The sequence below is a fragment of the Variovorax sp. CCNWLW186 genome, from assembly GCF_037203865.1.
Classification (GTDB): Bacteria; Pseudomonadota; Gammaproteobacteria; order Burkholderiales; family Burkholderiaceae_C; genus Variovorax.
On sequence record NZ_JBBCBO010000029.1, the window covers coordinates 1 to 56,209 of the forward strand.

At 64.1% G+C, this 56,209-nt stretch carries 52 protein-coding genes, 1 pseudogene and 2 riboswitches (1 of these 55 cut by a window edge); of the genes and pseudogenes, 30 read left to right on the forward strand and 23 right to left on the reverse strand.

What is annotated here, in order from left to right; all coding sequences use genetic code 11:
• Positions 1-115 precede the first annotated feature (115 nt).
• Genes V9K97_RS24630 through V9K97_RS24675 form a run of 10 tightly spaced genes read right to left on the reverse strand, consistent with a single transcriptional unit; the run spans position 116 to position 8,173 of the window.
• Positions 116-1,093, reverse strand: coding sequence for a threonine dehydratase (locus tag V9K97_RS24630; RefSeq protein ID WP_337321276.1), 978 nt, complete (start codon positions 1,091-1,093; stop codon positions 116-118).
• Positions 1,094-1,102: 9 nt separating this feature from the next.
• Complete coding sequence (locus tag V9K97_RS24635; protein WP_258503888.1) at positions 1,103-1,735, reverse strand: LysE family translocator; 633 nt, start codon at positions 1,733-1,735, stop codon at positions 1,103-1,105.
• Between the two features lie 5 nt (positions 1,736-1,740).
• Complete coding sequence (locus V9K97_RS24640; RefSeq protein WP_337297986.1) at positions 1,741-2,433, reverse strand: VOC family protein; 693 nt, start codon at positions 2,431-2,433, stop codon at positions 1,741-1,743.
• A gap of 12 nt (positions 2,434-2,445) precedes the next feature.
• Complete coding sequence (locus tag V9K97_RS24645) at positions 2,446-3,369, reverse strand: PhzF family phenazine biosynthesis protein (RefSeq protein ID WP_337321277.1); 924 nt, start codon at positions 3,367-3,369, stop codon at positions 2,446-2,448.
• Between the two features lie 4 nt (positions 3,370-3,373).
• Positions 3,374-4,015, reverse strand: coding sequence for a glutathione S-transferase family protein (locus tag V9K97_RS24650; RefSeq protein WP_337321279.1), 642 nt, complete (start codon positions 4,013-4,015; stop codon positions 3,374-3,376).
• 5 nt (positions 4,016-4,020) lie between these two features.
• A complete protein-coding gene (locus tag V9K97_RS24655) occupies positions 4,021-4,695 on the reverse strand; it encodes a LysE family translocator (RefSeq protein WP_337321281.1) in 675 nt (224 codons plus the stop codon).
• Positions 4,696-4,720: 25 nt separating this feature from the next.
• Entirely contained in the window at positions 4,721-5,347 is a 627-nt protein-coding gene (locus V9K97_RS24660) for a DJ-1/PfpI family protein (protein WP_337321283.1), read from the reverse strand.
• A 33-nt stretch (positions 5,348-5,380) separates the two neighbouring features.
• Entirely contained in the window at positions 5,381-6,583 is a 1,203-nt protein-coding gene (locus V9K97_RS24665) for an aminotransferase-like domain-containing protein (protein WP_337321284.1), read from the reverse strand.
• A gap of 37 nt (positions 6,584-6,620) precedes the next feature.
• Complete coding sequence (locus tag V9K97_RS24670) at positions 6,621-7,577, reverse strand: DMT family transporter (protein WP_337321286.1); 957 nt, start codon at positions 7,575-7,577, stop codon at positions 6,621-6,623.
• A complete protein-coding gene (locus V9K97_RS24675) occupies positions 7,574-8,173 on the reverse strand; it encodes a LysE family translocator (RefSeq protein ID WP_337321287.1) in 600 nt (199 codons plus the stop codon). Before V9K97_RS24675 ends, V9K97_RS24670 begins: the two co-directional genes overlap by 4 nt.
• Before the next feature lie 103 nt (positions 8,174-8,276).
• Between V9K97_RS24675 and V9K97_RS24680 the strand changes: the two genes are divergently transcribed.
• The 3 genes from V9K97_RS24680 to V9K97_RS24690 all read left to right on the forward strand — a co-directional run bounded on the left by V9K97_RS24680 (position 8,277) and on the right by V9K97_RS24690 (position 11,812).
• Complete coding sequence (locus V9K97_RS24680) at positions 8,277-9,692, forward strand: aminotransferase-like domain-containing protein (RefSeq protein ID WP_126747656.1); 1,416 nt, start codon at positions 8,277-8,279, stop codon at positions 9,690-9,692.
• Positions 9,693-9,789: 97 nt separating this feature from the next.
• Positions 9,790-10,488: a PhaM family polyhydroxyalkanoate granule multifunctional regulatory protein gene (locus V9K97_RS24685; RefSeq protein ID WP_337321289.1), complete on the forward strand. Its 699-nt coding sequence runs from the start codon at positions 9,790-9,792 to the stop codon at positions 10,486-10,488.
• A 43-nt stretch (positions 10,489-10,531) separates the two neighbouring features.
• The gene (locus V9K97_RS24690) at positions 10,532-11,812 is read left to right on the forward strand and encodes an FIST signal transduction protein (protein ID WP_337297980.1); all 1,281 of its coding nucleotides are present in this window, start codon (positions 10,532-10,534) and stop codon (positions 11,810-11,812) included.
• A 17-nt stretch (positions 11,813-11,829) separates the two neighbouring features.
• Here V9K97_RS24690 and V9K97_RS24695 read toward each other — a convergent pair whose 3' ends face one another.
• A complete protein-coding gene (locus V9K97_RS24695; protein ID WP_337321291.1) occupies positions 11,830-13,131 on the reverse strand; it encodes a D-amino acid dehydrogenase in 1,302 nt (433 codons plus the stop codon).
• A gap of 90 nt (positions 13,132-13,221) precedes the next feature.
• A riboswitch (glycine riboswitch) is annotated at positions 13,222-13,327 on the reverse strand.
• 34 nt (positions 13,328-13,361) lie between these two features.
• Positions 13,362-13,461, reverse strand: a riboswitch (glycine riboswitch).
• Positions 13,462-13,554: 93 nt separating this feature from the next.
• Between V9K97_RS24695 and rfbB the strand changes: the two genes are divergently transcribed.
• The 7 genes and pseudogenes from rfbB to V9K97_RS24730 form a co-directional block, all read left to right on the forward strand.
• A complete protein-coding gene (rfbB, locus tag V9K97_RS24700; RefSeq protein WP_337321293.1) occupies positions 13,555-14,637 on the forward strand; it encodes a dTDP-glucose 4,6-dehydratase in 1,083 nt (360 codons plus the stop codon).
• Positions 14,634-15,524: a dTDP-4-dehydrorhamnose reductase gene (rfbD, locus tag V9K97_RS24705; protein WP_337321295.1), complete on the forward strand. Its 891-nt coding sequence runs from the start codon at positions 14,634-14,636 to the stop codon at positions 15,522-15,524. The genes rfbB and rfbD overlap by 4 nt, the downstream gene beginning before the upstream one ends.
• 46 nt (positions 15,525-15,570) lie before the next feature.
• Positions 15,571-16,470: a glucose-1-phosphate thymidylyltransferase RfbA gene (gene rfbA / locus V9K97_RS24710; RefSeq protein WP_337321297.1), complete on the forward strand. Its 900-nt coding sequence runs from the start codon at positions 15,571-15,573 to the stop codon at positions 16,468-16,470.
• On the forward strand, positions 16,467-17,018 hold the full coding sequence (rfbC, locus tag V9K97_RS24715) for a dTDP-4-dehydrorhamnose 3,5-epimerase (protein WP_337321299.1): 552 nt from the start codon (positions 16,467-16,469) through the stop codon (positions 17,016-17,018). The genes rfbA and rfbC overlap by 4 nt, the downstream gene beginning before the upstream one ends.
• Before the next feature lie 93 nt (positions 17,019-17,111).
• The gene (locus tag V9K97_RS24720) at positions 17,112-20,342 is read left to right on the forward strand and encodes a class I SAM-dependent methyltransferase (protein ID WP_337321301.1); all 3,231 of its coding nucleotides are present in this window, start codon (positions 17,112-17,114) and stop codon (positions 20,340-20,342) included.
• Positions 20,339-21,427 carry a hypothetical protein gene (locus V9K97_RS24725; protein ID WP_337321303.1) on the forward strand — a complete coding sequence of 363 codons (1,089 nt, stop codon included), beginning with the start codon at positions 20,339-20,341 and terminating at the stop codon, positions 21,425-21,427. Before V9K97_RS24720 ends, V9K97_RS24725 begins: the two co-directional genes overlap by 4 nt.
• 115 nt (positions 21,428-21,542) lie before the next feature.
• A pseudogene (locus V9K97_RS24730) lies at positions 21,543-21,791 on the forward strand (IS21 family transposase); the annotation flags it as partial.
• A 370-nt stretch (positions 21,792-22,161) separates the two neighbouring features.
• Here V9K97_RS24730 and gmd read toward each other — a convergent pair.
• From gmd to V9K97_RS24745, 3 genes are all read right to left on the reverse strand, one after another.
• Positions 22,162-23,199 (reverse strand): GDP-mannose 4,6-dehydratase, encoded by a 1,038-nt coding sequence (gene gmd, locus V9K97_RS24735; protein WP_337321305.1) that lies wholly within the window; start codon positions 23,197-23,199, stop codon positions 22,162-22,164.
• Between the two features lie 217 nt (positions 23,200-23,416).
• Positions 23,417-24,139 carry an ABC transporter ATP-binding protein gene (locus V9K97_RS24740; RefSeq protein WP_258503908.1) on the reverse strand — a complete coding sequence of 241 codons (723 nt, stop codon included), beginning with the start codon at positions 24,137-24,139 and terminating at the stop codon, positions 23,417-23,419.
• 3 nt (positions 24,140-24,142) lie between these two features.
• Positions 24,143-24,946, reverse strand: coding sequence for an ABC transporter permease (locus V9K97_RS24745; protein WP_258503909.1), 804 nt, complete (start codon positions 24,944-24,946; stop codon positions 24,143-24,145).
• 489 nt (positions 24,947-25,435) lie between these two features.
• On the opposite strand from V9K97_RS24745, the gene V9K97_RS24750 reads away from it, so the two are divergent.
• Together V9K97_RS24750 and V9K97_RS24755 are read left to right on the forward strand one after the other, a co-directional pair.
• Positions 25,436-27,229, forward strand: a complete 1,794-nt coding sequence (locus V9K97_RS24750; RefSeq protein WP_337321308.1) for a glycosyltransferase family 2 protein — start codon at positions 25,436-25,438, stop codon at positions 27,227-27,229.
• 2 nt (positions 27,230-27,231) lie between these two features.
• On the forward strand, positions 27,232-28,212 hold the full coding sequence (locus V9K97_RS24755) for a glycosyltransferase family 2 protein (protein WP_337321310.1): 981 nt from the start codon (positions 27,232-27,234) through the stop codon (positions 28,210-28,212).
• A 21-nt stretch (positions 28,213-28,233) separates the two neighbouring features.
• On the opposite strand, the gene V9K97_RS24760 is transcribed toward V9K97_RS24755, so the two are convergent.
• Positions 28,234-28,989: a glycosyltransferase family 2 protein gene (locus V9K97_RS24760; RefSeq protein ID WP_337321311.1), complete on the reverse strand. Its 756-nt coding sequence runs from the start codon at positions 28,987-28,989 to the stop codon at positions 28,234-28,236.
• A gap of 45 nt (positions 28,990-29,034) precedes the next feature.
• Between V9K97_RS24760 and V9K97_RS24765 the strand changes: the two genes are divergently transcribed.
• The gene (locus tag V9K97_RS24765; protein ID WP_337321313.1) at positions 29,035-30,132 is read left to right on the forward strand and encodes a glycosyltransferase family 4 protein; all 1,098 of its coding nucleotides are present in this window, start codon (positions 29,035-29,037) and stop codon (positions 30,130-30,132) included.
• Between the two features lie 79 nt (positions 30,133-30,211).
• The gene (gene argB / locus V9K97_RS24770) at positions 30,212-31,105 is read left to right on the forward strand and encodes an acetylglutamate kinase (protein WP_124959799.1); all 894 of its coding nucleotides are present in this window, start codon (positions 30,212-30,214) and stop codon (positions 31,103-31,105) included.
• A gap of 21 nt (positions 31,106-31,126) precedes the next feature.
• Here the strand turns inward: argB and galE are convergent, their stop codons facing one another.
• The gene (galE, locus tag V9K97_RS24775) at positions 31,127-32,146 is read right to left on the reverse strand and encodes a UDP-glucose 4-epimerase GalE (RefSeq protein ID WP_337321319.1); all 1,020 of its coding nucleotides are present in this window, start codon (positions 32,144-32,146) and stop codon (positions 31,127-31,129) included.
• Positions 32,147-32,266: 120 nt separating this feature from the next.
• Here galE and slmA point away from each other — a divergent pair, with 120 nt between their 5' ends.
• From slmA to V9K97_RS24800, 5 genes are all read left to right on the forward strand, one after another.
• Entirely contained in the window at positions 32,267-32,920 is a 654-nt protein-coding gene (slmA, locus tag V9K97_RS24780) for a nucleoid occlusion factor SlmA (RefSeq protein WP_258503916.1), read from the forward strand.
• Between the two features lie 144 nt (positions 32,921-33,064).
• Entirely contained in the window at positions 33,065-34,588 is a 1,524-nt protein-coding gene (locus V9K97_RS24785) for a catalase (RefSeq protein ID WP_337321321.1), read from the forward strand.
• 158 nt (positions 34,589-34,746) lie between these two features.
• The gene (locus V9K97_RS24790; RefSeq protein ID WP_337321323.1) at positions 34,747-35,349 is read left to right on the forward strand and encodes a DUF1326 domain-containing protein; all 603 of its coding nucleotides are present in this window, start codon (positions 34,747-34,749) and stop codon (positions 35,347-35,349) included.
• Positions 35,346-36,152 (forward strand): DUF2182 domain-containing protein, encoded by an 807-nt coding sequence (locus tag V9K97_RS24795; RefSeq protein ID WP_337321325.1) that lies wholly within the window; start codon positions 35,346-35,348, stop codon positions 36,150-36,152. Before V9K97_RS24790 ends, V9K97_RS24795 begins: the two co-directional genes overlap by 4 nt.
• Complete coding sequence (locus tag V9K97_RS24800) at positions 36,145-37,032, forward strand: DMT family transporter (RefSeq protein ID WP_337321327.1); 888 nt, start codon at positions 36,145-36,147, stop codon at positions 37,030-37,032. The genes V9K97_RS24795 and V9K97_RS24800 overlap by 8 nt, the downstream gene beginning before the upstream one ends.
• A gap of 20 nt (positions 37,033-37,052) precedes the next feature.
• Here the strand turns inward: V9K97_RS24800 and V9K97_RS24805 are convergent, their stop codons facing one another.
• From V9K97_RS24805 to V9K97_RS24830, 6 genes are all read right to left on the reverse strand, one after another.
• Positions 37,053-38,111, reverse strand: a complete 1,059-nt coding sequence (locus V9K97_RS24805; RefSeq protein WP_337321329.1) for a malate/lactate/ureidoglycolate dehydrogenase — start codon at positions 38,109-38,111, stop codon at positions 37,053-37,055.
• 144 nt (positions 38,112-38,255) lie between these two features.
• Positions 38,256-39,782 carry a UxaA family hydrolase gene (locus V9K97_RS24810; protein ID WP_337321357.1) on the reverse strand — a complete coding sequence of 509 codons (1,527 nt, stop codon included), beginning with the start codon at positions 39,780-39,782 and terminating at the stop codon, positions 38,256-38,258.
• Between the two features lie 128 nt (positions 39,783-39,910).
• Positions 39,911-41,305, reverse strand: a complete 1,395-nt coding sequence (locus tag V9K97_RS24815) for a TRAP transporter large permease (RefSeq protein ID WP_337321331.1) — start codon at positions 41,303-41,305, stop codon at positions 39,911-39,913.
• Positions 41,306-41,331: 26 nt separating this feature from the next.
• Positions 41,332-41,892: a TRAP transporter small permease gene (locus V9K97_RS24820; protein WP_337321332.1), complete on the reverse strand. Its 561-nt coding sequence runs from the start codon at positions 41,890-41,892 to the stop codon at positions 41,332-41,334.
• A 137-nt stretch (positions 41,893-42,029) separates the two neighbouring features.
• Positions 42,030-43,028: a sialic acid TRAP transporter substrate-binding protein SiaP gene (locus tag V9K97_RS24825; RefSeq protein WP_337321334.1), complete on the reverse strand. Its 999-nt coding sequence runs from the start codon at positions 43,026-43,028 to the stop codon at positions 42,030-42,032.
• A 48-nt stretch (positions 43,029-43,076) separates the two neighbouring features.
• A complete protein-coding gene (locus tag V9K97_RS24830; RefSeq protein WP_337321336.1) occupies positions 43,077-43,784 on the reverse strand; it encodes a FadR/GntR family transcriptional regulator in 708 nt (235 codons plus the stop codon).
• Positions 43,785-43,915: 131 nt separating this feature from the next.
• Here V9K97_RS24830 and V9K97_RS24835 point away from each other — a divergent pair, with 131 nt between their 5' ends.
• From V9K97_RS24835 to V9K97_RS24845, 3 genes are read left to right on the forward strand one after another with little or no spacing between them, the layout of a single operon-like run.
• Entirely contained in the window at positions 43,916-44,650 is a 735-nt protein-coding gene (locus tag V9K97_RS24835; RefSeq protein WP_337321338.1) for an SDR family oxidoreductase, read from the forward strand.
• Positions 44,647-45,393 carry an SDR family NAD(P)-dependent oxidoreductase gene (locus V9K97_RS24840; RefSeq protein WP_337321340.1) on the forward strand — a complete coding sequence of 249 codons (747 nt, stop codon included), beginning with the start codon at positions 44,647-44,649 and terminating at the stop codon, positions 45,391-45,393. Before V9K97_RS24835 ends, V9K97_RS24840 begins: the two co-directional genes overlap by 4 nt.
• 30 nt (positions 45,394-45,423) lie before the next feature.
• Complete coding sequence (locus V9K97_RS24845; protein ID WP_258503925.1) at positions 45,424-46,272, forward strand: fumarylacetoacetate hydrolase family protein; 849 nt, start codon at positions 45,424-45,426, stop codon at positions 46,270-46,272.
• Positions 46,273-46,347: 75 nt separating this feature from the next.
• On the opposite strand, the gene V9K97_RS24850 is transcribed toward V9K97_RS24845, so the two are convergent.
• Entirely contained in the window at positions 46,348-47,232 is an 885-nt protein-coding gene (locus V9K97_RS24850) for a LysR family transcriptional regulator (RefSeq protein WP_258503926.1), read from the reverse strand.
• 145 nt (positions 47,233-47,377) lie between these two features.
• On the opposite strand from V9K97_RS24850, the gene V9K97_RS24855 reads away from it, so the two are divergent.
• The 8 genes from V9K97_RS24855 to V9K97_RS24890 form a co-directional block, all read left to right on the forward strand.
• On the forward strand, positions 47,378-48,136 hold the full coding sequence (locus V9K97_RS24855; protein WP_337297948.1) for an SDR family oxidoreductase: 759 nt from the start codon (positions 47,378-47,380) through the stop codon (positions 48,134-48,136).
• Between the two features lie 128 nt (positions 48,137-48,264).
• Complete coding sequence (locus V9K97_RS24860; protein WP_337321341.1) at positions 48,265-48,963, forward strand: TetR/AcrR family transcriptional regulator; 699 nt, start codon at positions 48,265-48,267, stop codon at positions 48,961-48,963.
• Between the two features lie 62 nt (positions 48,964-49,025).
• Positions 49,026-50,822, forward strand: coding sequence for an acyl-CoA dehydrogenase C-terminal domain-containing protein (locus V9K97_RS24865; RefSeq protein WP_337321343.1), 1,797 nt, complete (start codon positions 49,026-49,028; stop codon positions 50,820-50,822).
• Between the two features lie 40 nt (positions 50,823-50,862).
• A complete protein-coding gene (locus V9K97_RS24870) occupies positions 50,863-51,297 on the forward strand; it encodes a DUF2147 domain-containing protein (protein ID WP_337297945.1) in 435 nt (144 codons plus the stop codon).
• Between the two features lie 36 nt (positions 51,298-51,333).
• Positions 51,334-53,757 (forward strand): 3-hydroxyacyl-CoA dehydrogenase/enoyl-CoA hydratase family protein, encoded by a 2,424-nt coding sequence (locus tag V9K97_RS24875; RefSeq protein WP_337321345.1) that lies wholly within the window; start codon positions 51,334-51,336, stop codon positions 53,755-53,757.
• Between the two features lie 116 nt (positions 53,758-53,873).
• Positions 53,874-54,167 (forward strand): DUF559 domain-containing protein, encoded by a 294-nt coding sequence (locus tag V9K97_RS24880; protein ID WP_337321347.1) that lies wholly within the window; start codon positions 53,874-53,876, stop codon positions 54,165-54,167.
• Positions 54,168-54,231: 64 nt separating this feature from the next.
• A complete protein-coding gene (locus tag V9K97_RS24885) occupies positions 54,232-55,428 on the forward strand; it encodes an acetyl-CoA C-acyltransferase (RefSeq protein ID WP_337321349.1) in 1,197 nt (398 codons plus the stop codon).
• A 157-nt stretch (positions 55,429-55,585) separates the two neighbouring features.
• A protein-coding gene (locus V9K97_RS24890; RefSeq protein ID WP_337321351.1) for an alpha/beta hydrolase family protein crosses the window boundary here: on the forward strand, positions 55,586-56,209 show its 5' portion. 273 nt of this gene lie beyond the right edge of the window; 624 of the gene's 897 nt are visible here — the first part of the coding sequence; the start codon lies at positions 55,586-55,588; its stop codon lies off the right edge, out of view.

The window sequence follows — 56,209 nt, forward strand, 5'->3', positions numbered from 1 at the left end:
AAATAAAGGAGGAGGGGCGCAGCCCCGGGGGACATTCGCGGAGGGGAGTACCCGGTGGCCTTTGCACGCGCCCTGAACAACAGCGCCCCCACACACGCAACCTAAACCGCACCTCCTAGGCCTTCGCGCCACCCCGCCCCAGCAGCTCCGCGAACATCTCCGAATCGACATTGCCGCCGCTCACGCTGATGCCGACCGTCTTGCCGCGCCAGCGCTCCTGCTGCTGCAACGCCCCCGCGAGCGCCGCAGCGCCCGCGCCCTCGGCGACGTTGTGCGTGTCGCTGAAGAGAATGCGCATGGCCTCGGCAACCTCGTCGTCGGTGACGGTAATTACGTCGTCGGCCTCGCGCAGGATCACCTCCACCGACTCGGCCACCGGTGTGCGGCAGGCCATGCCGTCGGCGAGCTGAGTGCTGACGGGAGACTCGATGGGCTTCCCCGCGCGGAAGGAGTCGCGGTAGGCCGTGGCATGGGCTGAGACCACGCCGATGAGCCTGGTCGACACGCCGCAATGCGCCCGCGCCGCGGCCGCTGCGGCAAAGCCGGAGCCGAGACCGATCGGCACAAAAAGCACGTCGGGCGGGGCGCTCTTCAGTGCGCCGAAGAATTCGACATACGCCGTCGACACGCCGCGCACCAGTTCTCGGTGGAACGATGGGACCCGATGCATGCCATCTCGCTCGGCAAGCATGGCGGCATGCTCCGCCGCCGCCTGAAAGTCTTCGCCATGCTCGACCAGCTGTACGCCCAGCGCGCGCATTGCGGCGTTCTTTTCGAGCGAGTTGCCGTGCGGCACCACGATGGTGGCTGCGAGGCCGTGGCGCCGGGCGGCAAAGCCTACCGACTGGCCGTGGTTACCGCGCGTGGCGCTGATGGCATGGCGCACGCCGGGCTGCTCGCGCGCCAGGGTTTCGAAGTAGGCCAGCCCACCGCGAATCTTGAAGGCGCCGGCCGGTGTGTGGTTTTCATGTTTGGCCCACACCGTGGCGCCGAGCCGTTGTGCGAGCAGCGGCCATGCGTACTGCGGCGTGGGCGGCATGGCGGCGGCGACGGTGCGTTGTGCGGATTCGATTTCTTCGCGGGTGAATCTCACGAGCTGCCTTTATTTGCGTTCCGTCAGCGCGACCCGCACCGCCAGCGCCGCCAGCACGCTGCCCATGATGTAGCGCTGCGCGCGCAGCCAGCCGGCACTTTGCGACAGCACGGCCGTGATGCTCGCAGCGCCCAGGATCATGACGGTGTTGACTGCCGCGCTGCTGGCGATTTGCGCGACGCCCAGCTGCATGCTCTGCAGCAGCACCGAGCCGCGCTCCGGATGAATGAACTGCGGAAAGAACGACAGGTAGAACATCGCGACCTTGGGGTTCAGCAGGTTGGTGAGAAAGCCCATGCGGAACAACTTGCCGGGCCGGTCGGCCGGCAGCGCGCGTGCCTCGAACGGCGCATTGCCACCGGGCTTGACCGCCTGCCATGCGAGCCACAGCAGATAGGCCGCGCCGGCGAGGCGAATGGCGTCGAACGCGAGCGGGACGGCGAGCAGCAGTGCGGTGAGCCCGAGCGCTGCGGCAAACAGGTGCACCAGAAACGCCAGCAGAACGCCGCCGAGCGAGATGAGCCCCGCGCGGCGCCCCTGGATGAGCGTGCGCGACACGCAATAGATCATGTTCGGCCCGGGCGTGAGTGCGAGCAATACAGCGGCGAGCCCGAACCAGGCGATTTCGGTCAAGGTCAGCATGACGGTCAGAGTCCTTCGGATTGGAGCGTGACCGGGCCGCGCGGCGTGTCGAGCACGGCCACGAGGTTGGGCGCGCCGGGCTGAACGGCCATGCCGGCCATGCCGATGGTGGACAGCGCCGCGGCCAGGTCGGCCGCGCGCGGGTGCGTAGCCTGTAGCGATCGCAGCGCCAGGCCGGAGGCCGGCATGGCATCGGTCGGATGCACGGGACCCCACTGGATCAGCGTGGGCAGCGCGCCGTAGAAGAGCCGCTGGCCGTCGTCGCGCACGGTGATCTGCCATTCGAGCCGGCCGGCGGGTGTGTCGCGCGAGGCTTCGAGCAGGTGGCCACGATCGATGTGCGCGCGCTCGTCGTGCGCCAGCGCCTGCAGCGTCGCGTGCGCATTGGGCACCCGCGCAACGAAGTGAACCAGCCGCGGTCCGCGCCGCACGAGGCCTGCCTGCAGCACGGCATCGTCCAGGTCGAACCAGCGGCGCGTGCCGGGGCGCGAAGGCCGCTTGCCGGGTTCGATGGCAATGATTTCCAGGTACGCCTGCGGAAACGCCTCGCTCGCGATGTTCAGCAGCCGGTTGTGCGTGCCCATCAGCGGGTGCGCGCCGCCGGGGCCGGGCGTCACGCCCAGGGTGGCTTCGCACCACGCCACGCCTTCGGCCAGCGAGGCGGCGGCGATCACCAGATGGTCGAGTTGTGCGGGCATGGTGCCTTGCCCCTACAACCTGACCTGGCCGTCGATGCAGGTCACGGCATCGCCGCCGACCCACACCATGCCGTCGCTGTCGCGCTCGATGTACACGCGCCCGGCGCGGCCGAGGCACTGGCCCTGTGCGGCCACGTAGCGCGCGGGCATGTGCCCGTCGGCAATCAGCCATTCGGCAAGGCCGGCGTTGAGGCTGCCGGTGACGGGGTCTTCTTCGACGCCGATGGGTGCTGCGAAAGCGCGCACCTCCAGGTCGATCTTCTGGCCGTCGCCTTCTGCGGCCTGAGCCTTGCCGCCGAAGGCGCGCGCCTCGCGGTTCGATCGGCCGATGAGCATCGACGAACCCTCTGCCACGGGCACGCCCGCCACGCCCGCCTTGACGCCCAGCTCCTTGAGCAAGCGATGGTCGGGCACGAGCCGCAGCACGGTGTCCGCATCGCTGAGCAGCAGGCCGAACCAGACCGGGCCGTTGTCCAGCACCTGGGCCGCAACGATCTGCTGCGCCTTCAGGCCCAGCGCGCCCGCCACCTTGGCCAGCAGCGTGGGGCTGGGCGCACTGCGCTTGAGCGGCGGAGCCGAGAAAGCCAGGCGCTCGCCTTCCAGGCGCAACGGCACCAGGCCGGCTGCGCACTGCTGCACCACACGGCCCGCCGCCTTGGGCTTGCCGCCGGCCTGCAGCCAGGCATGGCAGCTGCCGATGGTCGGGTGGCCGGCAAAGGGCAACTCGCCGCCCGGCGTGAAGATGCGCACGCGGTAGTCGGCCGTGGGCTCGGTCGGCGGCAGCAGGAAGGTGGTTTCCGACAGGTTGGTCCACTGCGCAAAGCGCTGCATGGCGGCGTCGTCCAGACCGGAGCCGTCGAGCACCACGGCAAGCGGATTGCCGAGATAGGGCGTTGCGGTGAAGACGTCGACTTGTTTGAACGGGCGGGGTTTCATGGTGTCATTCGAGCGGGAGATCGAGCACGCCGCGCGTGCCCGGACGGGAGAGGAGTTCGCCGTACCAGCGTTCGAGGTTCGGCCAGCTGGGGCGCTGGTATTCGGCCGGCGGCAGGCCGAACCAGCGGTGCGCTTCGCAGCCGATGGGAATGTCGGCCATAGTGAAGCGGTCGCCGGCCACGAAGGACTGGCGTGCAAGGTGCGCGTCGAGCATCGCGAACAGGGCTTCGCTCGCGCGCACCGACACTGCGATGAGCGCGGGTTCGCGCTCGGCCGGCACTGTACGCACCCATTGCACGAAGGCGTCGCGGCTCGCGCGGTTGAGCGTGGTCTGCTGCCAGTCCATCCAGCGCTCGGCGTCGAAGCGCGCGGGCAGGTCGCTCGGGTAGAACTTGCCGTGCGAATGCTTGGCGCACAGGTAGCGCACGATCACGTTCGATTCCCAGAGCGTGACGCGCTCGCTGCCTTCGCCGTCGTCGATGGTGGGCACCATCGCATTCGGGTTGAGCGCCAGGTATTCGGGCGTTTGCACCACGCCGAAACGGCCGCCGGCTTCGGTGCGTTGAAAGTCGAGCCCGAGTTCTTGCGCGCACCAGACGACTTTGCGCACGTTGATCGAACTGATGCGGCCCCAGATGTTGAGCATGGTGTTCAGCTTCCTTGAGCAGGTGTGGCGGACAGGGCAGAAGGCATGGAAGGACGGTCGAGCAGCAGCAGGCGAATTGCCAGGCCGACCATCACCAGCGCCAGCAGGCCGCGCTGGAATCTTTCAGCCCCCGGGCGGCGCTGCAGCCAGCGGCCCACTTGCCCGCTGCATGCGCCGAGCAGCGTGTTGAACGCGAGCGCGGCAGCCGAGAGCATGACGCCGAGCTGCACCAGTTGCAAGGGCACGCTGCCGCGCGCCGGGTCGACGAACTGCGGCAGGAACACCATGAAGAACAGCAGCGCCTTCGGATTGACCAGGTTGTTGAAAAAGGCCATGCGCACGATGCGTCCGAAGGCGGAGGGCTGCGCGCGTGTGCCGCCGGGCAATCCGCCGTTGCTGCTGCGCAGCGATTGCATTGCCAGCCACAGCAGGTACAGCGCGCCTGCATAGCGCAGCAGGTCGAAGGAAGGCGGCCATGCCGCCACCAGCGCCGTCACCCCGGTGGCGGCAAAGAGCGTGTGCACCAGGTCGGCCGACGAAATGCCGAGCGCCGCCGCAAACCCGCCGCGCGGCCCGTGCGCCACGCCATGCGAGAGCACGAAGGCCATGTTCGGCCCCGGCGACAGGAACAGCGCGAGCACGGCCAAAAGGAAGAGCGCGAGCGTGGCGAGGCTGATCATGGCGTGACCTGCAATGCTTCTTCTTTCAGGCGGCCGCGGTTGCTGCAACCTGAGGGAGGTAAGGCTCGATGTTGCGCATGGCTCGCGCGACGTAGTCGTCCTTCTCGCCAACCGGCGCGACATAGTGCAATGCGCTCTTCGCAGCCTCGACGCCTTCGCTGCGCGCAATGAGCCAGGCCGCGAGATAGGGCGCCGACAGGCATCCGCCGGCGGTGGCCACATTGCCGCTCGCGAAGAAAGGCTGATTGAGCACCTCGACACCGGCCTCCTGCACCCACGGCTTGGTCGTGAGGTCGGTGCATGCGGGCACCGCACCCAGCAGGCCCAGCTTGGCGAGCAGCAGGGTGCCCGAGCATTGCGCGCCGATCAGCTGCCGCTTGGCGTCGAGCCGGCGCAGCACGCTCATGATGGCGGGATCGGCCGCGATCTCTCGCGTGCGAATGCCGCTGCCGACGAGCACTGCCTCGGCCTCGGTGGCGGCTTCGAGCGTGGAGCTCGCATGCACGGTCACGCCGTTCATCGACGTGACCGTGGCGCTGGGCGCGGACAGGGTCACGCGCCAGCCCGGCTTCTTGATGCGGTTGAGCACGCCGAGCGCCACCAGCGAATCGAGTTCGTTGAAGCCGTCGAAGGTCAGTATCGCAATGTGCATGGTGGTACCTCTCTGTATGGCGCGTATGGCGGCTCAGACCGGTTCGGGCGCGAGCTTGCGTTCGGCCACTAGCGCCAGTTCTTCGCGCAGCGTCAGGGCCAGCGCGGCGATGGCGACATCGATCTCTTCGACGCTGGCCGTGACGAACGACAGGCGCAGCGTGCGCGGGTCGCCCTGGCCCGCGTAGAACGGCGCGCCCGGAACGAAGGCCACGTTGCGCTCGACCGCCTTGGGCAGCAGCGCCACGGTGTCGATGCCCTCGGGCATGCGCGCCCACAGGAACATGCCGCCCTTCGGTGCGTTGAACTTCACGTCCAGGCCGGCCATCTCGCGCGTGAGCGCGGCGATCATTGCGTCGCGCTGGCGCTTGTACAGCGCGCGGATCGTGGGCACGTGGCTGTGGAGGAAGTTGTCTTTCATCACCGCCGAAACCATGCGCTGCGTGAAGATGGGCGTGTGCAGGTCGACCGCCTGCTTGGCCTGCAGCAGCTTGGGATAGACGGCCTTGGGCGCGACCAGAAAGCCCAGGCGCAGGCCGGGGGCGAGCACCTTGGAGAACGAGCCCAGATAGATGCAGCCTTCAGGGTTGCGCGCGGTCAGCGGCAGCGGCGGCGCTTCGTCGAACCACAGTTCGCCGTAGGGGTTGTCCTCGACGATCGGCAGGCCCGCAGCAGCGGCCGCGGCGGAGACTGCGGCGCGGCGCTCTTCGGTCATGGTGCGGCCGGTGGGGTTCTGGAAGTTGGGCAGCAGGTAGATGAAGCGGGCATCCTTCGCCTTGGCCACCAGGTCTTCGACGATCACGCCGTCGTCATCGCTGGCCACGCTCACGGGTTCAGGCTCCATCGGACCGAAGGCCTGTAGCGCGCCAAGGTAGGTGGGGGTTTCGACCAGCACCTTGCTGCCCGGGTCGAGCAGCACCTTGGCGACAAGGTCCAGGCCCTGCTGCGAGCCGGTGGTGATGAGCACCTGCGCAGGGTCGACGTTCCACGGCAGCATGTCGGCCACGGCCTGGCGCAGCGGCGCATAGCCTTCGCTCGCGGCGTATTGCAGGGCCGCCTGGCCGTCCTTGTGCAGCAGCTCGGCGCAGGCGTCGGCAAAGGCCTGGATGGGAAAGGTCTTGGGCGAGGGCAGGCCGCCGGCCAGGCTGATGATGCCGGGGCGCTCGGTGACCTTGAGGATTTCGCGCAGCACCGACGGGTTCATCTTGGCGGCGCGGGCGGCGAGTTTCCAGTTCATGGTTCTTCTTTCAGGCGGGTGAGGTGAGGGGCGAATGTCAGGATTGTTCGGCGCGCGCTGAACGCGGCGAAACGGCAGGAGCGGGCTGCGGCTGGGAGAGGCGCTTGCCGAGCACCACGGTGCAGACCACCGCGCCGGCAAAGCCGAGGGTAACCACATCGAGCGGCTCGCCCAGCAACGGAATGGAGGCCAGTATCGACAAGAAGGGCTGCAGCAGCTGGGTCTGGCTCACACGCAGCGCGCCGCCCATCGCAAGGCCGCGGTACCAGGCGAAGAAGCCGATCCACATCGAGAACACGCCGACATAGACGAAGCCCGCCCAGGCCGTGGTGGCGATGGGTTCCTGCGGCCACAAGGCAAATGTGGCCGGCAGGGTGACCGGCAGCGCCATCACGCACACCCAGCAGATCACGCGCTCCGCGCCGAGCGACGGCGTGACCTGCGCGCCGTAGATGTAGCCGAACGAGGCCGCAATGACCGCGCCGACCAGCAGCAGGTCGGCCCATTCGAAACCGAAGCCGTGGCCGTTCTGGCTTGCGCGCAGCAGCGAGAACAGCACGACCAGCACGCTGCCTGCAACGGCGCAGAGCCAGAAGCCGAGCCGCGCGCGCTGGTGCAGCACCAGGGCGGCGACCGCGGCGGTCACCAGCGGCAGCAGCGCGGTGACCACGGCCGCATGGCTGGCCGTGACCACGCGCAAGGCATAGCCCAGCAGCAGCGGATAGCCGATCACATTGCCGAGCACCGCCATGCCGAGCGGCTTCCACTGGTGCGGCGCGGGCCGGGGCGATCGCGTGGCGACCAGGAAGATCGTCGAGAGAACACCGGCCAATGCGGCGCGGCCCAGCGTGACGAACCAGGGCGAAAGCTGCGGCGCGTCTTGCGTGCCGGTGGCCAGACGCGTCATCGGCAGGGTGACGGCGAAAAGCGCCACACCGATCACGCCCAGCCACATGCCCAGGGTTTCGTCCTTGATCGTGAGTCGGCCGGTCATACGCTCAGCATCCACCAGGCCGTGAGCACCAGCACCATCCCCATCGCGCGGTTGAACCACAGCAGGCGCTTGCCTTTGGACAGCCATTCGCGCAGCAGCGCGCCGACCAGTGCATAAGTGAAGTTGCTGATGAAGGCGTAGACCAGCATCACCGGAGCGACGATGGCGAAGCGCCCGAACGCATTGGGCTGCCCCGCAATCCAGCCGGCCACCAACGTGAGCGCGAGCAGCCACGCCTTGATGTTGACGAACTGCAGCATCACGCCTTGTCCGAAGCCGATGTGGAGGCTGGCGCTGTCCGCACGGCCGAGCGTGGCGCTGCCGCTCAGCTTGTAGGCGAGCCACAGCAGGTAACCCACGCCTAGCGCCTTGATGGCCAGGCGCAGCGACGGCACGGCCACCACCAGGGCCCCGATGCCGGCCGCGCACAGCACGAGCAGCAGCGTCCAGCCCACGGGAACCGCGACCACGAAGCGCATGGCGCGCGGCAAACCGCCGTTGGCGGCCAGGGCGGTGGAGAGCGTGGTGTTGGGACCGGGCGAGAAGCTCATCGCCGTGGCCAGCACCAGCAGCGCGGTGAATTCTTGCCAGTTCATTGCATACACTCTAAACTTTGGGACCATTACAGTTCCAATACAGTTGATCGAACATATTCGAAAACTGTATTGGCCTGCCACTCGACACAGAAGCGCAAGGCCGATGCTGACACGAACCTCCACCCAGTCGCTCACAGGGCAATTGGCCGACCGGCTGGCAGAGCGCATTCGCACCCGGCTGCTGCCGCCCGGCGCACGCCTGCCCTCGGTGCGCGAATGCGCGCGCCAGCAGGGCGTGAGCCCCTATACGGTGGTGGCCGCCTACGACCAGCTGCTGGCGCAGGGCCTGGTCGAGGCGCGCCGGCAGCGCGGCTTCTATGTGCGCGATGCGGCGCCAGCCCCGGAGGGGCGCCCGGCCAATGCGGCGCCCATGGTCGCGCAGATGATGGCGTCGCGTGTACCGGCTGACGCGAGTTCGCTTATCCGCAGCATGTTCCACAGGCCAAGCGACAAGCCGCAGCCGGGCATGGGCGTGTTTCCGCCGGACTGGATGTCGTCGACCTTCATGCCGACCGCGGTGCGCCGCATGACCAATACAGCCGCGCTGCAGGAGCTGTCGCTGCAGTACGGCGAACCTTCGGGCGATGCCGCGCTGCGCCGCAGCCTGTCGAACAAGCTCGTGGGCATCAACGTGCCGGCCGCGCCCGACCAGATCGTGACGACCGTGGGCGCCACGCACGCGCTGGACATCGTGAGCCGCACGCTGCTGCGAGCGGGCGATCCGGTCATGGTGGAGGAGCCCGGGTGGGCGCTCGAATTCGCGCGGCTCGAGGCGCTGGGCATGCGCATCTTGCCGGTTCCGCGCCGTGCCGACGGGCCCGACCTGGAAGTGATGGCGCAGTACTGCGCGCTGCACAGCCCCAAGCTCTTCGTGAGCGTGAGCGTGCTGCACAACCCGACCGGGTACAGCCTGACCCCGGGCAGCGCGCACCGCGTGCTGAAGCTGGCCAACGAGCATGACTTTCACATCGTCGAGGACGACACCTACAGCCATCTCGCGCCCGAGCACGCCACGCGGCTCAGCGCGCTCGACGGGCTGCAGCGCACCATCTACGTGAGCGGGTTCGCAAAGATCCTCGCGCCCAACTGGCGCATCGGCTTTCTGGCCGCATCGCCCGAGTTGAAGGAGCGGCTGCTCGAAACCAAGTTGCTGGCCACGCTGACCACGCCCACGCTGTTCGAGCGGGCGCTGTCGTGGTGCATCGACCAGGGGCAACTGCGCCGGCATGCCGATCGCATACGCATCCGGCTCGACGGTGCGCGCAGCCGTGCGGTGAAGCTGGCCATGGCGCACGGCTGCACCTTCGCCTCGGAGCCGGCGGGCCTGTTCGGTTGGGTGGATACGGGCGTGGACACCGACGCGCTCACGCAGCGCATGCTCGACCAGGGCTACCTGCTTGCGCCGGGTTCGCTCTTCCATGCACGCAGGCCGCCGAGCACGATGATGCGCATCAACTTCGCGACCTCGCAGGACGCCGCATTCTGGAAAGTGTTCAGCAAGGTTCGCGCGGAGCTGTGACAGCTCCGGGCAGGTAAACGCGAGGGCCTCAGGCCCAAATCGCCGGTGCGTTGGAGTAAGCTGGCATCACAAGAAAACCCAACCCGGAGACCTGTGCATGAGCAACCCCAGCCAGCCTTTTGACTTCAGTCAATTCGTCCCCGGATTCGACTTTTTGAAGAATCTCGCCGGCGGTGCCGCCGCCGGTTCGGGCGCCGGTGCGAGCGCGGTGCCCGGCTTGCCGAGCCTTGCGAGCTGGGTGGCGCCCACGCTCAGCGTGGAAGAGGTCGACAAGCGCATCCAGGAGCTCAAGACAGTGCAATATTGGCTCGAGCAGAACGGCCATGCGCTCAAGGCGACCATCCAGGCGCTCGAGGTGCAAAAGATGACACTTTCGACCTTGCGCGGCATGAACGTGCGGATGGAAGATATCGCGAGCGCGTTCACCAAGCAGGCGGCTTCGGCGGCGCCCGCGGCCGCGTCGGTTGCCGCTCCGCCGGCGGAGCCTGAGCCCGAGGTCGAGGCGGAGGAGGAAGCACCGGCGCCCGCCAAGAAAACGCGCAGCAAGACCGCGTCGGCATCTGCCGCATCGGGCGGCGACGGTGGCGTGATCGATCCGATGCAATGGTGGGGTTCGCTGACCGAGCAGTTCCAGCAGATCGCCACATCGGCCCTGCATGACGCGGCCCAGATCAAGGTGCCGGCACCGGCCGCCGCTCCCGCAGCTTCAAAGCCGGCCGCAAGGAAGGCGACAGCAACCGCCGCCAAAAAGAAGGCGCCGACCGTCGCGCGAAAGCGAACGACCGGACGGCGCTGACGTCATACATACACATCTTGAAGAGAACGGGTTGGCACGCATCATGAAGTTGTTTCCCTCCGGTCACGCCACCCATCCGCAATGGCGCATGGCGGCCGGCCTTGTGCTGGCCCAGTTGCGCGCCCAGATGGCGCTGCCCGACTACGCCTCGGCACCGACGCTCGGGCTGCTCTACATCACCGACCACTACGCGTCCGATGCGCAAGACATCCTCGACCACCTGAGCGCCGAGCTTCCGGAGGTGACCGACTGGTCCGGCACCGTCGGCATCGGTGTGTCGGCCAACAATGCCGAATACTTCGACGAGCCCGGCCTGAGCCTGATGCTCTGCGCGCTGCCGAGCGATCAATATCGTGTGTTCTCCGGCGTGGCTCCACTGGGCAACTCCGAGATGAGCGGCTTCGAAGCGCATACGGCGCTGGTACACGCGGACCCGGCCACCCCCGATCTCACCGAATTGATCGGTGAGATGGCGGGCCGCACCGACACCGGCTACCTGTTCGGCGGCCTCTCGTCGGGCCGTGCGGGCGCCTTGCAGTTTGCGGTCGGCGGCAACGGCAACATCCGCGGCCACGGCGCGGCGGGCGGCGTGTTCTCGGGTGGCTTGTCGGGTGTGGTGTTCGGCGAAGGCGTGCGGCTGGTGTCGCGCGTCACGCAAGGCTGCCAGCCGCTGCGCTCCGGCGGGGGGCGCGAGCGCGAGATCACCGAGGCCGACGGCAACCTGCTGCTCAAGCTCGATGGCGAGCCCGCACTCGACGTGCTGCTGGCCGACTTGCAGGTCTCGCTCGAGCGCCCGCAGGAAGCCATCGACGCCGTGCGCGCCACCCTGGTGGGCCTGGCCGATGCGGGCAGCGACGGCATCCGCCGCACCGGCGACCTGGGCGCCGACGTGCTGGTGCGCCACATCATCGGCCTGGATCCGACGCGGCGCGGCATCGCCATTGCCGATGTGGCCGAGGCCGGCATGCGCCTGACCTTCTGCCGGCGCAATGCACAGGCCGCGCGCGCCGACCTGATGCGCATCTGCGCGGAAATCCGCGAAGAACTGGAGCCCGAAGAACAGACCCTGGCCACCGCGCGCGCGGTGGCGGCCGGGGAGGCCGAAGCAGCGCCGCACCCGGCGCGCCGCATTGCCGGTGCCGTGTACGTGAGCTGCTCGGGGCGCGGCGGGCCACACTTCGGCGCACCGGGCGCCGAGTTGCAGATCGTGCGGCACGCGCTGGGCGACGTGCCGCTGGTCGGTTTCTTTGCGGCGGGGGAGATTGCCCGGCACCACTTGTATGGGTATACGGGGGTGTTGACGGTGTTTACCGGCAACGACTGACCGCCGCCACGGCCAGATCAGGCCGGCTGGAGCAGGCGCGCTGCTGGCGTAGGCATGCCGGCAAACGCAAAATCGACTTCGGGTGCAAGCCCGCTCACGATCCGCGCCACCGACTTGCCCGAGCCGCACGCATGCGTCCAGCCGAGCGTGCCGTGCCCGGTGTTCAGGTACAGGTTGGGCAGCTTCGTCTTGCCGATCAAAGGCACATTGCTCGGCGTCGCGGGGCGCAGGCCGGTCCAGAACTGCGCCTGCGTGGTGTCGCCGGCGCCGGGGAAGAGCTGTTCAACGCGCCGCACGATCGCTTCGCAGCGCACGCGGTTCAAGTCGCGGTCGTAGCCATTGAGCTCGGCCGTGCCGGCAATGCGCAGGCGGTCGCCGGAGGCCGACGTATAGCGCGAGAACACCAGCTTGAACTCGTCGTCGGTCAGCGAAACCTGGTGCGCCTTCGTCGCGTCTTTGACTGGCAGCGTGACCGAATAGCCTTTGGCCGGATAGATCGGCAGGCGAATGCCCAGCGGCGCGGCATACAGCGGACTCAATGAGCCCATCGCAAGCACGAAGGCGTCGCCGCGAATGCGTTGGAAGCGGCCTTCGCTGTCGGTAGCTTCCACGTGGTCGATGCTGCCGCCCGCTTCGCGCAGCGCAGTCACCGTGTGGCTCATGAGGAACTTCACGCCGGCTGCTGTCGCAAGGCGTGCCATTTCGCGTGCGAAGAGGTTGGCGTCGCCGGATTCGTCTTCTGCCGTGTAAGTGGCGCCGGCCAATTGCGGACGGATGTGGGCCAGGGCGGGCTCGATCTTCACTGCCTCATCCGCGGAGATGACTTGCCGTTCGCAGCCGAGTGCGCGCATCTGCTCGGCGGGCGCAAGAGCGCTGTCGAACTCTTTCTGCGTCGTATAGAAGTGCAGGATGCCTTGCGTGCGCTGGTCGTAGGCGATGCCGGTGTCGCGCCGCAATTGCTGCAGCACTTCGCGGCTGTAGGTGCCCAGGCGCACGATCTGCTCGATGTTGTGCTTCGTGCGGCCGGGGGTGCATTCGCGCAGGAACTGCAAGCCCCAGAGCCATTGGCGCATGTCCGCGCGAATGCGAAAGAGCAGCGGGGCGTCTTCCTTGCCCAACCACTGCAGCACCTTGAGCGGTGCGCTCGGATTGGCCCAGGGTTCGGCATGGCTGACGGAGATCTGCCCGCCGTTGGCAAAACTGGTCTCGGCGGCGGGGGTGGCCTGCCGGTCGATGACGGTTACTTCGTGGCCGAGTTGCTGGAGGTAGTAAGCCGAGGTCACGCCGAGCAAGCCGGCGCCAAGAACGATCACGCGCATTTCAAGTACCTTTGAGGTTGAAGCGCTTGAACCGCGGGCGAGGTTGCTATCGAATAAATAGCAAGCAACCGGACGACCGCCGTCCAAGTTGCCGCTCCCCCTGTCCTCGGTACCTGAGAGATTCACCCGTTGCGCCCGCAACGGGTTTGCTCCTTCGGTGCATCACGCAAGGTGATGGCTCTCCAGACGGCGTGTCAGTTGGTGCAGTACATGCCACGAAACTCTTTGAAAGAACTTCAACGGTTTCGTTCGGCCGACCTGAGCGTTTATGGGAGTTTGCGCCTTCGGTGGAGTAGTAAAAAGAACTACTCGCTCTCCTGCATTAACGCCATTGTAGGCTGGGACCGCGAAGAGCCGACCATGGATTTTTGACAATTCGACCAATGGGATAATTGTCATTGATTCGAAACTTCGGGGAGACTCATGATCCTGGTAACCGGCGGCGCGGGCTTCATTGGCGCCAACTTCGTACTCGACTGGCTGGCGCAGAGCGACGAGCCCATCGTGAATCTCGACAAGCTGACCTATGCGGGCAACCTTGAGACGCTCGCCTCGCTCAAGGGCAACCCGAACCACATCTTCGTGCAGGGCGACATCGGCGACAGCGCTTTGGTCGATCGCCTGTTGGCCGAGCACAAGCCACGCGCTATCGTGAATTTTGCCGCGGAATCGCACGTGGATCGCTCTATCCATGGCCCCGAAGACTTCGTGCAAACCAACGTGCTCGGCACCTTTCGCCTGCTCGAGTCGGTGCGCGGCTACTGGAGCGCACTGCCGGCTGAGCAAAAGTCTGCCTTCCGCTTCCTTCACGTGTCGACTGACGAGGTCTACGGCTCACTTTCCAAGACCGATCCCGCCTTTACCGAAGAGAACAAGTACGAGCCCAACAGCCCCTACTCAGCCAGCAAGGCCGCCAGCGACCATCTCGTGCGCGCCTGGCACCACACCTACGGCCTGCCGGTGGTCACCACCAACTGCTCCAACAACTACGGGCCGTTCCACTTCCCCGAGAAGCTCATCCCCCTGATGATCGTCAACGCCCTGGCTGGCAAGCCCTTGCCGGTGTACGGCGACGGCATGCAGGTGCGCGACTGGCTCTATGTGAAGGACCACTGCAGCGCCATTCGCCGCGTGCTCGAGGCCGGCAAGCTCGGCGAGACGTACAACGTCGGTGGCTGGAACGAGAAGCCCAACATCGAGATCGTGAACACCGTGTGCGCGCTGCTCGACGAACTGCGCCCGCGCGCCGATGGCAAACCGTACAAGGAACAGATCAGCTACGTTACCGATCGCCCCGGCCACGACCGGCGCTACGCGATCGATGCACGCAAGCTGGAGCGTGAGCTGGGCTGGAAGCCCGCCGAAACCTTCGACACCGGCATCCGCAAGACCGTCGAGTGGTACCTCGCGAACGCCGAATGGGTGCGCAACGTGCAAAGCGGCGCGTACCGCGCATGGGTCGAGAAGCAATACGACGCCGCACCCGCGGCCAAGGCCACCGCATGAAGCTGCTGCTGCTGGGCAAGGGCGGACAGGTCGGCTGGGAGTTGCAGCGCAGCCTCGCGCCGCTGGGCGAACTGGTGGCGCTCGATTTCGACAGCACCGACTTCAACGCCGACTTCAGCCGTCCCGACCAGTTGGCCGAGACTGTGCTCAAGGTGCGGCCTGACGTGATCGTCAATGCCGCGGCTCACACGGCCGTGGACAAAGCCGAGAGCGAGCCCGACTTCGCGCGCAAGCTCAACGCCACTTCGCCCGGCGTGGTGGCCGAAGCCGCCGGGCAGATCGGTGCACTCATGGTGCATTACTCCACCGACTACGTGTTCGATGGCAGCGGCAGCAAGCCTTGGCAAGAAGACGATGCCACCGGCCCACTCAGTGTGTATGGCCGCACCAAGCTCGAAGGCGAACAGTTGGTGGCCAAGCACTGCGCCAAGCACCTGATCTTTCGCACCAGCTGGGTGTTTGCCGCGCGCGGCGGCAACTTCGCCAAGACCATGTTGCGGCTTGCCAAGGAGCGCGACAAGCTGACCGTCATCGACGACCAATTTGGCGCCCCGACAGGTGCCGAACTGCTGGCCGATGTCACGGCGCATGCGATTCGTGCCACTTTGCAAGACCCTTCCAAAGCCGGCCTGTATCACGCGGTGGCCGGCGGCGAGACCACCTGGTGCGGCTATGCACGCTTTGTGCTTGGGCAGGCGCGCCAAGCCGGCGTAGAGCTCAAGGCCGGCCCCGAACAGGTCGAAGCCGTACCCACGAGTGCCTTCCCCACGCCCGCTACGCGGCCGGCCAATTCGCGCCTCGATACGCGCAAGCTGCAATCCACCTTTGGCCTGGTGCTGCCGCACTGGCAACAAGGCGTCGCCCGCATGCTGCGCGAGACCCTTTAAACGCGCGTTGCCTAGTAAGCAGAGAAAGCAAGAAAGAAATACAACGATGACCACGAAGACCACGCAACGCAAGGGCATCATCCTGGCCGGCGGCTCGGGCACCCGGCTGCATCCCGCCACGCTCGCGCTCAGCAAACAGCTGTTGCCGGTGTACGACAAGCCGATGATCTATTACCCGCTCAGCACGCTGATGCTCGGCGGCATGCGCGACATCCTGATCATCAGCACGCCGCAGGACACCCCGCGCTTCCAGCAGCTGCTGGGCGACGGCAGCCAATGGGGCATCAACTTGCAGTACGCGGTGCAGCCCAGTCCCGACGGGCTCGCGCAGGCCTTCATCATCGGCGACAAGTTCGTCGGCAATTCGCCGAGCGCGCTGGTGCTGGGCGACAACATCTTCTATGGCCACGACTTTGCGCACCTGCTGGCCGATGCCGATGCGAAATCGGCGGGCGCCACGGTGTTCGCCTATCACGTGCACGACCCAGAGCGCTACGGCGTTGTGGCCTTTGATGCACAAGGCAAGGCCAGCAGCATCGAAGAAAAACCGGCCAAGCCCAAGAGCAGCTACGCCGTGACGGGCCTTTATTTCTACGACAACCAGGTCGTCGACATCGCCAAGGCCGTGAAGCCCAGCGCGCGCGGCGAGCTGGAAATTACCGCGGTCAACCAGGCCTACCTGGACCTCGATCAACTCAACGTGCAGATCATGCAGCGCGGCTATGCGTGGCTGGATACCGGCACGCACGAGAGCTTGCTCGAAGCAGGGCAGTTCATCGCAACGCTCGAGCATCGGCAGGGGCTGAAAATCGCGTGCCCTGAAGAGATCGCCTGGCGCAATGGGTTCATCGACCGGGAGCAGTTGGTAAAGCTCGCCGCGCCATTGCAGAAAAATGGCTACGGCAAATATCTGAATCATCTGCTGGCCGAGGAGGTGCGCTCATGAAGGCGACGCCAACCGCGATCCCCGACGTGCTCGTCATCGAACCCAAGGTGTTCGGTGATGCGCGCGGATTCTTCTACGAGAGCTTCAACAGCAAGGCTTTCGACGAGGCGGTCGGACGGCATATAGAGTTCGTGCAGGACAACCATTCGCGCTCTGCCAAAGGCGTGCTGCGGGGGCTGCATTATCAGATCCAGCAGCCGCAAGGAAAGCTGGTGCGTGTGGTGCGAGGCGCCGTGTTTGACGTGGCCGTGGATATTCGCAAGTCATCGCCGACCTTCGGTAAATGGGTGGGCGAGGAGCTCAGCGAGGACAACCACAGGCAGTTGTGGGTGCCTCCCGGTTTTGCGCACGGCTTTCTTGTTCTCAGCGACAGCGCGGATTTCCTCTACAAGACGACCGACTACTACGCGCCGGCGCATGAGCGATGCATTACATGGAACGACAAGGACATTGCTATCGCTTGGCCCAATATCGCGATTGAGCCAATGCTCTCATCGAAGGATGCCGCGGGAACGGCACTGCATCAGGCCGAGATATTCGCTGCGTAATGCAGCGTACGACATTAGTAGGTGGCCGCTGGGACGGCCACACGTCGGATGCAACTGAACACGTGCGATATCCACGAAAACGAATGAGAGATTATGTCTGAGCTTGATTTCAGTGCTGCGCTGGGAAATATTGATATTGCACCCCAGCCGAGCGCTTGGTTGGGCCATATTCCCTTTGGAACATGGATCGTCGAAGTGGTTAGGCCGCGCGTGCTGGTGGAGCTTGGTACGCACTACGGGCACTCTTACTTTTCGTTCTGCCAAGCAGTGGAGCGCGCGCGACTGGACGCCAAGTGCTACGCGATTGACCTCTGGCAAGGCGATGAACACGCTGGCCTCTATGGTGAAGAAGTCTTTGCGCATGTTCAGTCGAGAAATGTCCAGTTCGACAGCTTTTCGCGCTTGTTGCGCATGACGTTCGATGAGGCCATTAGCTATTTCTCGGACGGAAGTATCGATCTATTGCATATCGATGGGCTTCACACATACGAGGCCGTAAAGCACGATTTCGAATCGTGGAAGCCTAAGCTTACGCAACAATCGATCGTGCTCTTTCATGACATCAACGTTCGCGAGCGAGGTTTCGGCGTGTGGCGTCTGTGGGAAGAGTTGTCGAGCGCTTATCCGACGGTCGAATTCATGCACTCGCACGGACTTGGCGTTTTGTTTTATGGTGCTGATCAAAGCCCAGCGGCATTGTCGCTGTTGCGGTCCTTTGGTACACAGAAAGGCCGTGCGTACATCACAAGATTATTCGGTGCATTGGGCCACATGATCGAAGTTGATCGAAAGATCGCCGACATGTCCGTCGTATTGAGCGAGCAGGCTGAAACTGCCACCGCCGGCGAGAAGCGCGTTGGCGAACTGTTAATGCAGAACGCTGAGATCGTGGCTCGACTCAAAGCGAAAGAAGCCGAACTCAATGCTAATGAGGATCGCATTTCGGATATGTATAGGCGTCTCAGCCACCTTGAGAGCCAACATGAGGTGCTACGAGCGGCGCGCGCGAAATCCGAAGAAGAGCGAGTGAGCAGTCAATCGCAACTTGCTCAAGCGTTGCAACGAGAGGCCATGCTGGACGCGGCGTTGCGAGAGGTTTTGGCATCGACGAGTTGGAAGGTATCCCGTCCGGTCCGCTGGGCAGGCGCCCGGCTCGCAAATTTGCGTACAGTTAAAAGACTCTTTTCGCCTGCGAGCAAGGCTGCAGGAGGGCGAATGCGTTTGATGCGGACCGCAGGCAAGATCGTAGCGCAAGAGGGAATTTCAGGATTGAAGCGGCGCATAGTCGCCTTTGACCAGTCCGGTTTCGCTGCACATCTACATGCGGAACCGGCGTTGGAACGGCGTCAGACGCAGTACACCTTAAACCAACATTGCGCCACAGTAGACGTAATCGTCTGCGTGCATAACGCGCTATCGGACGTCAAGAATTGTCTTAGTTCGGTAGTCGCTCATACGTTGCCACCATATCGCATTATTGTGGTTGACGATGGCAGCGCTGAAGATACTAAGAATTATCTTGCCGATTTCATCAGGGACCAAGATGGGATATTGATACGCCATGAGGTTGCCCAAGGATACACTCTCGCAGCCAATGCAGGTTTGCGGGCGTCAAGTGGAGAATTCGTAGTTCTGCTGAATAGTGACACTGTCGTTTCTGCCCAATGGCTTGACAGAATGGTTGAGTGCGCAAATTCCGATCCGCGAATTGGTGTGGTGGGGCCTCTAAGTAATACGGCATCCTGGCAGTCTGTCCCTCGGATTTTCGATAACGATGGCGATTGGTCATCCAATCCTTTGCCAACTGGGATGACGATAGCTGCGATGGCGCAACGTGTTGCTATGGCCTCGCGCCGGTCCTATCCGCGGGTGGGGTTTCTCAATGGATTCTGTCTTCTGATTCGTCGCGAGCATTTATCGGACGTTGGCCTTTTTGATGAGGAGAACTTCGGGAAGGGCTATGGCGAAGAAAATGATCTTTGCGTCAGAGCGTTCCTGAAGGGGTGGCAACTGGCCGTCGCCGACGACGTGTATGTGTTTCATGCGCAATCCAAGAGCTATTCCACCGAGCGCAGGATGAAACTTGTGCAGATAGCAGACGAGAATTTGCATCGGAAGCACACCAGCGCTCCGATCATGAGTCAGCTGGAAATCACGCGGTACAACCTTGGGCTGATGGCCGCGCGCAGCCGAATACAGGTAATGGATGAGCGGCTACGCATTCGAGAGCAGATCCGCCAGCAATTCGAAGGTAAGCGAGTGATGGTTGTATTGCCCGTTATGCATGCGGGCGGAGGTGCTAACGTCCTCTTGAGCGAGGCCTCGGTGCTGCAGGAGTGCGGGGTCGATATAGTAATAGCGAATATTGAGGCCGCACGCGCAACATTTGAAACGTCATACCCCGATTGTCGTTTGGCTAAGGTGTGGCTTTCAGATTGGAGTCAATTGTCGGAGCACGCGCCTCTCTATGACGCAGTTGTTGCGACACTCTATAAGTCTGTGTCTTGGATTAGAGTTGCGTTAGAGAAAATGTCGCGCCGACCTGTGGTCGGATACTACATTCAGGACTTTGAGCCCGATTTCTTTGCAGAAGGAAGTGAGGATTATCGACAGGCACTCGCAAGCTACACCGAAATTCCGATGAAGCTTGTGACAAAGACTCAGTGGAATCAGAGGATGGTGGCAGAGAAAACCGGTAGGTCTCCGACGCTTGTTGGTCCAAGTTTCGATTGGATGAGATTTGCTCCACCAGCAGTTCAGCGAAGCTCCGGACAAGTCACCGTGTGCGCCATGGTCCGGCCCTCGACTCCGCGTCGCGCGCCACAGATGACAGTCAACGTTCTGCACCGCTTGCTTACCGAACGTGCGGAGGTGGTTCAAGTGCGTACCTTTGGATGCGATTCTGCGGACCCGATTTTGGATCCGTTGAAGTCGCTCCGCGGCTATCAAAACCACGGTGAACTCAGCTCAGCAGAAGTGGAAGCGTTGATGAAGCGCGTGGACGTTTTCGTAGATCTATCGGTATACCAAGCAATGGGGCTGAGCTGCCTAGAGGCAATGGCGAGTGGCGCAACAGTGGTGGGGCCTCTTTCGGGCGGGCTTCAGGAGATCGTAGTGCATGAAGAATCAGGACTTCTTGTGGATACGAGCAATGAAAATCAGTGCCTCCGGGCTTGCTTGCGCTTGGTCGATGATGTTGATTTGAGGCGCCGCTTGGGTGCGGCAGGCGTAGAGAAGGCCGCAATCTTTTTCCCAGATCGGTCCGCATTGGCATTGATGCAGGCACTTTTTTCGGACAATGCAGAATCGGCGGCACGCCAATGAGGAAGCGCATTCATGTGATGTTTGAATGTGGGGCAGATGGGATGCCTTACGGAGCCAGCCACATTCGTCTGTTGCGTCCTTTGTCGCACCCAAGCGTTCAAGACAAGTTCAGTCTGTCCTATGGAACGAACCTACCTGAATCTGCGGTCGACTTAGTCATTTTGGAGCGCGGATGGCGCCACGACCATACGTTGTCAGATCAGGTGCGGCTACTGAAACGACTTGCGGCACTTGGAATTCCATACATCTATGAGATTGACGACAATCTGCTTGACTTAAATACTGGGCCAGGAGCCCCTGGTTACCCGAGTCCACAGCAGCGGCAAATCATCATCCGGTTCGCTAGAGATGCGGCCGGCTTAATCGTTTCCACCGATGCTCTCAAGCGTCGAATGGCGCGCTTAAATTCTAACATTCGTGTGGTTGGTAATCACTTGGACGAGCGTCTTTTTGATTTTGATTTTTTGAGGAAAAAGGCTGAAAGACGATGGGAGTCCGATAATTCCAGGCTGGTGATTGGGTATATGGGTACCTATTCACATCTTGAGGATCTACTGATGATAGTTGAGCCTCTCAGGCGATTTCTCCGCGCGCGAAAGGATTCGGTTCGAATGGAAATTGTGGGTATTGGCGACGAAGGACTGGTGAGGGGGTTGTTCAACGATTTACCTGTTTCAGTGGTCAAGGTTCCCGTTGAGCAGGTTGAATATCCCAGGTTCATGAAGTGGATGCAGCGTGAGATCGACTGGGATTTTGCAATTGCACCATTGGTCTCGTCCGAATTCAATAATTGCAAATCCGACTTAAAATTCTTAGACTACTCATTGAATTTCATTCCCGGGATTTATAGTGCGACGGAAAGTTATGTCGGGACAATCGTTGATCGAGAAAACGGATTGCTCGCTTCTGCTGACCCCAAGGAATGGCGGGGTGCCTTCGATTTGTTAGCTGAAGATTCGGAGTTCAGGAAGAAATTGTCAGAAGCGGCATTCTCCTATGTCCGGGAATTCCGGACGCTTGAGACAAACGCAGCGTGCTGGAGTGCGGCGATAGAGGCGATTCTTTCGGCGAGGACTCTTGATTAGAGCGTCAGCGTGTTGATTGTCACCAAAAACTGACCCGGCTAGCGCTCTAATGTCTGTCTAAGGCTGACCCACGTAAAACCCTGCCCTCTCATTTTTCAGGCAGGGGATCCTAGGAGTGATAGGCGTGACGACATTGAGTGTCATCAGACGCTGGGCCCTGTGCGAGCAGATGTCCATTCGCGAGATTGCAAGCGTACAGGCCTGTCTCGCAACACCGTGAAGAAGTACCGGCGAAGAAGCGCTGCGCTACGCCAAGCGGGCGAGCTCGAGCAAGCTCGATCCCTATGCCGAGAAGCTCGCGACCTGGCCCGCGATTGAGACCACTAAATCGCGGAAACAGCGGCGCAATCTGCTGCAGATCCACACACCCAACCTAAAAGGAGAACATCACGCACTTATCCACACCATGAAGCCTTGGGGCTCATAAAGCGGGTGGGTCAGTATTCAATGAAATCTAGGGTCAAAGGTCGGTGCAATCCAACAAAGCTTAGCATGCCTTAATGGTTGATCGGTCCCGAGCCCGATTTTCGTCCGGGCGATAGGGCGGTGTTTCCATAGATGTGGCGCTTACCAAGATGACGCACTTGGGACGGACAGCAGCAGCGCCACCGGATGCGCCACGGGTTCGGTCTTGATCGCCAGTACTTCGCCGCACACTGCTCCGCGACTCGTCAGATCAGCCTAGAGCGCGATTTGCGTGCCCCCGACCTCGTTAGCGTCGATCAGCAATATATTCAAAACGACAAGTCTTGGGAATTCCGCCGAAGATCGGCCTCCACCATCATCTGACAGAGTTGCTCAAGTGTGGTGACAGGCTCCCATCCAAGTTTGGCCTTGGCCTTGGCGGGATTGCCGATCAGAAGCTCCACCTCGGCTGGGCGATGGAATTTCGGATTGATGCGCACCACGGTTTTGCCCGTCGCCGTTTCGACCGCAGACTCCGCTTCGCCGGAGCCCCTGAACTCGATCGCCATTCCAGCGGCCTTGAACGCCATAGCGACGAACTCACGCACGGTTTCCGTACGATTCGTTGCCAGCACGTAGGTATCGGGTTCCTCCGCTTGCAGCATGCGCCACATTCCTTCGACATACTCTTTCGCGAAGCCCCAATCGCGCTTGGCGTCAAGATTGCCGAGCTCCAGTACGTCCATCTTGCCCAGCTTGATTTTTGCGACGCCATCGGTGATCTTGCGGGTCACGAATTCCCGGCCACGCAAGGGGCTCTCGTGATTGAAAAGAATGCCGCTGCAACCGAAGATGCCGTAGCTCTCCCGGTAGTTGATGGTCATCCAGTGCGCATAGAGCTTTGCGACACCGTAGGGGCTCCGAGGATAAAAAGGCGTTTCCTCGACTTGGGGAATGGCTTGCACCTTACCGAACATCTCCGACGTGGAGGCTTGATAGAAGCGGATTTTCGGGTTGACCAGGCGGATGGCTTCGAGGAGGTGCAGTGCGCCCACCCCAGTGATCTGCGCGGTGGCCACGGGCTGATTGAAACTGACGCCCACGAAACTCTGTGCAGCAAGGTTATAGACCTCGTCCGGCGCGGCGTCGCGAATCAGTGTGATTGAGCTGCCCAGGTCGGTAAGGTCGTACTCGACAAGATGCAGATCGGGGTTTTTTTGAATGCCGAGTTCCTCGATGCGCCAGAAGTTGACGGAACTGGTGCGGCGGTAAGTGCCGTAGACGACGTACCCTTTGGCAAGCAACAGTTCAGCCAAATAGGCGCCGTCTTGACCCGTTATGCCCGTAACCACCGCATGTTTCTTCATGGAAGCCCCTAATTGGAAAAGCGCACAAAGTTCTGCGGCGGAAAGAATTCGCCGCGGCACCACGATTCTGCCAAATCGGCAAATCGAAAGTGCGCGATTCTTTCTTCCAATTAGGAGAGAAGAGCGATGTGCTACGCCCTGGGTCGTCTCACAGCGCCTTCATGGCGCTTCAGGACGAGAACCCAGGGGCGAGCGGTGCCAGCCCAGCGGGCTCAGATCACATCTCGAGCTGCGACAGATCGGCCTCTTCGAGTCGGCCATGGCTGAGCTTGAGAACCATGTTGCATTCCTTGGCGATCAGCGTCGGCGAATGAGAGGCAAGTACCAGAATGCCGGACTTCGAAACCACGTCTCGCATGCGCTTCTCGGCCTTCTCGGTGAAGTCGGCATCACCGACGGAGAGCCATTCGTCCATGAGAAGGATGTCTGCTTCCACGCTGGTGGAGATCGAAAAGGCAAGCCGCATCATCATGCCGGTCGAATAGGTGCGGACCGGCATGTCGACGTACTGCCCAAGTCCGCTGAACTCGCAGATTTCAGGCGTCAGTCGGTCGATTTCCTTCTTGCTCAGCCCCATGACGAGGCCGCGCAGCATGATGTTCTCGATGCCCGTTGCATCGGGCTCGATGCCCAGGGATGGATCAATCAGGCTCGATACGGTGCCTTCGCGCCGGAATTCGCCGGCGGAAGGCTCGTAGACGCCCGCCAACGTGCGTAGCAGGGTCGATTTGCCCGCGCCGTTGTGCCCGATCAGCCCCAGCCGGTCGCCGCTTTTCAACTCGAGGTTGATGTCGCTCAGTGCCTGAACGACTGTGACGCCGGTTTCCTTCCCAAACCTGCCGCCGGTGACGGACGCCGCCAGTGTCTTTTTCAAGGATGCCGCTCCCGCGCCGTAGATCGGGAAATTAACAGCAACGTTTTTTAGTGAAATGGAAGCCATGTATCAGAGCCAGTAGACGACACGTCGACGGTATTTCGAGAACAGGAGCGTGGAGGCGACGAGCGTCAAAGCCGTCCACCCCAGAATCCCCCACCAACTGTGAGAAGTGGCGACTCCTCCCATCAATGGAGTCCGCAGCAAGTCGAGCATTTGGGCAAACGGATTCCAGAGGATGTACTTGGCGCGGTCAGGCAGACTCTCAGGGAGCCAGAACACAGGCGTCAGAAACATCAGCATCTGCATCACGCTGCTGACGATCTGCGTCACGTCTCGAAAGCGGGTGCAGACGAGGCCGAGCAGCAGTCCAAGCGCATGGGCATTGATGATGGCAATAACCATTGCTGGAATGATCAGCAGCGCAGACGCTGAAAGAGAGATTCCCGCCCAAAGCGCAACTGGAACGTAGAGGACGATCTGGTGTGCAAATTGAATCAGATTTCTGGCGATGCTCCGCCAGACGAACAAGCTGATCGGAAAATAGCCCTGCTTGAGGTAATTGGAAGAGCCCACAAAGGCATTGCACGACTCCGTCACCACACTGGAGAAAAAGCCCCAGAAGATGATTCCCAGTGCAAGGTGGGGAAAGAACTTGGAGAGTTCTGTACCAAACAGGGAGCTATAAAGGGGGCCCATGCCGCCGATCATCGCCCCCATGCTCAACGTGAGCCATAGAGGGCCAAGCATCGAGCGACGGTAGCGCAGCACAATGTCGAACCACGCAAGCGTCCACCAGATGTCTGTACGGCGGGTGCCTTCCCACCAATCAGCCCAGGCATTCCGATGTAAATTGGAGTGAATTTGGCTCATACGCTTCCGAAAGTGTCTGCCAGGCCGGCGATATAGTCGCCACCGAGATATTCGTCACACTGGATTGCGATGAGCACCAGTTCTTCGTTGCCGATGTTGGTCAAGCGTTGTTTCTCTTCAATGGGTATGGCGCAATATTGCCAGACGCGGCTTTATTCCTGGCACCGTCGGTTTGCAAAGGCGCCGCATGCGCCAACAGTCCAGTGCTCTGCGCTGTGCGGCCAGTGGTGATCGAGCGATTTTACGGGTAGCTCTCGGGTGCTTCTTGGCATGGCAGCTGCAAGTCCTGCCACTTGCCTTGAAGAGTTCCGAAGATAATCGTCCGCCGCCCGCGTGCCTGGTAGGGTGATTCCCTCTCCGGCCTCGCTTACCTGTTCCAGTATTCCCCACAAGCCCCACTCCGCTTCTTCGGGCACGCAATATGAAATCTTTTGATCGGCTCGGTCTTGGCTTGGACGCACTTTGGCGAGGTTCAGGGTGGTAAGGCGCATGCAGCGGGCCTGGAAGTTGTTCCAGAAGTCGGGCTGGCGCGGTATCCGATGGGAGTTGCGCCGGCGCCTCGGCGGCTACAACGATTATTCCAAGTGGGTGCGGCGCTACGACACTCTCACGCCTGAACTGCGCGAAAAGATCTCGCAGCGTGTGTCGGCGATGAAAGACCGCCCGCTGATCTCCGTGCTGATGCCGACCTACAACCCCAACCCGGCGTGGCTGCGCGAAGCCATCGAGTCGGTTCGTGGGCAGGTCTATCCGCATTGGGAGCTGTGCATTGCCGACGACGCTTCGCCTTCGGCCGAGGTGCGAGAGGTACTCAAGTCGTACAGCGAGACAGATCCCCGCATCAAAGTGGTGTTCCGGGCTGAAAACGGCCATATCTCCGCGGCATCGAACAGCGCGCTGGAACTGGCGGTGGGACCCTGGGTGGCGCTCATGGACCACGACGACCTGCTGCCGGCCCATGCATTGTTCTGGGTGGCCGATTGCATTGCCGAGCACCCTGGCGTGCAGCTGATCTACTCGGACGAGGACAAGGTCGACGAAGGCGGCCATCGCTTCGGGCCGTATTTCAAGTCGGACTGGAACGTCGATCTCTTTCGCTCGCAGAACATGTTCAGCCACCTCGGCGTGCTGTCCACCGAACTCATGCGCTCGGTTGGCGGTTTTCGCGCGGGGCTCGAAGGTTCGCAGGACTGGGACTTGGTGCTGCGCTGCATGGAGCGCGTGGAGCCGGAGCAGATTCAACACATCCCCCGCGTGCTTTATCACTGGCGGGTGCATGCAGAAAGCACGGCCGGCTCGATGACGGCCAAGCCCTACGCGGCTATCGCGGGCGAGCGGGCACTGAATGAGCACTTTGTGCGCACGGGTGTGCGCGCCACTGCCGAGCATCTGGATTTCGGCTACCGGGTGCATTACGCCTTGCCTGATGTCTTGCCCCTGGTTTCGTTGATCATTCCAACGCGCGACGCGCTGCCTCGGGTGCGCCAGTGCGTCGGCTCCATCTTGCAGAAGACAAGTTACTCGCGCTACGAGATCATCATCGTCGACAACGGTTCCGACGACCCTGCGACGCTGGCCTGGTTGAAGACCGTTGCCGCGGACCACCCGAACATTCGGGTGCTGCGCGACGACCGGAGTTCCAGCTATCCAGCGCTGAACAACGGTGCGGCAGCCATCGCGCAAGGCGATGTGATCGCACTGCTCAACCACGACATCGAAGTCATTTCGCCCGACTGGCTGAGCGAGATGGTGAGCCTCGCACTGCAGCCTGGCGTCGGCGCTGTCGGCGCGCGGCTCTGGTATCCGGACAAGACGCTTCAGCACGCGGGTCTGATCCTGGACGCGAAGGACATCGCAACCCATCCGCATCGCGGAATGCCCGCGGGAAGACCCGGCTACGGCGGACGCGCCGCGCTGATCCAATCTTTCTCGGCCGTCTCAGCCGAATGTATGGTGATCCGGAAAAGCCACTACGAACAGGTCGGCGGATTCGATGAGAGTCATCTGAAGGAGTTTTTTGGCGACGTCGATTTTTGTCTCCGCTTGCGCGCTTCGGGCTTGCGCAACCTGTGGACGCCTCATGCGGAACTATTCCTGCACCAGCCGGCTATTCACTCCAGGAATGCCTCCCCGCACGGAAAACACCAGTTCCAGGAAGAGGCCGCCTACATGCAGCAACGCTGGGGCGAGTTGCTGAAGAACGACCCCGCCTACAGCCCGAACCTCATGCTCGCGCGCGAAGACTTCAGCTACGCCTGGCCGCCGCGCCTGGCGCCGGTTTGAAGATGCAGGGTATTTCAGTCGCGCTTTGCACGCGCAATGGCGCGCGCTTCGTGGCGGCGCAGGTGCGCAGCATCTGCACGCAAGACAGGCCGCCGAGCCAGATCGTGCTTTCAGACGACGGTTCGACGGATGAGACCATTGCCACGGTGCGCAGCACCCTGGCCGCTTGCGGCGCTGCCGAAAGCGTCGAGCTCGTCGTTTTCCAGAATTCGCCGGCACTGGGCGTCACCCGCAATTTCGAGCAGGCCGTGCGGGCATGCACCCACGAACTCATCGCGCTCAGCGACCAGGACGACGTGTGGCACCCGGGCCGGCTGGCCCGCATGGCGGCCCGCTTCGAAGCTGAGCCCGAGCTGCTGCTGCTGCACACCGATGCCCGCCTGGTCGACGCCGAGCTCGCACCGCTGGGCACTTCGCTCTTTCACGCGCTAGAGGTACGACCCGCCGAACTGGCTGCCATTGCAAGCGGAAATGCCTTCGATGTGCTGTTGCGGCGCAATCTGGTCACCGGTGCCACCACCATGTTTCGCAAGGAACTGCTTGAATTCGCCTTGCCGTTCCCCGAGGGCTGGGTGCACGACGAGTGGCTCGGCGCGGTGGCCGCGGCCACCGGCCGTGTCGATGTGCTGGCGGAGCCGCTCATCGACTACCGGCAACATGCAAGCAACCAGATCGGCGCGCGCCGGCCGACGCTCTCTGAAAAGATCGGCAAGGCCTTTGTCGAGCGCGGCGACAAGCATTGGGCGCGGCTGCGCAGGGCGGAGGCGCTGCTGGACCGGCTGAGCTCCCTCGGCGCGAAGGTGCAACCGAAGTACCTCGAGGCCCAGCGTGCCAAGGTGGCGCACCAGCGCTTCAGGGCCGAGTTGCCCCGATCGAGGCTTGCGCGCCTCGGTCCGGTAATGCTGGAGGCCGCTCGCGGCCGCTATGACCGCTTCGGGCGCGGCTGGCACGCGGTGGCGCAGGACCTGCTCGAGCGCGGATAGCTCGGGCTCGCGGGACCGTGCTTAGCGGGTGCCCGCCTTCAGCCGCCTATAGCGCCAGAAGGCTCCCGAAGTCCACACCTTCAGCAAGCTGGTTACGTGCCAGTACAGATGCTTTTTGCTGCTGCGGCTGGCACGCTGCGCCTCGTGGCGCGCCAGCAGGTCTTCTCCCACCTGCAGCTTCCAGCCCGCGAGTTGCGTCCGGGCACAGATGTCGAAGTCTTCCCCGTACATGAAGAAGCGCTCGTCGAAGCCGCCGATCTGTCGGTAGGCGCTGCTTCGAAACAGCATGAACAGGCCCGGAATCCAGGCGGGCACCGCCGGGCGTTCATAGCCCGGCTTCCGGCGGGTCACGATTTCGAGCGGCGTGATGATCTCGCGATGCTGCTCGGGCGTGCTCTTGCCTGGCTCCAGGATGCGCGGCGTCAACAGGCCGGCGTCAGGCGCGGCCTGGGCAATCAAGGGCGCCAGCACGTCGCCGTCGAAGCGGATGTCCGGGTTGAGCACCAGGAACCACGGCGTCTCGCAGTGCTGGAACGCCTGGTTGTGGTTGGCCCCAAAGCCCTTTGGCTGGGCGTTTTCGATGCGCTCGACCGGAAAGCTCCATTCCTGGCCCGCCAGCACATCGGGTTCGGGGATGTTCAGCGTGAGCACGACCTTGGCGGTCGATGCACCGCTGAAGCGGTCCAACTGCTCGAGCAGCGGCCTGATCAGCGCAAGCTGACCGTGGCTGACGATCGAAACGGTGATGGGGGGAAGGGAGGGGGAGGGCGCTGGCATGGTCTAATTTCGCTCGGGAATTCTAGAGTTCCCCAACACCCACACATGATTGCTCTGATCGTCATCAGTTTTTTTGCCTCTGCCTTCGCGGTGCAGCTGTTCATGCGCCGGGCGCGACGGCATGCGCGGCTCTACGGCACGGACATGCCCCAGCGCTTCCACAAGGGCCATGTGCCGCGCCTCGGCGGCGCCGGAATCATGTTCGGCATGGGGGTGGCCTGGCTGGCGGCCGGCATCACGGGAACCGATCCGTTCAACGTGTCGTGGCCGGTCAAGACCTCGATGCTCACGCTGCTGTGCATTGCACCGGCCGTCATCGCCGGCATCCTCGAAGACGTGACGCAGAACGTGAGGGTGCGCTACCGGCTGGGGCTCACCATCGGCTCCGCCTTGCTGGCCTGCTGGATGCTCGGGCTCAGCCTGTCGCGCACCGGCATCGAGGCTGTCGACGGCTGGCTGGCGCTGGTTCCCTATGGCGCCGTTCTGTTCGCGGCGCTGGCCATCGGCGGGCTGCCGCATGCCTTCAACATCATCGACGGCTACAACGGGTTGGCCGGCACCGTGGCCGTGCTGGTCTGCCTTGCCATTTCGCACGTGGCGCTGCAGGTGGGCGACCGCCAACTCGCGGCGATGATGGTCTGCCTGGTCGGCGCCACCGTCGGCTTTTTGATCTGGAACTACCCGCGCGGCAAGATCTTCGCCGGCGACGGCGGTGCCTATGTGTGGGGCATGGTCATCGCCGTGGCCTGCGTCACGCTCGTGCAGCGGCACCGCGTCGTCTCGCCGTGGTTCCCGATGCTGCTGCTGATCTACCCGGTCTGGGAAACGCTGTTTTCCATCTACCGCAAGCTCGCGCGCGGGCAGTCGCCCGGCACGGCCGACGCGCTGCACTTTCACCAGTTGATCTTTCGGCGCATCGTGCGGGTGGCGTTCGCGGACGACGAGGCCCGCCAATTGCTCGCCCGCAACAACAGGACCTCTCCCTACCTGTGGATGTTCGCAGCGCTGTCGGTGGTGCCGGCCGTGCTGTTCTGGAACAACACCATCGTGCTGATGCTGTTTTGCCTGCTGTTCGTCACGACCTATGTGGGTGCGTACCTGATGATCGTGCGATTCAAGGTGCCGCGCTGGCTGCGCCCGTGACAGCGCGCAAGACGGCCCGCTTGTTGCGACAATTTCCTCTATTCATCGTCCTCCTCACCGTTTTGGAGCCTGCCCGCCCATGACCGACCCCGTCCTCAACATTCCCCCGCGCGACAAGGCCGAGATCCTGGCCCAGGCGCTGCCGTACATCCGCAAGTTCCACGGCAAGACCATCGTCATCAAGTACGGCGGCAATGCCATGACCGATCCGGCCCTGCAGGCCGACTTCGCGGAAGACGTGGTGCTGCTCAAGCTGGTCGGCATGAACCCCGTGGTGGTGCACGGCGGCGGCCCGCAGATCGAGGCGGCGCTCAACCGCCTTGGCAAGAAGGGCAGCTTCATTCAGGGCATGCGCGTGACCGACGCCGAGACCATGGAAGTCGTCGAATGGGTGCTGGCCGGCGAAGTGCAGCAGGACATCGTGGGCCTGATCAACCAAGCCGGCGGCAAGGCCGTGGGCCTGACCGGCCGCGACGGCGGCATGATCCGCGCGCAAAAGCTCAAGATGGCCGACCGTGCCGACCCCAACCTGCATCACGACGTGGGCCAGGTCGGCGACATCGTCTCCATCGACCCCAGCGTGGTCAAGGCGCTGCAGGACGACGCGTTCATTCCGGTGGTCAGCCCCATCGGCTTCGGCGAGGAGAACGAGAGCTACAACATCAATGCCGACGTGGTCGCCGGCAAGCTTGCCACCGTGCTCAAGGCCGAGAAGCTCATGCTCCTGACCAACACGCCCGGTGTGCTCGACAAAGACGGCAAGCTGCTCACCAACCTGAGCGCACGCGAAATCGATGACCTGTTTGCGGACGGCACTATCTCGGGGGGCATGCTGCCCAAGATCGAAGGCGCGCTCGACGCAGCCAAGAGCGGCGTGAACGCGGTGCACATCATCGACGGGCGGGTGCCGCACGCCATGCTGCTCGAAATCCTGACCGACCAGGCCTACGGCACGATGATTCGCGCGCGCTGAGCCAATCTCCGCGGGCTGGGCTCAGCCCTCGTACCCGTTCGGGTTACCCTGCTGCCAGCGCCAGCTGTCCGCACACATCTGGTCCAGCCCGCGATGCGCACGCCAACCCAGCGTGGCCTGCGCGAGCGAGGGGTCGCCCCAGTACGCGGGCACATCGCCAGCCCGGCGCGGGCCGATCTCGCAAGGAATTGTTCGCCCGCTCGCGCGTTCGAACGCATGCACAACCTCCAGCACTGAAGCGCCGCGGCCGGTGCCGAGGTTCAGCGTGACCAAGCCTGGATTGGCCTCCGCATGCCGCAGGGCCGCGACGTGTCCTTCGGCCAGGTCCATCACGTGCACGTAGTCGCGCACGCCGGTGCCGTCGGGCGTGGGGTAGTCGTTGCCGTGGATCACCAGCTTGTCCCGCTGCCCCACGGCCACCTGGCACACGAAGGGCATCAGGTTGTTCGGCTTGCCTTGCGGGTGTTCTCCGATGAGCCCGCTTTCATGCGCGCCGACGGGGTTGAAGTAGCGCAGCAGCGCGATGCGCCATTCCGGTTCGGCGCGGTGCAAATCGGTGAGTGCTTCTTCGACCATGTGCTTCGAACGGCCATAGGGGCTGGCCGGCCTGCAGGGCGCGTCTTCCGGAATGGGTGAATGGTCGGGTTCGCCGTACACCGTGGCGGAAGACGAAAAAATCAAGGTCCGCACGCCCGCCTGCTGCATGGCCGAAGCAAGCACGAAGCTTCCGTGCACGTTGTTGTCGTAGTAGGCCAGCGGGTCGGCCACCGAGTCGCCGACGGCCTTGAGGCCGGCAAAGTGGATCACGGCCGAGAAACGTTCGCTCCCCAGCACGCGGTCGAGCAGGGCCCTGTCGCGCACGTCGCCTTCGATCAGCCGCGGTGCGCTGCCCGTGATCTGGCGCAAGCGTTCCAGCACGCGCACATCGCTGTTGCCCAGGTTGTCCAGGATCACCGGCACATAGCCGGCCGCGGCCAACGCCACGCAGGTGTGGCTGCCAATGAAACCCGCCCCTCCGGTCACCAGTACGCTGTTGGCCATGAAAAACTCTTTACTTTGTCAGGGAAGTTGATTCTGTACGAGCTTTCCCGCCCCGTTTGCACGCGCTCACTGCGCGGCCCTGTGCGAGAATCAATTGATTACATCTTTGCACGCGCTCCCATGCAGAACGAAGAGACAAGCTATCCCGGCGTAGAAACTCCAACCGAGCCGCTGGCAGCCGCCGCCCCCGTGCGAAAGCGCCCCAAGCCCGGGGAAAGGCGCGTGCAAATTTTGCAGGCGCTGGCCGCCATGCTGGAACAGCCCGGTGCCGAGCGGGTGACCACGGCGGCATTGGCCGCGCGGCTCGACGTGAGCGAGGCTGCGCTTTACCGTCACTTCGCGAGCAAGGCGCAGATGTTCGAAGGCCTCATCGATTTCATCGAGCAGAGCGTCTTCACCCTGGTCAACCAGATTCTCGAGCGCGAAGGTGCCACCGGCGCGCAGCAGGCCGCAAGAATCCTCACGCTGCTGGTGCAGTTTGCCGAGCGCAACCCCGGCATGACGCGTGTCATGGTGGGCGACGCACTGGTGTTCGAGAACGAGCGGCTCCAGCAGCGCATGAACCAGTTCTTCGACAAGATCGAAGCCACGCTGCGCCAAGTGCTGCGCGGCACGGCCGCCGCTGACGGTTCTGCAACCCCCACGGTCGACGCGCAGGTGCGCGCCGCCGCGCTCACGGCCTTCGTGGTCGGCCAGCTGCAGCGCTTCACGCGCTCGGGCTTCCGCCGCGCGCCCTCGGAACACCTCGAAGCCACGATCGCGCTGATCGTCTAGGTGGCAGCGCCGGCGCGCCGCCGGTCGCGGAGAGATCGCCTCCTGAGATTGCCTCCTATCGATGCGATAGTTGAATATGACGTGACGCCGTCATATTCATTGACAAAATACATGGGCTCCACAACTCACGAGGAAAGCCCACAAATGACCGACTCCCGCAAGCTCACCACCGAAAACGGCGCGCCCGTCGAGAACAACCAGCAGTCGCAGACGGCCGGCGTCAACGGCCCTGTGCTGATGCAGGACCACAACCTCATCGAGAAGCTTGCGCGCTTCGACCGCGAGCGCATTCCGGAGCGCGTGGTGCATGCGCGTGGATCGGGCGCCTTCGGCACTTTCGAAGTCACGGCCGACGTGTCGAAATGGACCAAGGCCAAGTTCCTCGGCCAGGTGGGCAAGAAGACCGAAGTGCTGGCCCGTTTCTCGACCGTGGCGCTCGAACTCGGCTCGGCCGACACCGTGCGCGACCCGCGGGGCTTTGCGCTCAAGTTCTATACCGAAGAAGGCAACTACGACCTCGTCGGCAACAACACGCCGGTCTTCTTCATTCGCGATCCGCTCAAGTTTCCCGACTTCATCCACTCGCAAAAGCGCGACCCCTACAGCCACGTGCAGGAGCCCAATAACGCGTGGGACTTCTTCTCGCATTCGCCCGAAGCCACGCACCAGTTCACCTGGCTCTTCGGCGACCGCGGCATTCCGAAGAGCTACCGCCACATGGACGGTTTCGGCTCGCACACCTTCCAGTGGGTGAACGCCAAGGGCGAGGCCTTCTGGGTCAAGTACCACTTCAAGACCAACCAGGGCATCGAGACCTTCGTGGCCGAAGAGGCGCAGCGCGTGGGGGGCGAAAACCCGAACCACCACCACCTCGACCTGCTGCACTCCATCGAGCGCGGCGAGTTCCCGACCTGGAAGGTGCAGGTGCAGATCATGCCCGTGGCCGAAGCGCAGACCTACCGCTTCAACCCCTTCGACCTGACCAAGGTCTGGTCGCACAAGGACTATCCGAAGATCGACATCGGCATCCTCACGCTCAACCGCAACCCCGACAACTACTTTGCCGAAATCGAGCAGGCCGCGTTCAACCCCGCCAACTTCGTGCCCGGCATCGGTCCGTCGCCCGACAAGATGCTGCAAGGCCGCCTGTTCAGCTACGGCGACACGCAGCGCTACCGCCTGGGCATCAACCACACGCAGCTGCCGGTGAACCGTCCGCACGCCACCACGGCGCAAAACTACGGCCGCGACGGCGCGATGCGCGGCGACGGCAACGGCGGCCGCGGCCCCAACTACGAGCCCAACAGCTTCAGCAACGCGCCCAAGCAGACCAACGAGCCGGTGTATGCGCCGCTCGAGATCCACGGCTGGACCGGCAGCCACCAGTGGCAGCAACACCCCGAGGACACCGACTTCGTTCAGGCCGGCGACCTTTATCGCCTGATGGACGAAGCAGCCAAGGAGCGGCTGGTGAACAGCATCGCGGGCGGGCTGGGCGCCGTGACGCGGCAGGACATCATCGACCGCTCGATCGGCTACTTCCGCCAGGCCGATGCCGACTACGGCGCGCGGCTCGAGCGGGCCGTGAAGGCCGTGCAGGCGAAGATCAAGGGCGAGGAAGTGAGCGTCCAGGTCGGCAAGCCGGCGCACGACACAAGCCGGAGCTGATCCGCCGCAGCCCATGGGTACCCAGGGTACCCATGGCGCCGCATGGGTCCGGATGGCGCACTCGACTTGCCTGGTTGCGAGGCGTACGATCAGCGCCCCCTTGCCGCTGAGTCGCGGCGACAAGCCTGTGTTCGCGTAGCTTCTGAACGGAGGTTCGTATGAGCTATCACCTGGAAGGTCGCCTGCTCGAGGTTTGCAACTGCAATGTCCTGTGTCCCTGCTGGATCGGCGAGGACCCCGACAACGGCACCTGCGACACCATCGTCGCGTGGCGCATCGACAAGGGAACCATTGACGGCATCGACGTCGGCGGCAACACCATCGCAGCCGTGGCCCACGTGCCCGGAAACATCCTCCAAGGCAACTGGACGGCGGCGATCTTCGTCGACGACAACGCCTCCAAGGAGCAGGAAGAAGCGCTGCTCAAGGTCTACACCGGGCAAGCCGGCGGGCCGATCGCCGACCTGGCCAAGCTCATCGGCGAGGTCGTGTCGGTCGAGCGGGCGCCCATTCGCTTTACGGTGAACGAAGGCAAGGGCGAGCTGGAGATTGGCACCGACTACTACGCCGAACTCGAGCCCTACCGCGGCGCCACCGGCGGCCAGACCACGCTGTCCGACACCGTGTTTTCCACCGTGCCGGGCGCGCCGGTGTTCGTCGGCAAGGCGCCCACCTACCGGTCGAAGAACCACGCGCTGGGCATCGACCTGAATCTGAAGAACCACAACGCGCTGCAAAGCACTTTCGTGTTCGACTCATGAGCGCCGCGTTGCCGCGCAACGCAGTCCGCCACCGCCGCGTGTTCCTGCCGGTTCTTGCCGCGCTCGCCACGCTCGCGTGGCTGGTGTTGTGGGCTTGGGCACGCAGCCCTTACGGACGCTATCTCGAACATGGCGACTGGACCGTCTCTGGCCCAGCCGCCTTCCTGTGCCAGGTCGTCCCGGCCGGTGGCGTGGTCGTGCCTGCCGTGCTCTACGCCGCGGCGTGGATCCTCATGACGGCCGCCATGATGCTGCCGACCACGCTGCCGCTGTTCAACGCCTTCGACCGACTGACCGCCGGGCGGGCCGACCACGCACGCCTTCTCACCATGCTGGGGCTCGGCTACATGGCGGTGTGGGGCGCTTTCGGCCTGCTGGCGCACGGGCTCCACAGCGCGGTGCTGGCACTGCTGGCCAGCGCGCCGACGCTGGCCTGGCATGGCTGGGTCATCGGTGCCGCGACCATTGCGCTGGCCGGCGCCTTCCAGTTCAGCCGCCTCAAGCACCAGTGCCTGGAGAAGTGCCGAACGCCTCTGAGCTTCGTCATCGAGCACTGGCGCGGCCATGCGCAAGCCCGCCAGGCATTCGTCCTGGGCATGCACCATGGTCTCTTCTGCGTCGGCTGCTGCTGGGCGCTCATGCTGTTGATGTTCGCGCTCGGCACCGGCAGCCTTGGGTGGATGCTGCTGCTGGCCGTGGTCATGGCACTGGAGAAGAACGTTTCCTGGGGCCATCGGCTGAGCGCGCCGCTCGGGTTCGCGCTGCTGGGATGGGCTGTCTTCATGGTGGCCTCCCATGTCTGAAGTTGTGTCCGAGGCACGCCGCGGCCCGTCCACCCTGCAGACCATCGCCCTGACGGCGGTGGCCATGCTCGCGTTCGCGGCCAACTCGCTGTTGTGCAGGCTCGCACTGCAGCGGCAGGGCATCGACCCGGCCAGCTTCGGCAGCATCCGGCTGGTTTCCGGTGCAATCACGCTCCTGCTTGTCGTGCAGCTGAGGTCGCGGCCGCCTTCGGCCGCCCGAGCCGACTGGCTCGCTGCCGCCATGTTGTTTGCCTATGTGGCTTTCTTTTCTTTTGCTTACCTGAGCCTTTCCGCGGGCACGGGCGCGCTGATCCTGTTCGGCGCGGTTCAGCTCACCATGCTTGGCGCGGGCCTTGGCGCGGGCGAACGCTTCGGTCCCGTCGCTTGGCTCGGCTTCGTTCTGGCGGCGGGCGGGCTGGTCTACCTGGTGTTGCCCGGTGTTGCCGCACCGCCGCTCCTGGGCGCCGTGCTGATGGCCGTCGCCGGCGTGGCGTGGGGCGTGTATTCGCTCCGCGGCCGTGGCGTGCCCAACCCCTTGGCCGCCACCTCGCGCAACTTCTTGCGGGCGGTGCCGCTGGCCCTGGCACTCAGCGTCGTTTTTGTGGCGCGCGCCCATGCGGACGCAACCGGCATCGCGTTGGCCGTGGCCTCCGGCGCGCTGACGTCGGGCCTCGGCTATGTGGTCTGGTATGCGGCGCTGGCCCGTCTTTCGGCCATGCAGGCGGCCACCGTGCAGCTGTCGGTGCCGCTCCTGGCTGCGTTCGGCGGGGTGCTGCTGCTCTCGGAAGCAATCACGCCGCGGCTGGCGGCCGCGTCGGTGGCCATCCTGGGTGGCATTGCCATCGTGCTGAGCCAGAAGTCGCGCAACGCACGCCGCTAGATGAGCGCGAGCGCTGGCTTCTACGCGATTGCCACGCCCACCTTGGAACCGGCCGCGACGATTTCTCCCCACGTTGCATCGTCCAGCCAGATGCCGCTGCGCTCGCGCGCCACACGTGCGGCGCGCTCGGGTTCGCCCGCGATCTGCACCTGGTCGAAGCCCGCGCCCGGCGGGCTCTGGCGCAGCCAGTCGACGAAGGCTGTCGCTTCCTGCGCGAAGCTTTCCTGCGTTCCCAGCTTCGCGGGATCGATCAGGATGGTCAGCATGCCGTTGAGCACCGTGCGCGCCGTATCGGCCGGGCGGTGCCAAGTGCCACCGCCGGTGAGTGCCCCGCCCAGCAGCTCGCAGGCCATGGCCATGCCGTAGCCCTTGTGCTCGCCGAAGGTCATGAGCGCGCCGAAGAGGCCGTTGGATTGCGGCACCACCACCACGCCCGGGTCATTGGTCGGCGCGCCGCGCTCGTCGATCAGGTAGCCGTCGGGCACCTGCTCGCCCTTGTTGTGCGCAACGCGCATCTTGCCCTGTGCCACGCGGCTGGTCGCAAAGTCGAGCAGAAACGGCTCGGCCCCCGCCAGCGGAATGCCGATGCAGCACGGGTTGGTGCCAAAGCGCCCGTCGCCGCCGCCCCATGGCGCCACCACGGGCCGCGAAAGCACATTGACGAAGTGCATCGACACCAGGCCTTCGGCCGTCGCCATTTCGGCGAAGTGCCCGATGCGGCCCAGGTGGTGCGCGTTCGCGAGCGTGAAGATGCAGCTGCCGTGCTGCTTCGCCCGTGCGATGCCGAGCTCCATCGCCTGCACGCCGACGATCTGCCCGTAGCCATGCTGCCCGTCGAGCGCGAGCAGCGTGCCGATGTCGGCATTGACCTTGACCGAGGCATTGGGCACAAGCCCGCCTTCGGCCACCGCATCCACATAGCGCGGCAGCATGCCCACGCCATGCGAATCATGGCCGCTCAGGTTGGCGAGCACCAGGTTGGCCGCCACCTGTTCGGCTTCGGCCGGCGTGCTGCCGGCGGCAGTCAGGATTTGCGCGCATTGCGATCGCAACGTAGCGGCGGGAAGGGTCTTGGGCATCAGTTGACTCCATGGGTTTGATCAAGGGCCGCGCAGCAAGGCCCGTTCGTGAAACACCGCGGAACCGGCTTTGCCGGGCCGCTGGTGTTGCCCCCGGTAGGGGGAGGGAGAAGCGACACGAAGTGCGCGTAGCCTGGGGGCGAGCTACATGACTGCGCCGACTTGCCACGGCACGAATTCGTTCTGGCCGTAGCCATGTTTCTCGCTCTTCGACGGCTCGCCGGACGCGGTCGCCAGCACCAACTCGAAGATGCGCTGGCCCATCTCCTGGATGGACGACGTGCCGTCCACGATCTCGCCGCAGTTGATGTCCATGTCCTCTTCCTGCCGTTGCCACAGCGCCGAGTTGGTCGCGAGCTTGAGCGAAGGGGAGGGCGCGCAGCCGTAGGCCGAGCCGCGCCCGGTCGTGAAGCAGATGATGTTCGCGCCGCCGGCCACCTGCCCGGTGGCGCTCACGGGGTCGTAGCCCGGCGTGTCCATGTAGACGAAGCCGTGCGCCGTCACCGGCTCTGCGTATTCGTACACCGCCTCGAGGTTGCTGGTGCCGCCCTTGGCCACCGCGCCGAGCGACTTCTCGAGAATCGTCGTGAGACCGCCTGCCTTGTTGCCCGGCGAGGGGTTGTTGTTCATCTCGCCTTCATTGATCTCGGTGTAGTGCTCCCACCACTTGATGCGTTCCACCAACTTCTGGCCGACCTCGCGCCGCACCGCGCGGCGCGTGAGCAGGTGCTCGGCGCCATAGACCTCGGGCGTTTCGCTCAAGATGGCCGTGCCGCCATGCGCCACCAGCAGATCGACCGCCGCACCCAGCGCCGGGTTGGCGCTGATGCCCGAATAGCCGTCGGAGCCGCCGCACTGCAGGCCGATGGTGATGTGCGCGGCGCTGCACGGCTCTCGCTTCACCGCGTTGGCGCGCGGCAGCATCTCGTTGATGAGCGCAATGCCCTTCTCGACCGTCTTGCGCGTGCCGCCGGTGTCCTGGATGTTGAAGGTGCGGAAGTTCTCGCCCTCGGCCAAGTGGCCCGTTGCGAGCCAGGCATTGATCTGGTTCGCCTCGCAGCCCAGGCCCACCACCAGCACGCCGGCAAAGTTGGGGTGCGTGGCGTAGCCCGTGAGCGTGCGCTCCAGGATCTGCATGCCCATGCCTTGCGTGTCCATGCCGCAGCCCGTGCCGTGCGTGAGCGCCACGATGCCGTCGACGTTCGGATAGTCCGCCAGCGCAGCCGGATTGGTCTTGCGCGAAAAGTGGTCGGCTATGGCGCGCGCCGCGGTGGCCGAACAGTTCACGCTCGTCAGCACGCCGATGTAGTTGCGCGTGGCCACGCGGCCGTCCGCCCGCCTGATGCCCATGAAGGTGGCCTCGCGCTTTGCGGGGGGCGGCTTCACGTCGGCGCCAAAGGCGTAGTCGCGCTCGAAGTCGCCCTTGTCCGGGCCCATGTCGAGGTTGTGCGTGTGCACATGCTCGCCCGCGGCTATGGGCTTGCTCGCAAAGCCGATGATCTGGTTGTAGCGGCGCACCGGCTCGCCCGCGGCAATGGCGTGTGTCGCCACCTTGTGGCCGGCGGGAATCAGGCCGCGCACGGCGAAGTCTTCGACCTTGGCGCCGCCGACCAGCTGGCTGCGCGCGATCACGACATCGTCGGCCGGATGGAGGCGAATAAACGGGGTCATGGATGCCATGGATGAATCTCCTGGGGAACACCGCGGAACCGGCTTTGCCGGGCCGCTGGTGTTGCCCCCTGCAAGGGGGTTGGCGAAGCGACACGAAGTGCGCGAAGACTGGGGGTGTGCAACATTTCTTAGAAGAACATTTTGGGCAACCACAGTACCAATGAAGGCACATAGGTAATCACGACCAATGCCAGCAGCAGTGGAATGAGCCACGGCAAGATGGCCATCGTCGTGCGCTCGAAGCTCAGCCCCGCCACGCGCGCCAGCACGAACAGCACCATGCCCATCGGCGGATGCAGCAGGCCGATCATCAGGTTCAGCACCATCACCAGGCCGAAGTGGATCGGGTCGACGCCCAGTTGCGTGGCAATCGGCAGCAAGATGGGAACCAGAATGGTGATGGCGGCGGTGGGCTCCAGGAAGCAGCCCACGAACAGCATCAGCAGGTTGGCCAGCAGCAGGAACACCCAGGCTTCCTTGGTGAAGCCCAGCACCCAGCTGGCGATGTCGGTGGTCACGCCGGTGGCGGTCAGCATCCAGCCGAAGATGGAAGCCGCGGCCACGATGAACAGCACGGTCGACGTGGTCTCGATGGTGTCCAGGCAGACCTTGACGAACATCTTCCACGACAGCGTCTTGTACCAGGCAAAGCCCAGGATCATGGCCCACACGCAGGCTGCAATCGCACCTTCGGTGGGTGTGAACAGGCCCGTGCTCATGCCGCCGATCAGCAGCACCGGCGTCATGATCGGCAGCAGCGCCTCGAACTTGAAAATCCTGTCGAGCACGAAGAGCGATGCCAGGCCCGCAAACACCGTGAGCTGCGGCGGCGTGCCCAGCTTCGAAACCAGGAGCCACATCAGCAGTGGCCAGCCGATCACCACGGCCAGCTCGCACATGGCCTTGAAGAAACGCGTGCTCGAGAACTTGACGTCGCCGCCCCAGCCGTTGCGGTGGGCAAAGTAGGCCACCGTGAGCATCATCAATATGGCCAGCAGCGCACCCGGCAAGATGCCCGCAAGGAACAGCGCCCCCACCGACACGTTGGCCATCATCCCGTAGATCACGAACGGCAGGCTCGGTGGAATGATCGGGCCCAGCGTGGCCGAAGCCGCGGTCACGCCGACCGCGAACTCGGTCGAGTAGCCGTGCTCCTTCATGGCCTTGATCTCGATGGTGCCGAGACCGGCCGCATCGGCGATGGCCGTGCCGCTCATGCCCGCAAAGATCACCGAGCCGAGCACGTTCACATGGCCCAGGCCCCCTTTGAGCCAACCCACCAGCGCCAGCGCGAAGTTGTAGATGCGGGTGGTAATGCCGGCGTTGTTCATCAGGTTGCCGGCCAGGATGAAGAAAGGCACCGCCAGCAGCGGAAAGCTGTCGATCCCGCTCACCATGCGGTGGATGACAACGAACGGCGGCAGGCTGCCGCTCACGAGGATGTAGGCCAGCGAGGCGCCGGCCATGGCCACGGCCACCGGAATGCCGCCCGCCATGAAGATCAGGAAGAATATTTTCAGCATGCAGTTGTTCTCGTCGGGCTCAGGGCTCAGTGGTCGGCAAGGGTGGACTCGGGTCGTTCGAGCACGCTGTAGCCGCGCTTCCAGTGAGTGCGCGCCACCTGGATCGAGCGCCAGGTCATCGCGACGAAGCCGAACAGGCACAGCGCGTAGACGATGTTCATCGGCGCATCGACGATGGTCATGCGGGTGTTGTTGCCGATCTTCAGCATCATCTGCACTGTCATGATCACGGCCGCAATGAAGAAGGCGGTGCGCAGCACGTCGACCGCGCGAGACACCCAGCGGCCCATGGCCGCGGGCATGTGGCGGTAGAAGAAGTCGACCTGGATCTGGTTGTTCTTTGCCACCCCGATGGCCGCGCCGATGAAGACCACCGCAATCAGCATGTAGCGCGCCACTTCCTCGGTCCACGCGGCCGAGTCGTTCATCACGTAGCGCGTGATGAACTGGTAGAACACCGTGAGCCCGAGCATCCAGAAGATCGCGAGCGAAATCCAGCCTTCGGCGATGGTGTGGGAAAGGTCGACGACCTCGTCTTCCGCGTGGAAGTGGCCTTCGTCATCAATGATTTTCTTGTCGTCAGTCAATGCAATCTCCTGGTCGGCTCCAGCGGCAAGCAAAGCGAAGCCCCTTCGGGAGACACCGCGGAACCGGCTTTGCCGGGCCGCTGGTGTCGCCCCCTCGAGGGGGAGGCGGCTACACGAAGTGAGCCGCTTCGGGGGGGTTACTTGATTGCCGTGATGCGGTCGTAGTCCTGCTGGCGATAGCCGTGGTCCGTGGGCTTGGTGTTCTTCAGCACGGCTTCACGGAACGCGGCCTTGTCCACCGTGATCACGTTGTTGCCCTTCTTCTTGAACTCTTCGACCAGGCGGGCTTCCGACGCGATGATGTCGCGGCCCGTCTTTTCAGCGGCTTCCTGCATCACCTCGGTGAAGATCTTCTTTTCGTCGGCCGAGAGCTTGCCCCACAGCTGGCCGGAGGTCACGGTGAGCAGCGAGTCGACGATGTGGCCCGTGAGAGAGATGTTCTTCTGCACCTCGAAGAACTTCTTGGCCTCGATGGTCGGCAGCGGGTTTTCCTGCGCATCGACCGTGTTGTTCTGCAGCGCGAGGTAGACCTCGGCAAACGCAATGGGCGTGGCGTTGGCGCCCAGCGCCTTCGGGAAGGCCAGGTAGGCCGGCGCGTCAGGCACGCGGATCTTCAGGCCCTTCATGTCCTCCGGCTTGGTCACCGGCTTGCCCGCGCTCGAGGTAACGTGCCGCGCGCCGTAGTAGTTGAGCGCGGTGATGTGGTTGCCGCTCTTGTCGTCGTAGCCCTTGGCAAGCTCCTTGAACACATCGCTCTTGGCGTACTTCAGCAGATGCTCCGCGTCGCGGAAGATGAACGGAAAGTAGGTCACGGCCAGCGGCTTGTAGGTGTTGCCCGCAAAGCTCGCGCCGGTCAGCACGATGTCGACCGTGCCGAGCGTCATGCCCTGGTTGATGTCCGCTTCCTTGCCCAGGCTCGATGCCGGGAACACCTGGATGTCGTACTTGCCGTTGGTGCGCTTCTTGATTTCTTCGGCGGCCCACACGGAATACTTGTGGAAGGGCTCCGAGGTTTCGTACACGTGCGCCCACTTGAGCTTGGTCTGCGCACCGGCCATGCCGGCGGTGCCCAGCGCGGTGGCTGCCAGGGTGCAGGCGGCGATGGCTTTCAGGGTGTTGCGTTTGCTGCTGTTCATCGGTTTGTCTCCGTTGTAGTAGTGGCTGAAAGAAATGCTGCTGGCGATTCAGGAAGTTTTTGCGCGGCGCCAGCTCGCGCTGAATCTCTGGTGCGAGTTGTCCATGTGCATGTGCATCGCGGCGCGCGCGGCCTCGGCGTCGTGCGCAGCCACCGCGTCGCGAATGGCCTCATGCTCTGCAATGGCCGAACGCCACGACGGCACCGTCTCGAAGTACCCACCCAGCCGCGTGAAGATCGGTCCGTTGCGCGAATCCCAGAAGCTCTGCACCGTTTCCACCAGCACGGCATTGCCGCTGGCCGAGACGATGGCCACGTGGAAAGCGCGGTCGCCGTCCAGCGGCAGCACTTCTCGGTCGGCCAGTTCGCGCATCAGCTCGATGGCGCGGCTCATGGCGTCGATGTCCTTGCGCTTGCCGATGGTGGCCGCGATGGCGGCGGTTTCGCCCTCGATCACCCGGCGCGCGCGAATCAGCTCCAGCGGCCCCCATTCCGTGGGCGCCACAGGCTTGCTTGCGCGGTGCGAGCGGTCGAGCACGTACACGCCCGAGCCCGTGCGAACCTCGACCCAGCCTTCGACCTCAAGCGCAATCAGCGCCTCGCGCACCGAAGGCCGGCTCACGCCGAGTTGCTTGGCCAGGTCGCGTTCGGCCGGCAGCCGCGCGCCGACCGCGAATTCGCCCTGGCCGATCAGCCCGCGAAGCTGGTCGGCAATCTGGCGGTACAAGCGCTGGGGTTCGACGGTCTGTAGCGGCACGAGTGGCTTGCTGTTAAGGGTTGTCCTGAATTGGACAAGTGGTAAGGCCAATTCAGAATACGATCCGCACCGCGCCATTGCCATCAGGCCAAACCCTGAACGGCCGGTTCCCATCTTTCAAGGAGACATGCATGAGACTCAAGGGCAAGACCGTGCTCGTGACGGCAGCCGGACAAGGCATTGGCCACGCGAGCGTGCTCGCCATGGCCGCCGAAGGCGCACAGGTCTGGGCGACTGACGTGAACGAGAAGCTGCTCGAACGCTACGCCGGCGTGGCCAACGTTCGCACCGCCAGGCTCGACGTGCTCGACAAAGACGCCATCGGTGCCTTCTTCAAGAGTCTTCCCGCGCTCGACGTGCTCTTCAACTGCGCGGGCGTGGTGCACAACGGCACCGCGCTCGAGGCCTCCGACAAGGACCTGGAGTTCGCGTTCAACCTGAACGTGCGCGCGCAGTTCTGGACGATTCAGGCCGCGCTGCCCGGCATGCTGGCCGCAGGAAGCGGCAGCATCATCAACATGGCGAGCGTGTGCTCGAGCATGAAGGGGTTGCCCAACCGCTTCGTCTACGGCACCACCAAGGCCGCGGTGCTCGGCCTCACCAAGAGCGTGGCGGCCGACTTCGTGGCGCGCGGCATCCGCTGCAATGCGGTGTGCCCCGGCACGGTCGATACACCGTCGCTCGGCGAACGCATCAACGCCAACGAAGACCCGGACGCCGCCCGCAAGGCCTTCATCGCCCGCCAGCCCATGGGGCGGCTCGCGCAAGCCGAGGAAATTGCACCCGTGGTGGTGTTCCTGGCCAGCGACGAATCGGTGTTTGCAACAGGCCAGGCCTTCACGGTGGACGGCGGCATCACCATATGAACCAGCTCGACTTCGCCGGCCGCCATGCCGTGGTGACCGGCGGTGCGGCGGGGCTGGGCTACGGCATCGCCGAGCGGCTGATCGCATCGGGCGGCAGCGTCACGCTGTGGGACCGCGACGAGGCTGCGGCCAACAAGGCTGCTGCTGCGCTGGGCCCCAAGGCTTTCGCAGTGAAGGTCGACGTGGCACAGCAGCCTTCGGTGGCAGCCGCCGTCGCGGCCACGCTGGCGCATTCGCCGCGCATCGACGCATTGGTCAACAGCGCCGGCATCACCGGCCCCAACACCAAGCTCTGGGACTATCCGGTGGACGACTGGCGGCAGGTGATGGAGGTCAACATCAACGGCGTCTTTCTCTGCTGCCGCGAAGTGGTCGCGCAAATGCGCAGGCAGGGCTACGGCCGCATCGTCAACATCGCCTCGGTGGCGGGCAAGGAGGGCAATCCCAACGCCAGCGCCTACAGTGCGAGCAAGGCCGCCGTCATTGCGCTCACCAAGTCGCTCGGCAAGGAGCTGGCCGACACCGGCATTCGCGTCAACTGCGTGACGCCCGCGGCGGTGAAGACCGCCATCTTCGACCAGATGACACCGGAGCACATCGCGTTCATGCTCTCGAAAATTCCGATGGGCCGCTTCGGCACGGTGGAAGAAGTGGCCGCGATGGTCGGCTGGCTCTGCACCGAAGATTGCTCGTTTTCCACCGGCGCCGTGTTCGACCTCTCCGGCGGCCGCTCGACTTACTAGTTAATCAGTCTCCCCCCAAGAAAGGACAACATGAAACTCGTTCGCTATGGCAACCCCGGCAAGGAAAAGCCCGGCCTCATCGACGACGAAGGCCGCCTGCGCGACCTGAGCGCGGTGGTCAAGGACATCGGGCCCGAGCAACTCGGCGACGCCGCGATTGCCAAGCTGCGCAAGCAGAAGATCGACAAGCTGCCGCTGGTCAAGGGCAAGCCGCGTTTCGGCAGCCCCGTGGCCAACGTCGGAAAGTTCATTGCCATCGGCCTGAACTACGCCGACCACGCGGCCGAGTCGGGCCTGCCGATTCCCGCGGAACCGGTGGTCTTCATGAAGGCGACCAGCTGCATCCAGGGCCCGAACGATCCGGTCATGCTGCCCAAGAACTCGGTCAAGAGCGACTGGGAAGTGGAGCTTGGCGTGGTCATCGGCACGCGCGCGCGCTATGTCTCGCAAAAGGACGCGCTCAACTTCGTGGCCGGCTACTGCACCATCAACGACGTGAGCGAGCGCGAGTTCCAGATCGAGCGCGGCGGCACCTGGGACAAGGGCAAGGGCTGCGACACCTTCGGCCCCATCGGCCCCTGGCTCGTGACGCGCGACGAAGTGCCCAACCCGCAAAAGCTGTCGATGTGGCTCGACCTCAACGGCAAGCGCATGCAGACCGGCAGCACCAAGACCATGATCTTCAGCATTGCCAAGATCGTGAGCTACCTGAGCCAGTTCATGACGCTCCTGCCCGGAGACGTGATCACCACCGGCACGCCGCCCGGCGTGGGCCTGGGCATGAAGCCGCCGCTCTACCTGAAGAAGGGCGACGTGATGACGCTCGGCATCGAAGGCCTGGGCGAGCAGCGCCAGGAAGTGGTGCCTTTCAAGCTCTGAGCAAACAGGCTCACAAGAAACGGCGCGGTAGGCGGAAGCCTGCCGCGCCTTTTTTATTTGCGCTGCCTGGCACGCTCAGCGCAGTACCCGAATCAACTCGTCGTACACCAGCCGCACGCGCGCCGGCACCGGCGCACGCTGCGGCCGGTAGACATTGATCGGCCATGGCTCCGGTGCGTCGGCCTCCAGCACGGCCACCAGCGCGCCCGTTTGCAGCCAGGGTTCGGCCAGCGGCGCTATGAGCTGGCCGAAGCCCACGCCGGCCAGCACGGCGGCGCATTCGGCATCGATGTCATCAGTCACGAAGGCCGGCGACGTCACCGTGACGATCCGCCGCTTGCTGAACGCCCACGGCCACGGACGGCCCGAGCTCAGGTCGATCAGCGCGGTAAGCGGCAGTTCCGAAAGCGCATCGAGGCTCTGCGGGGCGCCGACTTTTGCGATGAGCGCCGGCGCCCCCACCACATGCAGCGGCATCTTCCCGACAGTGCGGGCCACAAAGCGCGCGTCGCGCATCGGCCCCACGCGAATGCCGATGTCGATCTGCTCGTCGACCACGTCGGCATGCTGCTCGGACAGGCGCAGGTCGAGCACCAGCCCTGGGTGCGCTGCCAGCAGCGGAGCGAGCGCCTGTGGAATGAGCCGCGCATACATGTGCGGCGCCGTGACCCGCACCGTGCCCGCGTGGCGGGACAGCGTGCGCCGGTCGATCTGGTGAAACAGCTCGTCGACGCCGCCCACTGCGACGCGGGCGCGCTCCGCAAGCTGCCGGCCGAAATCGGTGAGTTGCACGCCGCGCGTGCTGCGGTGGAACAGTGGCTCGCCCAGTTCTTCTTCGAGCTCGCGCACCGCGCGCGTCACTACCTGGGGCGATACCGACAGGCGCACGGCAGCCTCGCGGAAGTTGGCGGCATCTGCGGCGGTGCAGAACACGCGCAGGGCTTCAAGGCGGTTGGCCATGGTGGTGCTTTCAAAAACCTCAAAAGTTGGAGTATTCCATTTTCAGGAATTCTGAAGTCGCAAGAGTTTCATTTACGGGAATGCGTGGATTTTCGACACTGCATGCACTTCTTGTTTTTCTTCAACACCCCCGAAAGGAACCTCCATGACATCCGTTCAAGACAACATCCGCGGCAAGGTTGCCATCGTCACCGGCGCGAGCAGCGGGCTCGGCGAATCGACTGCCCGCCACCTGGCCGCGCGCGGCGCCAAGGTGGTGCTCGCAGCGCGCCGCACCGACCGGCTCGACAAGGTGGTGGCCGAAATCCGCGAGGCGGGCGGCGAAGCCATTGCCGTCGCCACCGACGTGGCCCGGCGCGCCGACCTGGAAAAGCTCGCGGCCGCAACGGTCGAAGCCTTCGGCCGCATCGACGTGCTGGTCAACAACGCGGGCGTGATGCCGCTGTCGCCCATCGACAAGCTCAAGGTCGACGAGTGGGACCGCACCATCGACGTCAACATCAAGGGCGTGCTCTACGGCATTGCCGCGGTGCTGCCGCGCATGCAGGCCCAGGGCAGCGGCCACATCGTCAACGTCGCGTCCATCGCCGGGCTGAAGGTGTTCACGCCCATCGGCACCGTGTACAGCGCAACCAAGCACGCCGTGCGCGCCATCTCCGAAGGGCTGCGCGTGGAAATGGGCAACAGCGGCGTGCGCGTGACCATCGTGTCGCCGGGCGCGGTCGATTCGGAGCTTAAGTTCGGCAGCAGCGACGCCGAGAGCGCCGCCGGCGTGCAGGCCTTCTACGAGGCCAACCAGATCCCCGCCGACTCCGTGGCCCGCGCCGTGGTCTATGCGGTGGAGCAGCCCGCGGACGTGGACATCAACGAGGTGGTGCTGCGGCCGGTTGCGCAGGAGTTCTGATCGGGGCGGGGCCGGCGACGGCCCCCCGTCCCATCGATTAACCTTCAACCGCGGAAGGGCATTGACATCGAAAAGCAGAAAGCCCCTGCAAAATAGAACGACCGTTCGTTTTATTCGGAGCTTCCACGATGTCTGTCAATGCCGTTCCCGCCAAGCCGGTCCGCGCGGCCCAGAAGGGCCAGCAGACCAAGGCCGTCATCGTCGACGCGGCGCTGGCGCTGGCTGCGCAGATCGGGCTCGAGGGCCTGTCGATCGGCGCCGTGGCCGAAATCACCAAGATGAGCAAGTCGGGCGTGTTCGCCCACTTCGGCTCGCGCGAGGAACTGCAGATCTCGGTGGTGCGCGAGTATCACGCACGTTTCGAGCAAGAGGTGTTTTTTCCGGCCCTCGAGGCGCCGCGCGGCCTGCCGCGCCTGCGCGCCATGTTCGCCAACTGGATGAAGCGCACCTCGGCCGAGATCGACTCGGGCTGCATCTACATCAGCGGCGCCTCCGAATTTGATGACCGTCCCGGCCCGGTGCGCGATGCGCTCGTGGAGTCGGTCAGCATCTGGCAGGCGGCCGTTCTGCGCGCCATCGTGCAGGCAAAGAGCGAAGGCCATCTGCGCGCCGACGCCGACGAGCGGCAGGTTGCCTTCGAAATCCACGGCCTGATCCTCGCGCTGCATTACGAAGCACGCTTTCTGCAGGTGCCGGGCTCCATCGGCCGCGCGAACGTCGGCTTCGACAACATCCTGGCGCGCAGCGCCACGCCCGATGCACCGCCGCCTGCCGCAGAACCCGCGGCGGCCAAACCCACTGCCCGCCGGCTCAAGCCCGTGCGCTGAGCGGCCCGTTCTTTCTCGTTTCCCCTTTTTCTTTATCCAAGTTTCGACCAGGAGAGTCCCGGATGCCTACCTACAACCCGCCCGTACGCGACATGCAGTTCGTTTTGCACGAAGTGCTCAACGTCGCCGATGAACTCAAGGCGCTTCCGGCCCACGCCGAGACCGATGCCGACACCATCAACGCAGTGATCGAAGAGGCCGGCAAGTTTGCCGCCGAAGTCACCTTTCCGCTGAACATTAGCGGCGACGAAGAGGGCTGCACGCTCGACAAGACCACGCACGAAGTGAAGACGCCCACCGGCTTCAAGGACGCCTACGCCAAGTACGTCGAAGGCGGCTGGCCCGCGCTGTCGTGCGACCCGGCCTTCGGCGGCCAGGGCCTGCCGTTCGTGGTGAACCAGTGCCTGTTCGAAATGCTCAACAGCGCGAACCAGGCCTGGACCATGTACCCCGGCCTCTCGCACGGCGCGTATGAAGCCCTCGTGGCCCACGGCACCGAAGAGCAGAAGAAGACCTACCTGCCCAAGCTCACGAGCGGCGAATGGACCGGCACCATGTGCCTGACCGAACCGCATTGCGGCACCGATCTGGGCCTGCTCCGCACCAAGGCCGAGCCGCAGCCCGACGGCAGCTACCGCATCACCGGCAGCAAGATCTTCATCTCGGCCGGCGAGCACGACATGACGGACAACATCATTCACCTGGTGCTGGCCCGCCTGCCCGATGCGCCCAAGGGCAGCAAGGGCATCAGCCTGTTCGTGGTGCCCAAGTACAAGGTCAAGGCCGACGGTTCGCTCGGCGAGCGCAACCCGATCTTCTGCGCCAGCCTCGAGCACAAGATGGGCATTCACGGCAACGCCACCGCGCAGATCGTGATCGAAGGCGCCACCGGTTCGCTGGTGGGCGAGCCGAACAAGGGCCTGCAGGCAATGTTCGTGATGATGAACGCCGCCCGCCTGGGCGTGGGCAACCAGTCGCTGGGCCTGACCGAAGTGGCCTACCAGAACGCACTGGCCTACGCAAAAGACCGCACGCAGATGCGCTCGCTCTCGGGCGTGAAGGCCAAGGACAAGGAAGCCGACCCGATCATCGTGCACCCCGACGTGCGCAAGATGCTGCTCACCGCCAAGGCGTATGCCGAAGGCGGCCGCGCGCTGCAGATCTTCTGCACGCTGCTGCTCGACAAGGAGCACCACCACCCCGACGAGAAGGTGCGCAAGGACTCGGGCGAACTGGTGGCGCTGCTCACGCCCATCGTCAAGGCCTTCATCACCGACAACGGCCACATCGCGACCAATTCGTGCATGCAGGTGTTCGGCGGCCACGGCTTCATCAAGGAATGGGGCATGGAGCAGTTCGTGCGGGACAACCGCATCAACATGATCTATGAAGGTACCAACACCATCCAGTCACTCGACCTGCTGGGCCGCAAGGTGCTGGGCAACAACGGCGCATCGCTGAAGAAGTTCGGCAAGCTCGTGGCTAAGCTGGTCGAAGAAGAAGGCGTGAACGAGAAGATGGCCGAGTTCATCAACCCCATCGCAGGCTTGGGCGACCAGCTCACCAAGTTCACGACCGAGATCGGCTTCAAGGGCTTCCAGAACCCCGACGAAGTGGGCGCCGCCGCCGTGGACTACCTGCGCGTGGCCGGCCACTTCGTGTTCGGCTACCTGTTCGCTCGCATGGCACAGGTGGCCCTGCGCGAGATTGCAGCCGGCAACACCGACCCGTTCTACGTGGCCAAGCTGCAGACGGCGCGCTTCTACTTTGCCAAGCTGTTCCCCGAAACCGCGACGCTGATGCGCACCGCGCGCGCCGGCAGCAAGGTGTTGATGGACACCGAAGCGGCGCTGGCATAAGGCCATCGCCTTCTTCGTCATCGTTCAATCGGAGCCGCTCATGAAATCGACGCTTGCAGCCATCGTCCTTGCCGCCATTTCCGTCACAGCCATGGCCCAAAGCACGCCGGTGGGTCTGTGGCGCAACGTCGACGACAAGACCGGCGAGGCCAAGGCCGAGATCCGCATCGGCGAATCCAACGGCGCGCTCATCGGCCGCATCGAGAAGTCGCTCCGGAAGGACGCCAAGCCCGACGCGATCTGCGATGAATGCAGCGATGACCGCAAGGGCAAGCCCATCACGGGCCTCGACATCATCCGCGGCGGCAAGAAGGCCGAAGGCAAGGACGTCTGGGAAGGCGGAAAGATCCTCGACCCCGAGAACGGCAAGGAATACCGCGCGAGCTTCACGCCCATCGACGGCGGCAAGAAGCTCGAAGTGCGCGGCTACCTGGGCCCCTTCTGGCGCACTCAAACCTGGAATCGTGTCCAGTAAACCGCCGCACTTTCAATCCAAGAAATACCAATCAACATGTCCCGATTTCAAGTGAAGAAAGTCGCCGTGCTCGGCGCCGGCGTGATGGGCGCGCAGATTGCGGCCCACCTCGTCAACGTGCGCGTGCCTGTCGTGCTGTTCGACCTGGCGGCAAAAGACGCGACCGGAGCTGTCGCTCAAGGTGCGGCCAAGAACGGCATCGTCACGCGCGCCATCGACAACCTCAAGAAGCTCAAGCCCGCGCCCCTTGGCGACGTGGCCGATGCGGTGCTCATCGAGCAGGCCAACTACGAAGACGACCTGGCCAAGCTCGGCGAGTGCGACCTCATCATCGAAGCGATTGCCGAGCGCATGGACTGGAAGCTCGATCTCTACAAGAAGATCGCGCCGCACGTGGCCAAGCACTCGATCCTGGCCTCGAACACTTCGGGCCTTTCGATCACCAAGCTCAGCGAGGCGCTGCCCGAAGCCCTGAAGCCGCGTTTCTGCGGCATTCACTTCTTCAACCCGCCGCGCTACATGTTCCTGGTGGAGCTGATCAACACGCCCACCACCGAACCGAAGGTGCTCGACGACCTCGAGGCTTTCGTCACGAGCACGCTGGGCAAGGGCGTGGTGCGCGCGCACGACACGCCCAACTTCATTGCCAACCGCGTCGGCATCGCCGGCATGCTGGCCACGCTGAAAGAAGTAGAAAAGTTCGGCCTCACGCCCGACGTGGTGGACGACCTCACCGGCAAGAAGCTGGGCCGCGCGAGCTCGGGCACCTTCCGCACCGCCGACGTGGTGGGCCTCGACACGATGGCCCACGTCGTCAAGACGCTGCAGGACAACCTGAACGCCGAGACCGATCCGTTCTACGCCAACTTCTCGACGCCGCCGGTGCTCGCCAAGCTGCTCGAGCTGGGCAACCTCGGCCAGAAGACCAAGGCCGGCTTCTTCAAGAAGGTTGGCCGCGACATCCTGCGCTTCGACCTCCAGAGCGGCGAGTACGTGCCCGCCGGCGCCAAGGCCGATGAGGTGTACGGCCGCATGCTCAAGAAGCCCGCGGGCGAGCGCCTGAAGCTGCTGCGCGAGAGCGAAGGACCGCAGGGCCAGTTCCTCTGGGCCATTCTGCGCGACAGTTTTCACTATGCCGCCGTGCATCTGGCCAGCATTGCCGAGAGCGCGCGCGACATCGACTTTGCGATGCGCTGGGGCTTCGGCATGAAGCAGGGCCCGTTCGAACTCTGGCAGGAAGCCGGCTGGGCGCAGGTCGCCAAGTGGATCCAGGAAGACATCGACGCGGGCAAGGCGCTGAGCACGGCACCGCTGCCCAAGTGGGTGTTCGAAGGCCCGGTGGCCGAGGCTGGCGGCGTGCATACGCCCGAAGGCTCGTGGAGCGCGTCGCAGAACAAGTTCGTGCCGCAGCGCAAGCTGCCGGTGCATGACCGCCAGCTCTTCCCCGAGAGCGTGCTCGGCGCGAACGCGGCCGACGCCAACACCGCAGGCACCACGATCAGCGACGAAGGCGATGTGCGCGTGTGGACGCTGGACGGTGAAGTGCTAATCGCCAGCATCCATTCGAAGATGCACGCCATCAGCCCCGACGTGGCCGAGGCCCTGGGCGCGGCAGTCGACTTGGCCGAGGCCGAATACAAGGGCCTGGTCATATGGTCGCCCGACGAGATGTTCTCGGTCGGCGCCGATCTGCAGGCAATGCTGCCGGCCTTCGTGGTCGCGGGCATCGGCGCGGTCGAAGGCGCGGAGGAAGAGCTGCAGAACGTGATGCTCAAGATCCGCTACGCCAACGTGCCGGTGGTCTCCGCCGTGCGCGGCATGGCGCTGGGCGGCGGCTGCGAGCTGGCCGTGTATTCGTCCAAGCGCGTGGCGGCAATGGAAAGCTACATCGGCCTGGTCGAAGTGGGCGTGGGCCTGATCCCCGGCGCGGGCGGCCTGACCTACATTGCGCGCCGCGCGGCCGAGAACGCAGCGGCCTCCACGGGCACCGACCTGCTGCCGTTCCTCACCGAAGGCTTCACCGCCGCGGCGATGGCGAAGGTGGGCACGGGCGCTCTCGATTCGAAGAAGCTCGGCTACCTGCTCGACAGTGACGTCATCGTGCCGAACAAGGACGAGCTGCTGTATGTGGCGCTGCAGCAGGCCAAGGCCATGGCCGACGCCGGCTACCGCCCGCCGCTGCGCCGCACCTTCCGCGTAGCGGGCCGCAGCGGCGCCGCGACAATCAAGGGCCAGCTGGTGAACATGCGAGACGGCGGCTTCATCAGCGCGCACGATTTCCACATTGCCAGCCTGATCGCGAACGTGGTCACCGGCGGTGACGTGGACGCGGGTTCGCTGGTGACGGAGGAATACCTGATGGCGCTCGAACGCAAGGCGTTCTGCTCGCTGATCGTGCATCCGAAGACGCAGGAGCGAATCATGGGGATGCTGAGCACGGGGAAGCCGGTGCGGAACTGACGAGGTTTCCTCTTCCTCCTTCCCCCTCTGGGGGAAGGCCGGGATGGGGGCATCGGCCTATGCAAAACCAATCCACTCCCAACGCGCAAAAGAATGCTCGCGCCCTTCGGCGCGAGATGACCGACTCCGAACGAAAGCTCTGGAGTGGTCTGCGCAGCGAGCAATTGGGAGTGAAGTTTCGCCGGCAGCATCCGCTCGGAAATTACATCACCGACTTCGCGTGTCTCGATCCGAAACTGATTGTCGAGCTCGACGGATCGCAGCATCAGGCACAAGAAGGCTACGACGCGCAGCGCGACGCTTTCCTGCATGCGCAGGGTTTTGAGGTCTTGCGCTTCGGGTCGAAAACGATCCGTTTGTCAATTTTGAAGGGGTGTTGCAGGCGGTCATCAATCGACTTGATGAATTGACGGCCGCTAGCCCCCATCCCAACCTTCCCCCAGAGGGGGAAGGAGCCAAATCCAGGAGCTATCCATGAAACAAATCCAAGACGCCTACATCGTCTCCGCCACCCGCACCCCCATTGGCAAGTCGCACCGCGGCTACTTCCGCAACTACCGCCCCGACGACCTGCTCGCGACCACCCTCAAGGCCGCACTCGCAGCGGTGCCCGGCCTCGACCCCAAGGCCATTGAAGACATCATCTGCGGCTGCGCGATCCCGGAGTCGCAACAGGGCCTCAATGTCGCGCGCATCGGCGCCGTGCTGGCGGGCCTTCCCACCAGCATCGGCGGCATCACCGTGAACCGGTTCTGCGCCTCGGGCCTGTCGGCCGTGCAGATGGCGGCCGACCGCATCCGTGTCGGCGAGGCGGACGTGATGATCGCCGCCGGTGTCGAGAGCATGAGCATGGTGCCGATGATGGGCAACTCGCCGTCGCTGTCGCCCTCCATCTTCGAGCGCGAAGGCGACGTGGGCATTGCCTACGGCATGGGCCTGACGGCCGAGAAGGTTGCGCAGCAGTGGAAGGTGAGCCGCGAGGCACAGGACGAGTTCGCGCTCGCCTCGCACCAGAAGGCACTGGCCGCGCAGAAGGCCGGCAAGTTCGCGGACGAGATCACGCCCATCGAAGTGACCGACCGCACGCCGAACCTGGAGACCGGCGAGTCGATCGCCAAGACGCGCACGGTGAACCTCGACGAAGGTGCGCGCCCCGACACCAGTCTCGAAGGCCTGGCCAAGCTGCGTACCGTGTTCGCCGCGCGCGGCACGGTGACGGCCGGCAACAGCTCGCAGACTTCCGATGGCGCGGGCGCACTTATCCTCGCAAGCGAGAAGGCCGTGAAGCAATACGGGCTCACGCCGCTTGCCCGGTTTGTGAGCTTTGCAAGCAAGGGCGTGCCGCCGCACATCATGGGCATCGGCCCGATCGAGGCGATTCCGGCGGCGCTGCGCTATGCAGGGCTCAAGCACGAGGACATCGACTGGTTCGAACTGAATGAGGCGTTCGCCGCGCAATCGCTCGCAGTCATCAACACGCTGGGGCTCGATCCGAGCAAGGTCAACCCGATGGGCGGCGCGATCGCACTCGGCCACCCGCTCGGCGCGACCGGCGCGATTCGCGCGGCGACCGTGGTGCACGCGCTGCGCCGCGAGAACCTGAAGTACGGCATGGTCACGATGTGCGTAGGCATGGGGCAAGGCGCAGCCGGCATCTTCGAACGCGTGTAGGGCGGCTACTGCGCGGGCGATCTGCGGCGTTGCGGGGCCCGTCGGGAAATCCTCACGACCTTGAAGGTCGCTCCGGTTTCCCGCCACCCGCGCCTTGCATCTCATCCCGCTCGCTACGCCGCGGGGCGGTGATCGATCAACGAGAAGGAGACAAGCGATGCAGGCACAACAACTACTGGTCGACAACGGCGTGCAGGTGGCCGTGCGCCGCTACGAGCCCGTCGGCCAACCCCGTGCCAGCATCGTCATCGGCGGTGCCATGGGCGTGCGCCAGTCGTTCTACGAGCCCTTTGCGCAGTGGCTTGCGCAGCAGGGCCTTCAGGTGTGGACCTTCGACTATCGCGGCTCGGGCGATTCGCGCAACGGCGCCTCGCTGCGCGGCTTCGAGGCTGATTTGTTCGACTGGGCGCGCGACTACGAAGCCGTGATCGACGCCGCAAAGGCGGCAATGCCGGAGCAGCCGCTCTATCTTCTTGGCCACAGCCTCGGCGCGCAACTGCCGGGCTTCTTGCAGCGCCCGGAGCAGGTAGACGGCCTCGTCAGCATCGCGGCCGGCAGCGGCTACTGGCGCGAGAACGCGCCGAAGCTCAAGCGCAGCATTCTCTATTTCTGGTTCGTGCTGGTGCCGCTCGTCACGCGGGTTTGCGGCTACTTTCCGGGCCGCAAGCTCAAGAAGGTCGGCGACCTGCCGCGCGGGGTCATCCTGCAGTGGCGCCGCTGGTGCCTCCATCCGCGCTACAGCGTGGGTGCTGAAGGCGACAGTGCTTTGCAGAGCTATGGG

Coding starts and splice junctions, on each gene's coding strand:
- V9K97_RS24635 (WP_258503888.1), bottom strand. CDS start 1,735: ATGCTGACCTTGACCGAAATCGCCTGGTTCGGGCTCGCCGCTGTATTG.
- V9K97_RS24640 (WP_337297986.1), bottom strand. CDS start 2,433: ATGCCCGCACAACTCGACCATCTGGTGATCGCCGCCGCCTCGCTGGCC.
- V9K97_RS24645 (WP_337321277.1), bottom strand. CDS start 3,369: ATGAAACCCCGCCCGTTCAAACAAGTCGACGTCTTCACCGCAACGCCC.
- V9K97_RS24650 (WP_337321279.1), bottom strand. CDS start 4,015: ATGCTCAACATCTGGGGCCGCATCAGTTCGATCAACGTGCGCAAAGTC.
- V9K97_RS24655 (WP_337321281.1), bottom strand. CDS start 4,695: ATGATCAGCCTCGCCACGCTCGCGCTCTTCCTTTTGGCCGTGCTCGCG.
- V9K97_RS24660 (WP_337321283.1), bottom strand. CDS start 5,347: ATGCACATTGCGATACTGACCTTCGACGGCTTCAACGAACTCGATTCG.
- V9K97_RS24665 (WP_337321284.1), bottom strand. CDS start 6,583: ATGAACTGGAAACTCGCCGCCCGCGCCGCCAAGATGAACCCGTCGGTG.
- V9K97_RS24670 (WP_337321286.1), bottom strand. CDS start 7,577: ATGACCGGCCGACTCACGATCAAGGACGAAACCCTGGGCATGTGGCTG.
- V9K97_RS24675 (WP_337321287.1), bottom strand. CDS start 8,173: ATGAACTGGCAAGAATTCACCGCGCTGCTGGTGCTGGCCACGGCGATG.
- V9K97_RS24680 (WP_126747656.1), top strand. CDS start 8,277: ATGCTGACACGAACCTCCACCCAGTCGCTCACAGGGCAATTGGCCGAC.
- V9K97_RS24685 (WP_337321289.1), top strand. CDS start 9,790: ATGAGCAACCCCAGCCAGCCTTTTGACTTCAGTCAATTCGTCCCCGGA.
- V9K97_RS24690 (WP_337297980.1), top strand. CDS start 10,532: ATGAAGTTGTTTCCCTCCGGTCACGCCACCCATCCGCAATGGCGCATG.
- V9K97_RS24695 (WP_337321291.1), bottom strand. CDS start 13,131: ATGCGCGTGATCGTTCTTGGCGCCGGCTTGCTCGGCGTGACCTCGGCT.
- rfbB (WP_337321293.1), top strand. CDS start 13,555: ATGATCCTGGTAACCGGCGGCGCGGGCTTCATTGGCGCCAACTTCGTA.
- rfbD (WP_337321295.1), top strand. CDS start 14,634: ATGAAGCTGCTGCTGCTGGGCAAGGGCGGACAGGTCGGCTGGGAGTTG.
- rfbA (WP_337321297.1), top strand. CDS start 15,571: ATGACCACGAAGACCACGCAACGCAAGGGCATCATCCTGGCCGGCGGC.
- rfbC (WP_337321299.1), top strand. CDS start 16,467: ATGAAGGCGACGCCAACCGCGATCCCCGACGTGCTCGTCATCGAACCC.
- V9K97_RS24720 (WP_337321301.1), top strand. CDS start 17,112: ATGTCTGAGCTTGATTTCAGTGCTGCGCTGGGAAATATTGATATTGCA.
- V9K97_RS24725 (WP_337321303.1), top strand. CDS start 20,339: ATGAGGAAGCGCATTCATGTGATGTTTGAATGTGGGGCAGATGGGATG.
- gmd (WP_337321305.1), bottom strand. CDS start 23,199: ATGAAGAAACATGCGGTGGTTACGGGCATAACGGGTCAAGACGGCGCC.
- V9K97_RS24740 (WP_258503908.1), bottom strand. CDS start 24,139: ATGGCTTCCATTTCACTAAAAAACGTTGCTGTTAATTTCCCGATCTAC.
- V9K97_RS24745 (WP_258503909.1), bottom strand. CDS start 24,946: ATGAGCCAAATTCACTCCAATTTACATCGGAATGCCTGGGCTGATTGG.
- V9K97_RS24750 (WP_337321308.1), top strand. CDS start 25,436: ATGCAGCGGGCCTGGAAGTTGTTCCAGAAGTCGGGCTGGCGCGGTATC.
- V9K97_RS24755 (WP_337321310.1), top strand. CDS start 27,232: ATGCAGGGTATTTCAGTCGCGCTTTGCACGCGCAATGGCGCGCGCTTC.
- V9K97_RS24760 (WP_337321311.1), bottom strand. CDS start 28,989: ATGCCAGCGCCCTCCCCCTCCCTTCCCCCCATCACCGTTTCGATCGTC.
- V9K97_RS24765 (WP_337321313.1), top strand. CDS start 29,035: ATGATTGCTCTGATCGTCATCAGTTTTTTTGCCTCTGCCTTCGCGGTG.
- argB (WP_124959799.1), top strand. CDS start 30,212: ATGACCGACCCCGTCCTCAACATTCCCCCGCGCGACAAGGCCGAGATC.
- galE (WP_337321319.1), bottom strand. CDS start 32,146: ATGGCCAACAGCGTACTGGTGACCGGAGGGGCGGGTTTCATTGGCAGC.
- slmA (WP_258503916.1), top strand. CDS start 32,267: ATGCAGAACGAAGAGACAAGCTATCCCGGCGTAGAAACTCCAACCGAG.
- V9K97_RS24785 (WP_337321321.1), top strand. CDS start 33,065: ATGACCGACTCCCGCAAGCTCACCACCGAAAACGGCGCGCCCGTCGAG.
- V9K97_RS24790 (WP_337321323.1), top strand. CDS start 34,747: ATGAGCTATCACCTGGAAGGTCGCCTGCTCGAGGTTTGCAACTGCAAT.
- V9K97_RS24795 (WP_337321325.1), top strand. CDS start 35,346: ATGAGCGCCGCGTTGCCGCGCAACGCAGTCCGCCACCGCCGCGTGTTC.
- V9K97_RS24800 (WP_337321327.1), top strand. CDS start 36,145: ATGTCTGAAGTTGTGTCCGAGGCACGCCGCGGCCCGTCCACCCTGCAG.
- V9K97_RS24805 (WP_337321329.1), bottom strand. CDS start 38,111: ATGCCCAAGACCCTTCCCGCCGCTACGTTGCGATCGCAATGCGCGCAA.
- V9K97_RS24810 (WP_337321357.1), bottom strand. CDS start 39,782: ATGACCCCGTTTATTCGCCTCCATCCGGCCGACGATGTCGTGATCGCG.
- V9K97_RS24815 (WP_337321331.1), bottom strand. CDS start 41,305: ATGCTGAAAATATTCTTCCTGATCTTCATGGCGGGCGGCATTCCGGTG.
- V9K97_RS24825 (WP_337321334.1), bottom strand. CDS start 43,028: ATGAACAGCAGCAAACGCAACACCCTGAAAGCCATCGCCGCCTGCACC.
- V9K97_RS24835 (WP_337321338.1), top strand. CDS start 43,916: ATGAGACTCAAGGGCAAGACCGTGCTCGTGACGGCAGCCGGACAAGGC.
- V9K97_RS24840 (WP_337321340.1), top strand. CDS start 44,647: ATGAACCAGCTCGACTTCGCCGGCCGCCATGCCGTGGTGACCGGCGGT.
- V9K97_RS24845 (WP_258503925.1), top strand. CDS start 45,424: ATGAAACTCGTTCGCTATGGCAACCCCGGCAAGGAAAAGCCCGGCCTC.
- V9K97_RS24850 (WP_258503926.1), bottom strand. CDS start 47,232: ATGGCCAACCGCCTTGAAGCCCTGCGCGTGTTCTGCACCGCCGCAGAT.
- V9K97_RS24855 (WP_337297948.1), top strand. CDS start 47,378: ATGACATCCGTTCAAGACAACATCCGCGGCAAGGTTGCCATCGTCACC.
- V9K97_RS24860 (WP_337321341.1), top strand. CDS start 48,265: ATGTCTGTCAATGCCGTTCCCGCCAAGCCGGTCCGCGCGGCCCAGAAG.
- V9K97_RS24865 (WP_337321343.1), top strand. CDS start 49,026: ATGCCTACCTACAACCCGCCCGTACGCGACATGCAGTTCGTTTTGCAC.
- V9K97_RS24870 (WP_337297945.1), top strand. CDS start 50,863: ATGAAATCGACGCTTGCAGCCATCGTCCTTGCCGCCATTTCCGTCACA.
- V9K97_RS24875 (WP_337321345.1), top strand. CDS start 51,334: ATGTCCCGATTTCAAGTGAAGAAAGTCGCCGTGCTCGGCGCCGGCGTG.
- V9K97_RS24880 (WP_337321347.1), top strand. CDS start 53,874: ATGACCGACTCCGAACGAAAGCTCTGGAGTGGTCTGCGCAGCGAGCAA.
- V9K97_RS24885 (WP_337321349.1), top strand. CDS start 54,232: ATGAAACAAATCCAAGACGCCTACATCGTCTCCGCCACCCGCACCCCC.